Source organism: Ramlibacter sp. PS4R-6, from assembly GCF_037572775.1.
Lineage (GTDB): Bacteria > Pseudomonadota > Gammaproteobacteria > Burkholderiales > Burkholderiaceae_C > Ramlibacter.
The window spans coordinates 2770079-2822964 of the sequence record NZ_JBBHKA010000001.1 but is presented as its reverse complement, the minus strand read 5'-3'; the positions used below and the strand labels follow the sequence as shown (position 1 = coordinate 2822964).

General features: G+C 69.1%; 63 protein-coding genes (2 of these 63 running past the window's edge). 34 read left to right on the top strand and 29 right to left on the bottom strand.

What is annotated here, in order from left to right; translation table 11 throughout:
- The 3 genes in view from WG903_RS14040 to WG903_RS14030 are tightly spaced (at most 25 nt apart) and all read left to right on the top strand, a layout consistent with a single transcriptional unit that may run on beyond the window.
- Positions 1 to 673: the 3' portion of an ATP phosphoribosyltransferase regulatory subunit gene (locus tag WG903_RS14040; RefSeq protein ID WP_340076403.1), read on the top strand. It extends 488 nt beyond the left edge of the window; only the last 673 of its 1161 coding nucleotides appear in the window; its start codon lies beyond the left edge, outside the window; the stop codon is at positions 671 to 673.
- A 25-nt stretch (positions 674 to 698) separates the two neighbouring features.
- Entirely contained in the window at positions 699 to 2027 is a 1329-nt protein-coding gene (locus WG903_RS14035) for an adenylosuccinate synthase (RefSeq protein ID WP_340076401.1), read from the top strand.
- A 13-nt stretch (positions 2028 to 2040) separates the two neighbouring features.
- Positions 2041 to 2565 carry a phosphoribosyltransferase gene (locus WG903_RS14030; protein ID WP_340076399.1) on the top strand — a complete coding sequence of 175 codons (525 nt, stop codon included), beginning with the start codon at positions 2041 to 2043 and terminating at the stop codon, positions 2563 to 2565.
- Between the two features lie 7 nt (positions 2566 to 2572).
- Here WG903_RS14030 and WG903_RS14025 read toward each other — a convergent pair whose 3' ends face one another.
- Positions 2573 to 2872: a hypothetical protein gene (locus WG903_RS14025; protein ID WP_340076396.1), complete on the bottom strand. Its 300-nt coding sequence runs from the start codon at positions 2870 to 2872 to the stop codon at positions 2573 to 2575.
- Between the two features lie 22 nt (positions 2873 to 2894).
- On the opposite strand from WG903_RS14025, the gene WG903_RS14020 reads away from it, so the two are divergent.
- From WG903_RS14020 to WG903_RS14010, 3 genes are read left to right on the top strand one after another with little or no spacing between them, the layout of a single operon-like run.
- On the top strand, positions 2895 to 3920 hold the full coding sequence (locus WG903_RS14020) for an ADP-ribosylglycohydrolase family protein (protein ID WP_340076394.1): 1026 nt from the start codon (positions 2895 to 2897) through the stop codon (positions 3918 to 3920).
- A gap of 21 nt (positions 3921 to 3941) precedes the next feature.
- Positions 3942 to 5114: a PLP-dependent transferase gene (locus tag WG903_RS14015; protein WP_340076392.1), complete on the top strand. Its 1173-nt coding sequence runs from the start codon at positions 3942 to 3944 to the stop codon at positions 5112 to 5114.
- Positions 5111 to 5683: a molybdopterin-dependent oxidoreductase gene (locus WG903_RS14010; protein ID WP_340076391.1), complete on the top strand. Its 573-nt coding sequence runs from the start codon at positions 5111 to 5113 to the stop codon at positions 5681 to 5683. Before WG903_RS14015 ends, WG903_RS14010 begins: the two co-directional genes overlap by 4 nt.
- Here the strand turns inward: WG903_RS14010 and mnmH are convergent.
- Entirely contained in the window at positions 5680 to 6735 is a 1056-nt protein-coding gene (gene mnmH / locus WG903_RS14005) for a tRNA 2-selenouridine(34) synthase MnmH (protein ID WP_340076390.1), read from the bottom strand. The two genes, WG903_RS14010 and mnmH, sit on opposite strands and share 4 nt — an antisense overlap.
- Positions 6732 to 7367: an arylesterase gene (locus WG903_RS14000; protein WP_340076388.1), complete on the bottom strand. Its 636-nt coding sequence runs from the start codon at positions 7365 to 7367 to the stop codon at positions 6732 to 6734. Before WG903_RS14000 ends, mnmH begins: the two co-directional genes overlap by 4 nt.
- Here WG903_RS14000 and WG903_RS13995 point away from each other — a divergent pair.
- Complete coding sequence (locus WG903_RS13995; RefSeq protein ID WP_340076386.1) at positions 7366 to 8070, top strand: ABC transporter ATP-binding protein; 705 nt, start codon at positions 7366 to 7368, stop codon at positions 8068 to 8070. The two genes, WG903_RS14000 and WG903_RS13995, sit on opposite strands and share 2 nt — an antisense overlap.
- Here WG903_RS13995 and WG903_RS13990 read toward each other — a convergent pair.
- Together WG903_RS13990 and WG903_RS13985 are read right to left on the bottom strand one after the other, a co-directional pair.
- Complete coding sequence (locus WG903_RS13990) at positions 8042 to 10234, bottom strand: protein kinase domain-containing protein (RefSeq protein ID WP_340076384.1); 2193 nt, start codon at positions 10232 to 10234, stop codon at positions 8042 to 8044. The two genes, WG903_RS13995 and WG903_RS13990, sit on opposite strands and share 29 nt — an antisense overlap.
- A 16-nt stretch (positions 10235 to 10250) precedes the next feature.
- Positions 10251 to 11126, bottom strand: a complete 876-nt coding sequence (locus WG903_RS13985; protein ID WP_340076382.1) for a c-type heme family protein — start codon at positions 11124 to 11126, stop codon at positions 10251 to 10253.
- A 68-nt stretch (positions 11127 to 11194) separates the two neighbouring features.
- Here WG903_RS13985 and rlmB point away from each other — a divergent pair, with 68 nt between their 5' ends.
- Genes rlmB through WG903_RS13965 form a run of 4 tightly spaced genes read left to right on the top strand, consistent with a single transcriptional unit; the run spans position 11195 to position 13761 of the window.
- On the top strand, positions 11195 to 11929 hold the full coding sequence (gene rlmB / locus WG903_RS13980; RefSeq protein ID WP_340076380.1) for a 23S rRNA (guanosine(2251)-2'-O)-methyltransferase RlmB: 735 nt from the start codon (positions 11195 to 11197) through the stop codon (positions 11927 to 11929).
- Positions 11926 to 12648 (top strand): SIR2 family NAD-dependent protein deacylase, encoded by a 723-nt coding sequence (locus WG903_RS13975; RefSeq protein WP_340076378.1) that lies wholly within the window; start codon positions 11926 to 11928, stop codon positions 12646 to 12648. The genes rlmB and WG903_RS13975 overlap by 4 nt, the downstream gene beginning before the upstream one ends.
- Before the next feature lie 34 nt (positions 12649 to 12682).
- The gene (locus tag WG903_RS13970; protein ID WP_340076376.1) at positions 12683 to 13225 is read left to right on the top strand and encodes an SRPBCC family protein; all 543 of its coding nucleotides are present in this window, start codon (positions 12683 to 12685) and stop codon (positions 13223 to 13225) included.
- A gap of 11 nt (positions 13226 to 13236) precedes the next feature.
- On the top strand, positions 13237 to 13761 hold the full coding sequence (locus WG903_RS13965) for a GNAT family N-acetyltransferase (protein ID WP_340076374.1): 525 nt from the start codon (positions 13237 to 13239) through the stop codon (positions 13759 to 13761).
- Here the strand turns inward: WG903_RS13965 and WG903_RS13960 are convergent.
- Genes WG903_RS13960 through WG903_RS13945 form a run of 4 tightly spaced genes read right to left on the bottom strand, consistent with a single transcriptional unit; the run spans position 13736 to position 16722 of the window.
- Positions 13736 to 14308: a chromate transporter gene (locus tag WG903_RS13960; protein ID WP_340076372.1), complete on the bottom strand. Its 573-nt coding sequence runs from the start codon at positions 14306 to 14308 to the stop codon at positions 13736 to 13738. The genes WG903_RS13965 and WG903_RS13960 overlap by 26 nt on opposite strands.
- Entirely contained in the window at positions 14305 to 14880 is a 576-nt protein-coding gene (locus WG903_RS13955; protein WP_340076370.1) for a chromate transporter, read from the bottom strand. Before WG903_RS13955 ends, WG903_RS13960 begins: the two co-directional genes overlap by 4 nt.
- A gap of 7 nt (positions 14881 to 14887) precedes the next feature.
- On the bottom strand, positions 14888 to 15769 hold the full coding sequence (locus WG903_RS13950) for a DMT family transporter (RefSeq protein WP_340076368.1): 882 nt from the start codon (positions 15767 to 15769) through the stop codon (positions 14888 to 14890).
- A gap of 11 nt (positions 15770 to 15780) precedes the next feature.
- Positions 15781 to 16722, bottom strand: a complete 942-nt coding sequence (locus WG903_RS13945; protein ID WP_340076366.1) for a bifunctional helix-turn-helix transcriptional regulator/GNAT family N-acetyltransferase — start codon at positions 16720 to 16722, stop codon at positions 15781 to 15783.
- 106 nt (positions 16723 to 16828) lie between these two features.
- On the opposite strand from WG903_RS13945, the gene sorT reads away from it, so the two are divergent.
- Together sorT and sorU are read left to right on the top strand one after the other, a co-directional pair.
- Positions 16829 to 18043, top strand: a complete 1215-nt coding sequence (gene sorT / locus WG903_RS13940; protein WP_340076364.1) for a SorT family sulfite dehydrogenase catalytic subunit — start codon at positions 16829 to 16831, stop codon at positions 18041 to 18043.
- Positions 18040 to 18330, top strand: a complete 291-nt coding sequence (sorU, locus tag WG903_RS13935; protein ID WP_340076362.1) for a SorU family sulfite dehydrogenase c-type cytochrome subunit — start codon at positions 18040 to 18042, stop codon at positions 18328 to 18330. The genes sorT and sorU overlap by 4 nt, the downstream gene beginning before the upstream one ends.
- Here the strand turns inward: sorU and WG903_RS13930 are convergent.
- The 3 genes from WG903_RS13930 to WG903_RS13920 are packed head-to-tail and all read right to left on the bottom strand — an operon-like array spanning position 18327 to position 22481.
- The gene (locus WG903_RS13930; RefSeq protein WP_340076359.1) at positions 18327 to 19073 is read right to left on the bottom strand and encodes a beta-ketoacyl-ACP reductase; all 747 of its coding nucleotides are present in this window, start codon (positions 19071 to 19073) and stop codon (positions 18327 to 18329) included. The genes sorU and WG903_RS13930 overlap by 4 nt on opposite strands.
- 48 nt (positions 19074 to 19121) lie before the next feature.
- Positions 19122 to 21272 (bottom strand): 3-hydroxyacyl-CoA dehydrogenase NAD-binding domain-containing protein, encoded by a 2151-nt coding sequence (locus WG903_RS13925; RefSeq protein ID WP_340076357.1) that lies wholly within the window; start codon positions 21270 to 21272, stop codon positions 19122 to 19124.
- 3 nt (positions 21273 to 21275) lie between these two features.
- On the bottom strand, positions 21276 to 22481 hold the full coding sequence (locus WG903_RS13920; protein ID WP_340076355.1) for an acetyl-CoA C-acetyltransferase: 1206 nt from the start codon (positions 22479 to 22481) through the stop codon (positions 21276 to 21278).
- 68 nt (positions 22482 to 22549) lie between these two features.
- On the opposite strand from WG903_RS13920, the gene WG903_RS13915 reads away from it, so the two are divergent.
- From WG903_RS13915 to WG903_RS13890, 6 genes are all read left to right on the top strand, one after another.
- On the top strand, positions 22550 to 23704 hold the full coding sequence (locus WG903_RS13915; RefSeq protein ID WP_340076353.1) for an acyl-CoA dehydrogenase family protein: 1155 nt from the start codon (positions 22550 to 22552) through the stop codon (positions 23702 to 23704).
- A gap of 84 nt (positions 23705 to 23788) precedes the next feature.
- Positions 23789 to 24139: a GFA family protein gene (locus WG903_RS13910; RefSeq protein WP_340076351.1), complete on the top strand. Its 351-nt coding sequence runs from the start codon at positions 23789 to 23791 to the stop codon at positions 24137 to 24139.
- A gap of 16 nt (positions 24140 to 24155) precedes the next feature.
- Positions 24156 to 24560: a VOC family protein gene (locus tag WG903_RS13905; RefSeq protein WP_340076349.1), complete on the top strand. Its 405-nt coding sequence runs from the start codon at positions 24156 to 24158 to the stop codon at positions 24558 to 24560.
- On the top strand, positions 24557 to 24982 hold the full coding sequence (locus WG903_RS13900) for an ArsR/SmtB family transcription factor (RefSeq protein WP_340076347.1): 426 nt from the start codon (positions 24557 to 24559) through the stop codon (positions 24980 to 24982). The genes WG903_RS13905 and WG903_RS13900 overlap by 4 nt, the downstream gene beginning before the upstream one ends.
- On the top strand, positions 24883 to 25329 hold the full coding sequence (locus tag WG903_RS13895; RefSeq protein ID WP_340076345.1) for an SRPBCC family protein: 447 nt from the start codon (positions 24883 to 24885) through the stop codon (positions 25327 to 25329). The genes WG903_RS13900 and WG903_RS13895 overlap by 100 nt, the downstream gene beginning before the upstream one ends.
- 95 nt (positions 25330 to 25424) lie before the next feature.
- Complete coding sequence (locus WG903_RS13890; RefSeq protein ID WP_340076343.1) at positions 25425 to 25787, top strand: hypothetical protein; 363 nt, start codon at positions 25425 to 25427, stop codon at positions 25785 to 25787.
- Here WG903_RS13890 and WG903_RS13885 read toward each other — a convergent pair.
- Complete coding sequence (locus tag WG903_RS13885) at positions 25784 to 26779, bottom strand: hypothetical protein (protein WP_340076341.1); 996 nt, start codon at positions 26777 to 26779, stop codon at positions 25784 to 25786. The two genes, WG903_RS13890 and WG903_RS13885, sit on opposite strands and share 4 nt — an antisense overlap.
- 228 nt (positions 26780 to 27007) lie before the next feature.
- On the opposite strand from WG903_RS13885, the gene WG903_RS13880 reads away from it, so the two are divergent.
- The 3 genes from WG903_RS13880 (at position 27008) to WG903_RS13870 (ending at position 30024) form a co-directional block, all read left to right on the top strand.
- Positions 27008 to 27286: a hypothetical protein gene (locus tag WG903_RS13880; RefSeq protein WP_340076339.1), complete on the top strand. Its 279-nt coding sequence runs from the start codon at positions 27008 to 27010 to the stop codon at positions 27284 to 27286.
- A 279-nt stretch (positions 27287 to 27565) separates the two neighbouring features.
- Positions 27566 to 29692, top strand: coding sequence for an AAA family ATPase (locus WG903_RS13875; protein WP_340076337.1), 2127 nt, complete (start codon positions 27566 to 27568; stop codon positions 29690 to 29692).
- 152 nt (positions 29693 to 29844) lie between these two features.
- Positions 29845 to 30024, top strand: coding sequence for a DUF3606 domain-containing protein (locus WG903_RS13870; RefSeq protein ID WP_340076335.1), 180 nt, complete (start codon positions 29845 to 29847; stop codon positions 30022 to 30024).
- A 5-nt stretch (positions 30025 to 30029) separates the two neighbouring features.
- On the opposite strand, the gene WG903_RS13865 is transcribed toward WG903_RS13870, so the two are convergent.
- The 6 genes from WG903_RS13865 to WG903_RS13840 form a co-directional block, all read right to left on the bottom strand.
- Positions 30030 to 30611 (bottom strand): hypothetical protein, encoded by a 582-nt coding sequence (locus tag WG903_RS13865; protein ID WP_340076333.1) that lies wholly within the window; start codon positions 30609 to 30611, stop codon positions 30030 to 30032.
- Between the two features lie 48 nt (positions 30612 to 30659).
- Positions 30660 to 30899, bottom strand: a complete 240-nt coding sequence (locus WG903_RS13860; RefSeq protein ID WP_340076331.1) for a hypothetical protein — start codon at positions 30897 to 30899, stop codon at positions 30660 to 30662.
- A gap of 161 nt (positions 30900 to 31060) precedes the next feature.
- Positions 31061 to 31228, bottom strand: a complete 168-nt coding sequence (locus WG903_RS13855) for a hypothetical protein (protein ID WP_340076329.1) — start codon at positions 31226 to 31228, stop codon at positions 31061 to 31063.
- Positions 31229 to 31280: 52 nt separating this feature from the next.
- Positions 31281 to 31751 carry a hypothetical protein gene (locus tag WG903_RS13850; RefSeq protein ID WP_340076327.1) on the bottom strand — a complete coding sequence of 157 codons (471 nt, stop codon included), beginning with the start codon at positions 31749 to 31751 and terminating at the stop codon, positions 31281 to 31283.
- The gene (locus WG903_RS13845) at positions 31748 to 31975 is read right to left on the bottom strand and encodes a hypothetical protein (protein WP_340076325.1); all 228 of its coding nucleotides are present in this window, start codon (positions 31973 to 31975) and stop codon (positions 31748 to 31750) included. The genes WG903_RS13850 and WG903_RS13845 overlap by 4 nt, the downstream gene beginning before the upstream one ends.
- A complete protein-coding gene (locus tag WG903_RS13840) occupies positions 31975 to 32181 on the bottom strand; it encodes a hypothetical protein (RefSeq protein ID WP_340076323.1) in 207 nt (68 codons plus the stop codon). The genes WG903_RS13845 and WG903_RS13840 overlap by 1 nt, the downstream gene beginning before the upstream one ends.
- 123 nt (positions 32182 to 32304) lie before the next feature.
- Here WG903_RS13840 and xth point away from each other — a divergent pair, with 123 nt between their 5' ends.
- From xth to WG903_RS13825, 3 genes are all read left to right on the top strand, one after another.
- Positions 32305 to 33084: an exodeoxyribonuclease III gene (gene xth / locus WG903_RS13835; RefSeq protein WP_340076320.1), complete on the top strand. Its 780-nt coding sequence runs from the start codon at positions 32305 to 32307 to the stop codon at positions 33082 to 33084.
- Positions 33085 to 33093: 9 nt separating this feature from the next.
- Positions 33094 to 33813, top strand: a complete 720-nt coding sequence (locus tag WG903_RS13830) for a glutathione S-transferase (RefSeq protein ID WP_340076318.1) — start codon at positions 33094 to 33096, stop codon at positions 33811 to 33813.
- A 108-nt stretch (positions 33814 to 33921) separates the two neighbouring features.
- A complete protein-coding gene (locus tag WG903_RS13825; RefSeq protein WP_340076316.1) occupies positions 33922 to 34953 on the top strand; it encodes a response regulator in 1032 nt (343 codons plus the stop codon).
- Here WG903_RS13825 and WG903_RS13820 read toward each other — a convergent pair.
- Together WG903_RS13820 and WG903_RS13815 are read right to left on the bottom strand one after the other, a co-directional pair.
- Positions 34950 to 35498, bottom strand: a complete 549-nt coding sequence (locus WG903_RS13820; protein ID WP_340076314.1) for a DUF924 family protein — start codon at positions 35496 to 35498, stop codon at positions 34950 to 34952. The genes WG903_RS13825 and WG903_RS13820 overlap by 4 nt on opposite strands.
- Positions 35499 to 35525: 27 nt before the next feature.
- Entirely contained in the window at positions 35526 to 35819 is a 294-nt protein-coding gene (locus tag WG903_RS13815; protein WP_340076312.1) for a hypothetical protein, read from the bottom strand.
- Positions 35820 to 35987: 168 nt separating this feature from the next.
- On the opposite strand from WG903_RS13815, the gene WG903_RS13810 reads away from it, so the two are divergent.
- The 4 genes from WG903_RS13810 to WG903_RS13795 all read left to right on the top strand — a co-directional run bounded on the left by WG903_RS13810 (position 35988) and on the right by WG903_RS13795 (position 40215).
- Positions 35988 to 37049: an Ldh family oxidoreductase gene (locus WG903_RS13810; protein ID WP_340076310.1), complete on the top strand. Its 1062-nt coding sequence runs from the start codon at positions 35988 to 35990 to the stop codon at positions 37047 to 37049.
- 108 nt (positions 37050 to 37157) lie between these two features.
- Positions 37158 to 37355: a hypothetical protein gene (locus WG903_RS13805; RefSeq protein ID WP_340076307.1), complete on the top strand. Its 198-nt coding sequence runs from the start codon at positions 37158 to 37160 to the stop codon at positions 37353 to 37355.
- 100 nt (positions 37356 to 37455) lie between these two features.
- Positions 37456 to 37926 (top strand): CHRD domain-containing protein, encoded by a 471-nt coding sequence (locus WG903_RS13800; protein ID WP_340076305.1) that lies wholly within the window; start codon positions 37456 to 37458, stop codon positions 37924 to 37926.
- A 90-nt stretch (positions 37927 to 38016) separates the two neighbouring features.
- Positions 38017 to 40215, top strand: a complete 2199-nt coding sequence (locus WG903_RS13795; RefSeq protein ID WP_340076303.1) for a YgiQ family radical SAM protein — start codon at positions 38017 to 38019, stop codon at positions 40213 to 40215.
- Position 40216: 1 nt separating this feature from the next.
- Here the strand turns inward: WG903_RS13795 and WG903_RS13790 are convergent, their stop codons facing one another.
- Positions 40217 to 42175, bottom strand: a complete 1959-nt coding sequence (locus tag WG903_RS13790; RefSeq protein ID WP_340078247.1) for a hybrid sensor histidine kinase/response regulator — start codon at positions 42173 to 42175, stop codon at positions 40217 to 40219.
- 81 nt (positions 42176 to 42256) lie between these two features.
- Here WG903_RS13790 and WG903_RS13785 point away from each other — a divergent pair, with 81 nt between their 5' ends.
- Both WG903_RS13785 and WG903_RS13780 read left to right on the top strand, forming a co-directional pair.
- Positions 42257 to 44515 (top strand): DUF3482 domain-containing protein, encoded by a 2259-nt coding sequence (locus WG903_RS13785; RefSeq protein WP_340076301.1) that lies wholly within the window; start codon positions 42257 to 42259, stop codon positions 44513 to 44515.
- A 70-nt stretch (positions 44516 to 44585) separates the two neighbouring features.
- Positions 44586 to 44807, top strand: coding sequence for a KGG domain-containing protein (locus WG903_RS13780; protein ID WP_340076299.1), 222 nt, complete (start codon positions 44586 to 44588; stop codon positions 44805 to 44807).
- Here the strand turns inward: WG903_RS13780 and WG903_RS13775 are convergent.
- The 4 genes from WG903_RS13775 to ku all read right to left on the bottom strand — a co-directional run bounded on the left by WG903_RS13775 (position 44804) and on the right by ku (position 47689).
- Positions 44804 to 45973, bottom strand: coding sequence for an MFS transporter (locus tag WG903_RS13775; RefSeq protein ID WP_340076297.1), 1170 nt, complete (start codon positions 45971 to 45973; stop codon positions 44804 to 44806). The two genes, WG903_RS13780 and WG903_RS13775, sit on opposite strands and share 4 nt — an antisense overlap.
- Positions 45974 to 46033: 60 nt before the next feature.
- Positions 46034 to 46219 (bottom strand): CsbD family protein, encoded by a 186-nt coding sequence (locus WG903_RS13770; RefSeq protein ID WP_340076295.1) that lies wholly within the window; start codon positions 46217 to 46219, stop codon positions 46034 to 46036.
- 151 nt (positions 46220 to 46370) lie between these two features.
- The gene (locus tag WG903_RS13765) at positions 46371 to 46715 is read right to left on the bottom strand and encodes a BON domain-containing protein (protein WP_340076293.1); all 345 of its coding nucleotides are present in this window, start codon (positions 46713 to 46715) and stop codon (positions 46371 to 46373) included.
- Positions 46715 to 47689, bottom strand: a complete 975-nt coding sequence (ku, locus tag WG903_RS13760) for a non-homologous end joining protein Ku (protein ID WP_340076291.1) — start codon at positions 47687 to 47689, stop codon at positions 46715 to 46717. Before ku ends, WG903_RS13765 begins: the two co-directional genes overlap by 1 nt.
- Before the next feature lie 183 nt (positions 47690 to 47872).
- Here ku and WG903_RS13755 point away from each other — a divergent pair, with 183 nt between their 5' ends.
- Positions 47873 to 48157, top strand: coding sequence for a hypothetical protein (locus tag WG903_RS13755; RefSeq protein WP_340076289.1), 285 nt, complete (start codon positions 47873 to 47875; stop codon positions 48155 to 48157).
- Between the two features lie 15 nt (positions 48158 to 48172).
- Here WG903_RS13755 and WG903_RS13750 read toward each other — a convergent pair whose 3' ends face one another.
- Complete coding sequence (locus WG903_RS13750) at positions 48173 to 48805, bottom strand: response regulator transcription factor (RefSeq protein ID WP_340078246.1); 633 nt, start codon at positions 48803 to 48805, stop codon at positions 48173 to 48175.
- 154 nt (positions 48806 to 48959) lie between these two features.
- Positions 48960 to 49850, bottom strand: a complete 891-nt coding sequence (locus WG903_RS13745) for a CoA transferase (protein WP_340076287.1) — start codon at positions 49848 to 49850, stop codon at positions 48960 to 48962.
- 95 nt (positions 49851 to 49945) lie between these two features.
- Here WG903_RS13745 and WG903_RS13740 point away from each other — a divergent pair, with 95 nt between their 5' ends.
- Both WG903_RS13740 and WG903_RS13735 read left to right on the top strand, forming a co-directional pair.
- A complete protein-coding gene (locus tag WG903_RS13740; protein ID WP_340076285.1) occupies positions 49946 to 50920 on the top strand; it encodes a tripartite tricarboxylate transporter substrate-binding protein in 975 nt (324 codons plus the stop codon).
- 53 nt (positions 50921 to 50973) lie between these two features.
- Entirely contained in the window at positions 50974 to 52326 is a 1353-nt protein-coding gene (locus WG903_RS13735) for a DUF3943 domain-containing protein (RefSeq protein ID WP_340076283.1), read from the top strand.
- A 33-nt stretch (positions 52327 to 52359) separates the two neighbouring features.
- On the opposite strand, the gene pobA is transcribed toward WG903_RS13735, so the two are convergent.
- Positions 52360 to 52886, bottom strand: partial view of a 4-hydroxybenzoate 3-monooxygenase gene (pobA, locus tag WG903_RS13730; protein WP_340076281.1) — the 3' portion only. Its footprint extends 649 nt past the window's final position; the window shows 527 of its 1176 coding nt (coding positions 650-1176); its start codon lies off the right edge, out of view; its stop codon occupies positions 52360 to 52362.

The following is a 52886-nucleotide window of genomic DNA, read 5'->3' as shown; positions in this document are numbered from 1 at the left end:
GCGGATCGTGCGCTCGCTGCTGGCCGGCGTGCCCGTCGACGCATCGGTGATCGCCCAGGTGCACGCCGCGCTGGCCGCCAAGGACGCGGGAGGCCTGAAGTCGCTGACGAAGCATTTCCCTGCCGGCGCTCGCGAGGGCCTGGCCACGCTGCTGTCGCTGTACGGCGATGCCAAGGTGCTCGACGAAGCGAAGAAGGTGCTGCCGAAGTCGTCGCAGCTGAACGAGGCGATCGAGCAGCTGAAATGGCTCGCCCGCCACGTGCAGGGCGCGAAGGTCACGTTCGACCTGGCCGACCTGCGCGGCTATGCGTACTACAGCGGCGCGCGCTTCGCGATCTACACGCCGGGTGCGAGCGACGCACTGGTGCGCGGCGGCCGCTACGACGAGGTCGGCGCGGTGTTCGGCCGCAACCGGCCGGCCGTGGGCTTCAGCCTGGACGTGAAGGAACTGGCGGGCGTGGCGGCCAAGCCACCGCTCAAGGCCGCCATCCGCGCGCCGTGGCTGGACGACTCCCCGGCTGCCGCGCAACTGCTCGAGGCGATCACGAAACTGCGCGCGCAGGGCGAGACGGTGGTGTGCGTGCTGCCCGGCCACGAGAGCGAAGTGGACGAATTCCAATGCGACCGCCAGTTGGTGTCCGAAAGCGGCACTTGGCGCGTCAAGCCGATCTGAACGAATTCCGGGAATCGAAGCTGTGATGACGAAGACGAAGGGCCGCAACGTGGTCGTGGTCGGCACCCAATGGGGTGACGAGGGCAAGGGCAAGCTGGTCGACTGGCTGACCGAGATGGCCCAGGGGGTGGTGCGCTTCCACGGCGGCCACAACGCCGGCCACACGCTGGTGATCAACGGCGTGAAGACGGCGCTGCACCTGATCCCCAGCGGCATCATGCGCCCTGGCGTCAAGTGCTACATCGGCAACGGCGTCGTGCTGTCGGCTGCCAAGCTGTTCGAGGAGATCGAAGGCTTGGAGAAGATCGGCGTGGAGGTGCGTTCGCGCCTTCGCATCAGCGAGGCCTGCCCGCTGATCCTGCCGTTCCACGCGGCGCTGGACATCGCGCGCGAAGCGCGGCGCGAGCGGGGCGGCACCGAGAAGATCGGCACCACCGGCCGCGGCATCGGGCCTGCGTACGAGGACAAGATCGCCCGCCGCGCGCTGCGCGTGCAGGACCTGAAGTACCCCCAGCGCTTCGCCGACAAGCTCAAGGAGCTTCTGGACCTGCAGAACTTCATGCTGACCCAGTACCTGGGCGCGACGGCGATCGACTACCAGCAGGTGCTGGACGAATCGATGCGCCATGGCGAACTGCTCAAGCCGATGATGGCCGACGTGTCGCGCGAGCTCAACGAAGCGCACCGCAACGGCGACAACCTGCTGTTCGAAGGCGCGCAAGGCACGCTGCTGGACGTCGACCACGGCACCTACCCGTACGTGACGTCCAGCAACTGCGTGGCGGGCAACGCGGCGGCGGGCGCGGGCGTGGGCCCCGGCATGCTGCACTACATCCTGGGCATCACCAAGGCGTACTGCACGCGCGTGGGCGGCGGGCCGTTCCCCACCGAACTCGACTGGCAGACGCCGGGCACGGTGGGCCACCACCTGTCCACCGTCGGTGCGGAAAAGGGCGTCACCACGGGCCGCTCGCGCCGCTGCGGCTGGTTCGACGCGGCCTTGCTCAAGCGTAGCGCGCAGGTCAATGGCCTGTCGGGCCTGTGCATCACCAAGCTCGACGTGCTGGACGGCCTGAAGGAGCTGCAGCTGTGCACCGGCTACGAGCTGGACGGCGAGCACACCGACATCCTGCCGCTCGGCGCCGACGAGATCGCGCGCTGCAAGCCGGTCTACGAGACCATGGAAGGCTGGACGCAGAGCACGGTGGGCGTGACGCAATACGACAAGCTGCCTGTCAATGCACGTTTGTACCTGCAGCGGATCGAGCAGGTCACGGGCGTGCCCGTCGATATCATCTCGACCAGCCCGGACCGCGACCACACCATCATGATGCGGCACCCGTACCTGGCCTGAGGAGGACAAGGCGATGTTGACCGAGGACGGCAAGCACCTGTACGTCAGCTACGACGAGTACCACAACCTGATCGAGAAGCTGGCGATCAAGGTGCACCAGTCGGGCTGGGAGTTCGACACCATCCTGTGCCTCGCACGGGGCGGCATGCGCCCCGGCGACATCCTCTCGCGCATCTTCGACAAGCCGCTGGCGATCATGTCGACCAGCTCCTACCGCGCCAACGCGGGCACGGTGCAAAGCCACCTCGACATCGCGCGCTACATCACCACGCCCAAGGGCGAGATCGCGGGCAAGGTGCTGCTGGTGGACGACCTCGCGGATTCCGGCGTCACCCTGAACGCCGTCGTGGAAATGCTTCGCAGCAACTACAAGCCGATCACCGAGCTGCGCACCGCGGTGATCTGGACCAAGGGCCTGAGCAAGTTCCAGCCGGACTATTCGGTGGAGTTCCTGCCCACGAACCCGTGGATCCACCAGCCGTTCGAGGCGTACGACGCGATGCGGCCGCAGCAGCTGATGCAGAAGTGGAAGATCTGACGCGCCGCTAGCGGCGCAGGTTGGCCGCGAGGCCCCACAGCAGGACCAGGTACGCGGGCAGGGCGAAGAAAAGTCCCCAGTTCAGCACCCACGTCACGCGGTTGAGGGTCGGGTCCTTCGAGTGGATCGTCTCGTATTCGCGGCGGCTGGCCGCCTCCCAGGTGAACGCGACGGCCAGGACCGCCGCCACGCCGGTCAGCGCCCAGCCCCACCACCGCCCCGCACCGGCGCCGATGGCAAGCGCCAGCACGGGCTGCAGCACGATCGAGAACCCGTAGGGAAACGAGAAGCCATGGCCGTTGGGCATGGCGTGAGCCTACAATTTTTCGATGGATCCGCAAGCCGCCGTCGGCTGCCTGCTCGGCACCGCGGTGGGCGATTCACTCGGCCTGCCCTTCGAAGGCCTGGGCGCGCGCCGCGCGGCTCGCCTGCTCGGTGACCCCCTGCAGCACCACCTCCTGCCCGGGCGCGGGCTGGTCTCGGACGACACCGAGCACGCCTGCTTCACCGCGCGGGCGCTCCTGCTCGGGGGCGGCGACGTCGACGCATTCGGCCGCGAACTCGCGGCATCGCTGCGTTGGTGGCTCGCCGGCCTGCCCGCGGGAATCGGCTTCGCGACCTTGCGCGCCATTGCGAAGTCGTGCGTCGGCTTCCCGCCCACGCGCAGCGGTGTGTTCTCGGCCGGCAACGGCCCGGCGATGCGCAGCCCCATCATCGGCGTGGCATGCGGGCACGACCGCGCACGGCTGAAGGCGTTCGTCCACCGGTCCACGGCGATCACGCACACCGACCCCAAGGCCTTCCACGGCGCGCTGGCGGTGGCGCTGGCGGCGCATCGCGCCGTGCCGCCCGGCGAGTACCTCGCGGACCTGCAGTCGATGCTCGAGGGCGAAGGCGCCGGCGAAATGCTCGCACTCGCGGGGCACGCCCGCGATTCCGCGGCCGGCGGTGAACCGGTCGCACGCTTCGCGGAAGCCATCGGTTCGCGCGGCGGCATCTCGGGCTACATGCTCCACACCGTGCCCTGCGTGCTGCAGGTCGCATTCCGGTTTCCCACCGATTTCGCGGCCGGCTTGCGCGAGATCATCTCGGCGGGCGGGGACACGGACACCGCGGGCGCGATCTATGGCGGTATCTCGGGCGCGCGGCTGGGGAAAGCCGCGCTCCCGCAGCACGCGCTGGACGGCATCGCCGAGTGGCCGCGCAGCATCGACTGGATCGAACGGCTGGCCACGGCGCTTGCCAGCGGCGGGCCGCCGCCGCCGTACTTCGTCCCGGGCATCCCGTTGCGCAACGCCGCCTTTCTCGCGATCGTGCTGGCCCACGGATTCCGCCGGCTGGCGCCACCCTATTGAGGCGGCGTTAGGATGACGCCCATGACCGAGAAGAAGTCGACGGGCCTCATCCACCATCCCTACATCCCGCCCGCGGGCTTTGCCTCCGCGCAGCCGGGCGTGTTCAAGGCCTCCACCGTCATCTACAAGGACGTCGCGGCGATGCGGGCGCGCGACTGGCGCTACAAGAAGGGCTACACCTACGGCCTGCACGGCACCCCCACCACCTTCCTCCTCGAGGAAAAGATCGCCACGCTGGAAGGCGGCAAGCACTGCGTGCTGTTTCCCAGCGGCCTGGCGGCGATCGCGAACGTCAGCATGGCCTTGCTGTCGTCGGGCGACGAGGTGCTCATCCCCTCGAACGTGTACGGGCCGAACAAGGCGCTGTGCGAGAACGAGTTCAAGCGCTGGGGCGTCGCGCACCAGGTCTACGACACGATGGACCCGGCCGACCTGGAGCGGCGCATCGGCCCGAAGACGAAGCTCGTGTGGCTGGAAGCGCCGGGATCGGTGTCGATGGAATTCCCGCCGGTCGACGAGCAGGCTCGCATCTGCCGGCAGAAGGGCGTGACGAGCGCACTGGACAACACCTGGGCGGGCTGCATCGCGCTGGACGGCTTCGCCATCGGTTGCGACATCGTCGTCCATGCGCTGACCAAGTACCCCAGCGGCGGGGCCGACGTCCTCATGGGCGCCGCGGTCACGCGCGACGACGCGCTCAACGAGAAGATCAAGCTGGCGCACATGCGCATCGGCTTCGGCGTGGGCGCGAACGACGCCGAAGCGATCCTGCGGTCGCTGCCCAGCCTGGAGATCCGCTACGCCGCGCAGGACGTGGCGGGCCGCGAGCTGGCGGCCTGGCTGCAGTCGCGCCCGGAGGTCGCGCAGTTGCTGCATCCCGCCTTCGCCGGCTCGCCGGGGCATGAGCACTGGCAGCGCCTGTGCGGCGGCAAGGCGGCCGGGCTGTTTTCCGTCGTGCTGGACGCCAGGTACTCGCAGGCGCAGGTGGACCGGTTCTGCGATGCCCTGAAGCTTTTCAAGCTCGGCTACTCCTGGGGCGGGCCGGTGAGCCTGGTCGTTCCCTACGAGATGCCGCAGATCCGCCTCGCGCAGCACTGGAAGCACAAGGGCGTGCTGGTGCGCTTTTCCATCGGGCTGGAGGATGCCGCCGACCTGCGCGCCGACCTCGAACAGGCATTGGAGCAAATGAAATGAAGAAACGGGGATTCATCGCCGCCATCGCGGCGGGGGCGGCGCTGCCGCTGGCAGCGGGTGCGCAGCAGGCCAAGGGCCTCAAGGGGCCGGCGCTGCTCACGGTGACGGGCGCCATCGGCAAGCCCAATCGCGGCGCGATGGACGGCGTGATGGACCAGATGATGGCCAAGCAGAAGCTGAAGTTCGACAAGGCGCATGCCTTCGACTTCGCCGCGCTCGCGGCCATGCCGGCCGTCACGATCCGGCCGACGCTCGAATACGACAAGAAGCCGCACGAGCTGCGCGGGCCGCTGCTCGCCACGGTGCTGCAGGCCGCGGGCGCGACGGGCACGAAGCTCGCGACCCGCGCCGTCGACGGCTATGCGCCCACGATCAGCGTGGCGGACGCGCAGAAGTACCGCTTCATCGTCGCCACGCACCTCGATGGCCAGCCCATGCCGCTGGGCGGCTTCGGCCCGCTGTGGGCGATCTACGAGGCGGACAAGTTCGCGGACATGGCCGCGAAGCCGGTGGACCAGCGCTTTGCCCAGTGCCCCTGGGGCCTGTACCACATCGACGTGCAGGCCTAGCCTTTCAGGACCTCCAGCGCCGCGCGCCGCATCGACGCCGGCGAGCGGTCCGCCAGCACCACGGGCTTCGCCTGCGCATAGTGCTTGAAGTTGCGCTGGATCGACGACGCATAGCCCGGGTCGTAGTGCTTCACGAGCAGTTCGCGCACCACCGGCATGAAGTCGCCGGCGCGCACGCTGGCCTTCCATCCCTCGACCAGCGCCTTGCCGCGCAACTCCACCAGCGCATCGAGCCGGCCGCAGAAAAGAGGGGCGTCCTTCACGAAGAAGTCGTAGTCCTCCATGAGCAGCGCCACGCGCTCCTCCTCGGCCAGTTCCAGCCGCACGCAGTCGCTGGCGCGCATCCAGGCGATGAGCGCCTCGGGCACGGCGACGTTGCCCACCTTCTTGCTCTCGCTTTCCACGAAGACCGGCCGCGCGGGATCGAAGCCGCGCAGCGCTTCCCACACCAGGGTGTCGAAGCGCTTCTGCGTGGGCTGCGCCACGCCCGGGATGATGCCGAGCACGGAGCTGCGGTGGTTGGCGAGCGCCTCCAGGTCCAGCACCTGGGCGCCCAGGTCCTCGAGCGCATGCAGCAGCCGCGTCTTGCCCGAGCCCGTGGGCCCGCAGACGACGCGAAACCGCAGGCGATGCGCCAGGTCCGGGATCTGCGCCAGCACCTCCGCGCGGAAGGCCTTGTAGCCGCCTTCGACCACGTGCACGCGAAAGCCCACCTGGTCGAGCACCAGCGCCAGCGAGCCGCTGCGCTTGCCGCCGCGCCAGCAGTACGCCAGCGGCTTCCAGCCCTTGGGCTTGTCCAGCACGTGCGCGTCGATGTGCCGCGAGATGTTGGCCGCGACCATCGCGGCGCCGCGCTTCTTCGCCTCGAAGGGGCTGACCTGCTTGTAGACCGTGCCGATTTCCTTGCGCTGCGCGTTGTCCAGCGACGGCCAGTTCACCGCGCCGGGCAGGTGGTCCTCGGCGAATTCGTCCTCGCTGCGCGCGTCGATGACGGTGTCGAAGTCGGCCAGCCGCGCGATGGCGTCGGCGGCGCTGATCGCCTGCACGGTCATAGCAGCTTCTTCAGCCCGGGCCAGACGTTGTCGAGCATGCGCGGGTGGGCCTTGGCCACCGGGTGGATGCGGTCGGCCTGGAACAGTTCCGGTGCATTCGGCGCATCCGCGATGCCGGCGATGATGGACGGCACCGCCGCCGCCTTGTGGTCCTTCGCGACCTTGCCGAAAAGCGCCTCGAAGCGCCGCGAATAGTCCGCGCCATAGTTCGGCGGCACCTGCACGCCGACCAGCAGCACCCGCGCGCCGGCTTTCTGCGCGTCCTGCGTCATGCGCGCCAGGTTGTCCTCGGTCATCTGCAGGGGCAGGCCTCGCAGGGCGTCGTTGCCGCCCAGCTCGATGACGACGACGTCGGGCTTGTGCTGCGCCAGCAGGGCCGGCAGCCGCGAGCGGCCGCCCGAGGTCGTGTCGCCGCTGATGCTGGCGTTGACCACCTTCGCGGGCGATTTCTGCCCGGCCAGGCGCTTCTCCAGCAGCGCCACCCAGCCCGAACCGCGGGCCAGGCCGTATTCGGCGCTGAGGGAGTCGCCCACCACCAGGATCGTCCGTGCGGGGGCGGCGAAAGCGGCCGCATAACCGCCGGCTAACACCGCCGCGATAAAGTGGCGGCGGCGCCACTGAACTTCCGACATGTCCGATCCCATCATTTCCGCGGAACACCTGCACAAATCCGTCACCGACTCGACGGGCACCCTCGATATTCTGCGCGATATGAGCTTCAGCCTCGCCCCGCGCGAGACGGCGGCGATCGTGGGCGCCTCGGGCTCGGGCAAGAGCACGCTGCTGTCCATCGTGGCCGGGCTCGACGTGCCCACCACGGGAACCGTGCGCCTGGCGGGAACGGACCTGTTCTCGCTGGACGAGGACGAGCGCGCGGCCCTGCGAGCGCGCGAGGTGGGCTTCGTCTTCCAGAGCTTCCAGCTGCTGGGCAACCTCACGGCGCTGGAGAACGTCATGCTGCCGCTGGAGCTGGCGGGCCGGCGCGACTCGCGCAAGGCCGCCACCGAAATGATGAAACGGGTGGGGCTGGCCGAACGCCTCGGCCACTATCCCAAGACGCTCTCGGGCGGCGAGCAGCAGCGGGTGGCGCTGGCGCGCGCCTTCGTGGTCGAGCCGGCCGTGCTGCTGGCGGACGAGCCCACGGGCAGCCTCGACTTCGCCACCGGCGAATCGGTCATGCAGCTGATGTTCGACCTGAACCGCGAACGCGGCACGACGCTGGTGCTGGTGACGCACGACCGCGGCATCGCTTCGCGTTGCGAGCGGCGCCTCACGATCGAGGCCGGCCGGATCGTCTCGGACGAGGTCAGTAGCGCCGCACCAGCGAGCGCTTGAGCGCGGCGAGGAACTGGTCCCGCTGCGTCGGCTGGTCGATGTTGCCGGCCACGGCGGTGAGGAACTCGCCGAAGTTCGCGTTGCGCGAGGCTTCCTTGCGGATGATCATCTTCGCCATCGGCCCGATGTACTTCGACAGGGCGCGTTCGATCGCGGCAGCTTCTTCACCGTCCAGTTCCAGCTGCGGATGGGGCGCGAGCTTCGACGGGCTGGTGGGGATCGACAGGTTCTTGCTGGGCGCGGTGCCGAACGGCACGCTCTTCGTCGACCCGCGCGCGACGACGGGGATGCTGGGGCCCAGGCCGCCGAACTGCGACGGGGACGAGGTGCGCTGCGAGGTGGGCGGCTTGGTGGTGGCGCGCTTGCTGCTGACCGGCTGGCTGTCGGGATGGCTCTGGCTGCTGGCGCCGGCGATGAAAGCCTCGCGCGCCTTCTGTTCCTGGATGGTCGGGGCGAGCGCCTCGCGCAGGGCGGGGATGGTGGGGGCCAGCGGCACCGCCTTCCTGACCAGCACCTTCGCCAGCGGGCCGATGTGGCGCACCAGTTCCATCTCGACGTCGTGCACGTCCTCGGCCAGCAGCGGCTGGCCCGACGGCGCGGGCTGCGTGCGGGTGTAGCCGGTGGACGGGCCTTCGCGCCGCGTGGTGGCCTGCGTCGCGCCGCTGCGCTGGTGGCCGACGGAATAGACCTCGTGCAGGCGGCCGTGCTTGTCCTCGTACTGCCCCATGTACTGGAACAGCTCGGCGGTGTCGTCGGTGATGCGCGAGATCACGTCGTAGTACGAGCGCGAGACCAGAACCTGGTTCGGCTGCGCGAAGTCCATGATGCGCTGGGCGACGTTGATGCCGTCGCCGATGACGTTAACCCGCGCGTTGATGTCGTTGATGACGCGCACCGGCCCCATGTGCAGGCCCGTGCGCAGCGTGAGGGCACGGCGCTGGCCGAGCAGGTCGCGCAGCAGCATCGCGGAATTGAGCGCCTCCTCGGGGTCGCCCAGGAAGCAGATGGCCGCGCCGTCGCCGGTGTCGATGGCGATGCGCGCGTCGTCGGGGACGCCTTTCACCGCCTTGGCGAGCACCTCGCTGAACAGCTTCTTCAGCGCCACCTGGTCCTCGACCGAGCGCTTGGAGTAACCCACCAGGTCCAGGAACATGATGGTGCAGACCAGGTTGCGGCGCTGCTGCGAGGGCGGCGAGGAGACGGCGGGCCTGTCGGCCTGGACCTCGATGTCCACCGTCTTGCCGTCGACCTTCTCCGAGCCCTGGATCGAGGCGCGCAGGATCGTGACGTTCTGCGGGCGCTTGCCTTCGTCGGGCTGCAGCGCCCAGTCGATGGCCTGCAGCAGCGACTCTCCGAAGACGCCGGCGTCGGCCAGGCCCGAGGCGGGCAGCATCGTGTCCTGCTTGACGCGCGCGGCGGACTCCACGGGCTTGCGCCCCGTGGTCATCCAGTACATCACCGCGCCGATGGAGTAGATGTCGGTCCACGGGCCCTGGTTGCCCTGCGAGTGGTACTGCTCGAAGGGCGCGAAACCGGGGCTGACGATGTTGGTGAGGTCCTTGTTGGCCGACACGCGGCGGGCCGCGCCGAAATCCAGCAGCACCGGCGTGCCGTCGGCGCGCACGTAGATGTTGTCGGGCTTGATGTCGCGGTGCAGGAAGCCCGTGTTGTGCACCGATTCCAGGCCGTCGAGCAGCGGGTAGATGATCGACAGCAGGGCCTTTTGCGACAGCGGCATGTTCTGCGGCACCCAGCGCTTGAGCGGCAGGCCCGACTCGTACTCCATGACGATGTAGGCCGTGCCGTTGTCGCGGAAGTAGCGCAGCACCCGCACGATGTTGGGGTGGCGGAAGGTGGCCAGCGCCCGCGCCTCGTCCAGGAAGCGCTCCAGGCCCCAGTCGTACTGCTCCTGGTGCTCCGGGTTCGACGAGCGCACGCGTACCACGTTGTCGGGGCCGCGCGTGACCAGCTCGCTCGGGAAGTACTCCTTGATCGCGACGGGCAGCTGCAGGTTGCTGTCGCGCGCCAGGTAGGTGATGCCGAAGCCGCCGCCGCCCAGGGGGCGCTGGATGACGTAGTCGGCCAGCGTTACGCCGGGCGGCAGGGAGGCGGCGTCGCCCTCGTTCGCGGGGGGCGGGCCAGCAGGTGCTGCATCGTTGGCCATGCCGCGCGGGCGGGAGCTACTGCTCGCCGATCATCTGCATCGCCTTTTCGAGGCTGCGACGCATGCGGTTGAAGGAACTGCCCAGCACCGCGATCTCGTCGCGGCCCTTCTCCTTGAACTCGGGCTCGTCGAAGTCGCCCGTGGAGATCTTGTCCGCCGACTCCGACATGAGGCGGATGGGGCGCACGATCAGCCACGAGAGCATGATGTTCAGGACGATGAAGACGACGACGAACACGGCGGCCAGCGACGCGAGGAACGTCGTGAGCGCATGTTCGGCCTTCTTGAACGGGACTTCCATCGGGACCGTCACCACCTGCGCGCCGATGATCTCGTTGTGCTTCCAGCCGAAGCCGTTGGCCTCGCCGTAGATCTTGACCATGGTCGGCGGCGCCATGGCGGCCGTGGTGTGGCACTGCAGGCAGGCGGCGTTGGTGATCTGGATGGGCTTGGCGATGAACAGGCTGCGGCCCAGCGAGGTCTGGCGCTCGGCCACGATCTCCTTGACGCCGGCGTCGTTGCGGAACTTGTTGACCACGTCGGCCTCCCAGTCGGCCGTGCGGTCGCGCGGGTTGGTCGGGTTGAGCGTGGCTTCCTTGTAGCTGTACTCGGTGTACTTCTTGCGCAGGGTGTTGATCGTCTCCGTGGCGGCGTAGGCCGGCACGGTCTGGGGGAGGAACACCTCCTCCATCTGCTTGATCAGGTGCGGGCGGATCTGGTCCACCGTGTACGTGCGCACGGCGCTGGCGGCCTCCATCATGAGGCGCGCGTCGCGGATCACCTCGTCGCGGGCGTTCTCCAGCAGCAGCTGGCGCGAGACGAAGCCCGCGGCCGCGAAGCCCGCGATGAACACGATGACCAGAACCAGGTTGAACTTGAGTCGCAGCCCCATCCGCTCTCCTCTGCGATGTACGACCATTTTATACATGTGGCAGGACCCTGACCCCGGATAATTCCGTGATGTCTTCCGCAAAAGTGCTCTTTGGTTTTCATGCGGTCGGTGTGAGGCTGAAAACCGCCCCGCGCTCCGTTCTCGAGGTCTACGCAGATCCCACGCGGAAGGATGCACGCATGCGGCAGTTCCTCGCGCGGGTGCAGGAAGCTGGCGTGCGCGTGATCGAGGCCGATTCGCTGCGCCTGGCGAAGCTCGCGGGCAGCCACGGCCACCAGGGCGTGGCCGCACGGGTGGAACCGCTTCCCACGACGCATTCGCTGGACGACCTTCTGGACGGCCTGCAGCAGCCGCCCTTGCTGCTGGTGCTGGACGGTGTCACCGATCCGCACAACCTCGGGGCCTGCCTGCGGGTGGCGGACGGCGCCGGCGCGCAGGCGGTCATCGCGCCGAAAGACCATGCGGTCGGCATCAATGCGACGGTCGCCAAGGTGGCCAGCGGCGCGGCCGAAACGGTGCCGTACTTCATGGTGACCAACCTCGCGCGCACGCTGGGCGAGCTGAAGGAGCGCAACATCTGGTGCATAGGCACCGCCGACGACGCGCCGCACACCATCTATCGCGCCGACCTGAAGGCGCCCGTGGCGCTGGTCCTGGGCGCCGAGGGCACGGGCATGCGGCAGCTCACGCGCAAGACCTGCGACGAGCTGGTGAGCATCCCCATGCGCGGCGGCGTCGAGAGCCTGAACGTTTCCGTCGCGGCCGGTGTGTGCCTGTACGAGGCCCTGAGGCAGCGCTCGTGAGCGATGCCGCCACGGTGCGCGGCTGGGTGCGCGCGGCGCGCCGCATCGCCGTGCTGACCGGGGCGGGCATGAGCGCCGAATCCGGCGTGCCGACCTTCCGCGATGCGCAGACGGGCTTGTGGGCGAAGTTCGACCCGCACCAGCTCGCCACCGAGGAGGCCTTCCGCGCCAATCCGCGCACGGTGTGGGACTGGTACGCGATGCGGCGCGAGATGGTCGCCAAGGTGGAACCGAACGCCGGGCACATCGCGATTGCGCAGTTCCAGCACCGCCATCCCGGCCGGCTGACGGTGATCACGCAGAACGTGGACGGCCTGCACCAGCGCGCCGGCAGCGAAGGCGTGCTGGCCCTGCACGGCAACATCGCCGACGACAAGTGGCTGGATGCGCCGCGCAGCTGCTGCAACATCGACGCGGTTTCGGCCGACCATCCGCCGCATTGCGGCCGCTGCGGCAACATGCTGCGCCCCGACGTCGTGTGGTTCGGCGAGATGCTGCCCGTGGCGGCGCTCACCGCGGCGGAAGAAGCCGCCGATTCGTGCGACCTGATGCTCGTGGTCGGCACTTCGGGCGTCGTCTACCCGGCGGCGGGCCTGGCCTACCGGGCCAGGGGCCACGTGGCCGTGATCAACCCGGAGCCCAGCGGCCTGGACGACGCGGCCCATGCCGTCCTGCGCGGCAAGGCGGCCGAACTGCTGCCGGGCCTGCTGGCCGATTGACGGCTAAACTGGCCGCCCACGAGGAGGGATCGCCATGAGACGAGCGCTCGCAGCCCTGTGCATGTTCGCCGCCGGACAGGCGTTCGCGGCCGAAAAGGCCATCGACCGCGAGGTGGTGGTGGCCGCGAAGGTCGATGCGGTGTGGCAGGCCTGGACCACGACCGAAGGCATCAAGACCTTCTTCGCGCCCGACGCCCGCGTGGAACTGCGCGTCGACGGCCCCTTCGAGATCTACTTCAACCCCTTCGCGCAGCCGGGCATGAAGGGCGCCGACGGCATGCGCATCATCGGCTTCCAGCCGCAGCGCATGCTGACCTTCACGTGGAATGCGCCGCCGCACCTGCCGGAGGCGCGCGCGAACCGCAGCGTCGTCGTCCTGCGCTTCGAACCCGTGGGCGACGCGCAGACGCGCGTGACGCTGCACCACATCGGCTGGGGCGAGGGCGGCGAATGGGACAAGGCCTACGACTACTTCAGCAAGGCCTGGCCCAACGTGCTGGGCAACCTGCAGAAGCGTTTCGCGAGCGGCCCGGTCGACTGGACCGAGTGGCTCGCGCGCATGAAGGCGACACAGTAGGAGCCTGCGGCGTGCGCGTGGTGACCGAACGCGGGTTCACGCTGGAGCCCCAGTTCGCGGCGCACGCGCCGGCGATGTTCGAGCTGCTCTCGGACGCCGCGATCTACGAATTCGAGAACGAGCCGCCGGCATCGGTCGCGGCGCTGCGCCAGCGCTTCAAGCGGCTCGAGTCGCGGCGATCGCCGGACGGCTCGCAGCAATGGCTCAACTGGGTCATCCGCCTGCACTCGGGCGACGTCGCCGGCTACGTGCAGGCCACCGTGCACGGCGACGGGCGCGCGGCGCTGGCCTATGTGCTGGGCAGCCGCTACTGGGGCAAGGGCATCGCGACGCGCGCCGTGCGGGCGATGATCGGCGAGCTGCGCGCCAAGCACGGGGTGAACGACTGCATCGCGATCATCAAGTCGCGCAATGCGCGCTCGTCGCGGCTGCTGCAGCGCCTGGGCTTCCTCGGCGCCGGGCCCGAAACGCGCGCCATCGCGCTGGAAGACGACGAGCGCCTCTTCGTCCTCAGAGCCAACCCATCCAGCCGATGAAGGCTCCGGCGCCGAGCAGCCACAGCAGGTGGATGCGCGTGCGCCAGACGATCAGCGTGGAGACGACCGCGATGGCCCACACCGGCCAGTCGCGCGCGTGGTAGCTGCTGCCTGTCGCGAGGATCCAGCCCGTTGCGATCAGCAGCGCCACGACGATGGGCGCCATGCCCTGCTTGAACGCGCGCACGCCGCGCAGCTCGCGGTTGGCGTGGCCCCAGCGCGCGGCGAGGTAGGTGAGGGTGGTGCTGGGGATGAGGCTGCCCAGCATCGCAAGCGCCACGCCCAGGAAGGCCGTGCCCATCCCGCCGGCATTGAGGCCCACGTTCCAGCCCATCACCGCGACGAACAGCACGTTGGGCCCCGGGGCCGCCTGCGCCAGCGCGATGGACGCGCTGAACTGCGCATCGGTGAGCCAATGGCGCTCGTCGACGAGGTAGCGGTGCATGTCGGCCGCCGTCGTGATCGCGCCGCCCACGGCCAGGAGCGACAGCAGCAGGAAGTGGGCGAAGAACTGCAGCCAGTCGGCGCCGGTCAGCGTGATGCTCATTCGCGCGCCCCGAGCTTGAACCACGTGCCCACGCACGACAGCCCACCCACGCCGAGCAGGACCCAGGCGAGCGGCCAGCGCAGCACCACGATGCCGACGAAGGTGGCGACCCCGGCGGCGACGACGGCCGCCATGCCGAGCGGATGGGCGCGCAAGGCGCTCGCGAGCTTGATGCCGGTGGCCGCGATCAGGCCCGCGGCCACCGCCCCCATGCCGCGCAACGCGCCCGCCACGTGGGGGTTGTCCCCCAGGCTGGAATAGCCATACGCCAGCAGCAGCACGATCACCATCGGCGCGGCGAGCAGCCCCGCGACGGCGACGGCCGCGCCGCGCAGGCCGAAGTAACGGTGGCCCAGCATGAGGCCGAGGTTGATGACGTTGGGGCCGGGCATGACCTGCGCCACGGCCCATTCCTCCACGAACTCCTCGCGCGTGAGCCACTGGCGCCGTTCGACGAGCTCCCGCTGCACCACGGCCAGCACGCCGCCGAAGCCCTGCAGGGCCAGGAGCGTGAGCGCGACGAAGAGTTCGGTGAGCGAGGCCGGGCGCGGTCGCCCGGTCGGGTCGGTCATGCGCCGATTATCGCGACGCGGGCGGCGCGGGGCGTGTGGCTAACCACAATCCCGCGGCGACGAGCACGAGCGCACCCGCCACGGCGGCATGCACGGGCTCGCCCAGCAGGAGCCAGCCGCACAGCGCCGCCGCCGGCGGGTTGAGCGCGAGGAAGACGGTCACGCGCGTCGGCGACTCGTGCTTCAGCGCATAGAGCCACGTGAAGTAGCCGACGGCGCTGGAAACGCCCACGAAGCCGATCGCCGCCCACGCCGTCCCGGTGAACGCCCCCATGCGCTGGGGCCAGGCCTCGGGCAGCGCGGCGATCGCGAGCAGGCCGACCGAGGCGAGCATGGCCAGCGCGGACACGGGCACCGTCGGGTAGCGCTGCAGGTAAGGGCGGTACAGCACGCTGCAGGCCGCGCCGATGGCGGCCGAGGCCAGCACGGCAAGCTCGCCCCACCAGTCGCTGCTGCCGTGCGAGCCGAACTTCGGCGCCTGCGACAGTGCAACCCCACCGATCGACACGACGACGCCCGCGAGCAGCATCGGCGTGACCCGCTCGCGCCCCGCGCCGGCCGCGAACAGCATCGTGAGCAGCGGGAACAGGCTGAAGATCAGCGCCGCCTCGGCCGCGCCGATGCGCTGCAGCGCGTAGTTGAGGAGCGCGATCAGCACGCCGAACTGCAGGATGCCGATCGCCGCCATGCCGGCGAGGTCGCGCGCGCGGCTGTGAAGGGGCGGCGCCGCCAGCAGGGCCCGGGCTTCGCGCCATGCGAAGGGCAGGAGGCAGGCGCCGCCGATGGCATAGCGCAGCATCGCCAGCGTCAACGGCCCGACTTCCGCCACCGCGAGCCGCGACACGGCGATGCCCGCACCCACCAGCACGCTCGACACGGCCGCGGCCACCAGGGCGGGCGCTATAGCTTCAGCTCCCAGGTCTCGCTCGTCAGGTGCTGGCCGAAGGCGTCGTTGGCCTCGGCCTTCACGAGCTGGAAGCCACGCGACTCGTAGATGTGGCGCGCCGCGAGCAGGTGGCTTTGCGTCCACAGCACGAGCTTGCGGTAGCCCCTGGCGCGCGCAAAGGCGATGCATTCGTCGGTGAGGCGCCCGCCCAGCCCCAAGCCGCGTGCCTGCGGCGTGAGGATCAACAGGCGCAGCTTGGCGACCGTGGCCGATTGGCGCACCAGGAAGACCGAGCCGGCGCGCTCGCCATCGACTTCCGCGATCCAGGCCCTTTCCCAGCGCGCATCGAAGTCCTCGATGAACTTCGCGACGATGGACGCCACCAGCGCCTCGAATTCGACGGTGTAGTTCCACTCGGTGGCGTACAGCTCGCCGTGCTTCTGCACCACCCAGCCGAAGTCTCCCGGCTGGGGATCGCGCAGCAAGACGGTGCGCGGTTGCGCGGCGGCCGCATCGCGGTCCAGCACGCGCCGCACCTCGCCGATCGCGGCCATCAGGCGCTCGCGCTCGCGCGTGCCCAACGGCGCCAGCAGCTCGGCGGCCTCGTCGCGCGACTTCTGCTGCAGCGGCGCGAAGACGTCATGGCCCGCCTGCGTGAGCTTCAGCAGGCTCTGGCGCGCATCGGCGGGGGAGGGCACGCGCTGCAGCCAGTGGCGCGACTCGAAGCGCCGCAGGATGCGGCTGAGGTAGCCGGCGTCCAGGCGCATGTCGCGCGCCAGTTCGGACGCCGTGGGCTGGTCGCGGTGGGCCAGCTCGTAGAGCACGCGCACCTCGGTCAGCGAGAAGTCGGAGCCCAGGTAGGGGTCCAGCACGCCGATGCGGCTGGTGTAGAAGCGGTTGAAGCCGCGCAGCGCCTTGACGTGCGCGGCCGGGACGGACCGGCGGGCGGCTGGCATGCCTGCCATCGTCAGGCAATTACTTGCCGCTGTCAAGTAATGGCGCAACCGGATGACAGCGCCGGGCCCTTCGCCTATGCTGGCCGCGACAAGACAGGAGACAAGCATGGACAAGAGCCCCGACCGCACCCGGCGCCACCTGCTCGCGAGCGCCGGACTGGCGGCCGCCGCGGGCCTGGGCCGCGAAGCCTTCGCGCAAGCCGCCGCCCCGGCGCCGGCCACGCCCGCCGAGAGGCCGTTGCCGCCCTACGTCGCGTGGAAGAACCCCGCGCACCTGATCCAGCACACGGCGACCACCATCGAGACGAAGCGCAGCGCTTTCGGCACCAGCGTGATCACGCCGACCGACCGCCTCTACATCCGCAACAACCTGCCCGCGCCCGACGTCGCCATCGTCGCCGACCGCGACGGCTGGATGCTGGCGGTGGAAGGCGTGAAGTCGCCGGCCACGCTCTCGGTGCGCGACCTGAAGTCCCTGGGCCTGCACACGGTCGCCACGGTGCTGCAGTGTTCGGGCAACGGGCGCGGCTACTTCCCGACCAACCCGAGCGGCACCAAGTGGCAGGTGGGAGCGGCCGGCTGCGTGATCTGGAGCGGCGTGCCGGTGAAGACGGTCGTTGCGGCGCTGGGCGGGCTGGCCGACGGCGCGCGCTTCATCACCGGCACCGGCGGCGAGAAGCTGCCCGACGGCATCGACCCCCTCAACGTCGTCGTCGAGCGCTCGGTGCCGCTGACCAACCTGGACGACGCGCTGCTTGCGTGGGAAATGAACGGCGAGCCGCTGCCCCACGCGCACGGCGGGCCGCTGCGCCTCATCGTGCCCGGCTACAGCGGCATCAACAACATCAAGTACGTCAAGCGCCTCGCGTTCACGCCGGGCGAGACGCAGGCGGCCATCCAGAAAACGGGCTACCGCATGTCGCCGCCGGGCCAGAAGGGCGATCCCAGCCAGCCCGCGGTGTGGGAGATGGAGGCCAAATCCTGGATCAACGGTCCCGCGCCCGAGGCCGGGCCGGTGAAGGCCGGCTGGGTGCAGGTGCACGGCGTCGCCATGGGCGGCATGAATGCCGTGCGCCGCGTGGAGGTGTCGCTCGACGGCGGGCAGAACTGGAAGGAGGCGCGCCTGGTCGGCCCCGACCTCGGCCGCTTCGCGTGGCGGCAGTTCGTGCTGCCGGTGAAGCTCGAACCGGGCAATTACCAGCTGGCGTCGCGCGCGCAGGATTCGCGCTTCAACTGGCAGGCCGAAGCGACCCCCGACAACGCCGGCGGTTACCTCAACAGCGGCTGGCGCGCGCACGCGATCCGATTGACGGTCGCATGAAGTTGTCCGCCTGGGCGTTCGTGTTTCTTTCGCTGCCGGCGCTGGCGGACGAGGAGGGCAAGCGGCTGTTCACCGTGGGCGCCGTGCCGTCGTGCACGGTGTGCCATGCGCTGAAGGACGCGGGCGCCACAGGTGCCATCGGCCCCTCGCTCGATGAACTCAAGCCCGACGCGGCGCGCGTGGCCAAGGCGGTGAAGAACGGCATCGGCCAGATGCCGGCCTTCACGCAGCTGACCGAGGAGCAGGTGCAGGCGATCGCGCGCTACGTCGAAAAGGCTTCGCGCTAGACGCTCATCCCGCCCGAGACTTCGAGCACCGCGCCGTTGACGTAGCTCGCCTCGTCGCTCGCGAGGAAGCAGTACACGTTCGCGATCTCCTCGGGCGTGCCCAGGCGGTGCAGGGGCACGCGGTGCTTCATCTCCTGGAGCACCTTCTCGGGGATGGTGTCGAGGATGTGGGTCATGACGAAACCCGGCGCGACGGCGTTCACGCGGATGCCCTTGGGGCCGAGCTCGCGGCTCCAGGTCTTCGTGAAGCCGATCACGCCGAACTTCGACGCCGCGTAGTTGGTCTGGCCGAAGTTGCCGTACAGGCCGACCACCGAGCTCGCGTTGAGGATCACGCCGAAGCCCTGCTCGACCATCGGGTTCACCACGGCCTGCGCGCAGTGGAAGACGCCGCGCAGGTTCACGTCGATCACGCGGTCGAACTGCTCCGCCGACATCTTCTGCAGGCGCGCGTCCTGGGTGATGCCGGCGTTGTTCACCAGCACGTCGATGCGGCCGAAGCGTTCCAGCACCCCGCGCGCAGCCGTGTCGACCCCCTCGCGGTTCGTGACGTCGACCACCCAGCCCTCGGCCGGCGCACCGGCTTCACGGCAGCGACGGATGGCCTCGTCGATGCCGGCCTGGGTCAGGTCCCAGACGGCGAGCGACGCGCCTTCGCGCGCGAACTTCAGGGCGGTGGCCAGGCCGATGCCCTGGGCCCCGCCGGTGACGATGCAGACTTTGTCCTTCAGGCGTTGTGTCATCGGAGACGGCTTTTCGAAAAAACAAAAGCCGCGACCATACCACGCACGTCAGTACACCGGCTGGTGCGCGACGATGGCGTCCTTCACGCGCGGCGTGATGGCGAAGCCGGGCCCGTAGCGCTCGGCCAGCTGCGAGGCGCGCGCGCAGAAGCGCTCGATGCCCATGCCGTAGATGAACTGCATCGCGCCGCCGGTCCAGGCCGGGAAGCCGATGCCGAAGATCGAGCCGATGTTCGCGTCGTGCACGGTGGTGAGCACGTTCTCGGCCAGGCAGCGCGCGGTTTCCACGGACTGGCGGTACAGCAGCCGGTCCTGCAGGTCCTGCATGTCCCACGCCATGCCCGGCTTTTCGAACAGCTCCTGCAACTGCGGCCACAGGAACTTCTTCGCGCCCTTGTCCTGCGGGTACTCGTAGAAGCCCGCGCCCGCCGCACGGCCGTTGCGGTCGAACTCTTTCACCATGCGCTCGACCAGCAGTTCGCCCGGCGTCGCGATGTAGGTCCTGCCCTCGGCGCGGTAGTCGGCGCGCGTCTGGTCCAGAACGTGCACGGAAAGGGACAGCGCCGTTTCGTCGAGCACCGCCAGCGGGCCGACGGGCATGCCGGCCTGCAGGCCGGCATGTTCGACAACGGCGGCCGGGATGCCTTCGCCCAGCATCGCCGCGCCTTCCATCACGAAGGTGCCGAACACGCGCGAGGTGAAGAAGCCGCGCGAATCGTTCACGACGATGGGCATCTTGCCGATGTGCTGCACGTAGTCGAAGGCGCGCGCCACCGTCTCGTCGTCCGTCTCCTTGCCGCGGATGATCTCGACGAGTTTCATCTTGTCGACGGGGCTGAAGAAATGGATGCCGACGAACTTGCGGGCATCGCGGCTCGCCTTGGCCAGGCCCGAGATCGGCAGCGTCGACGTGTTGCTGGCGAAGAAGCCGCCGTCGGCGAGCTGGGGCTCGGCCTCCTGCGTGACCCTGGCTTTCAGCTCGCGGTTCTCGAACACCGCTTCGATGATGAGGTCGCAGCCTTGCAGGTCTGAAGCCGAAGCCGTCGGCTGGATGCGGGCCAGCAGTTCCGCCTGCTCGTGCGGTCCCATGCGGCCCTTCTCCACGCGCGGCTGCGTGACTTTCACGCTGTAGTCGCGCCCGTGCTGCGCCTTCTCCAGCGAGACGTCCTTGAGCACCGTCGCCACGCCGCGGGCGGCTTGCACGTAGGCGATGCCGCCGCCCATCATCCCGGCCCCGAGGATGCCGACCTTTTTCGGCACGTACCTGGGCACGTCCTTCGGGCGCGACTTCTTCGCCTTGATCGCGTTCATGTCGAAGAAGAACGTGTTGATCATGTTCTTCGTGACGGGCGAGGTGAACAGCTTCGCGAGGTAGCGCGACTCGATGCGCGTGGCCGTGTCGTAGTCGACCATCGCGCCCTCCACCATGGCGGCCATCGCCGCTTCCGGCGCGGGGTAGAGGCCGCGCGTCTTCTGGCGCAGCATCGCGGGCGCCACGGTCAGCGCGCCGGCGATCCTGGGGTTGGCGGGCGTGCCGCCGGGCATCTTGTAGTCCTTCGCGTCCCACGGGTGCTGCGCGGCGCCCGGGTTCGCGGCGATCCAGGCGAGGGCGGCCGGACGCAGCGCGGCGGCATCGGGCACGAGCTCGTGCACCACGCCCATCTCCAGCGCCTCCCGCGGCGGGAAGAGCTTGCCTTCGACCAGGTACGGCTGCGCCCCCATGAGGCCCAGCATCCGGGTCATCTTCGTCAGGCCCGTCGCCCCGGGAATGAGACCCAGCGACACCTCGGGCGTGCCGAACTGGATCTTCGGGTCGTCCACGGCGATGCGGTGATGGCCGATGAGCGCCACTTCCCAGCCGCCACCCAGCGCAGAGCCGTTGAGCAGGCTCACCACCGGCTTGCCGAGCGTCTCGAGCGTGCGGAAGTTCTTCTTCATCCGCTCGACTTCCTCGAAGATGCGCGGCGCTTCCGACGGCTGGATGCGCATCGTGCCCTTGAGGTCGGCGCCGGCGAAGAAGGTCGGCTTGGCCGATGCCAGCAGGATGGCGCGGATGGCGTCCCTGTCCTTCACGACCTGCGCGGTGGCTTCGCCCAGGTCCTGCTGCCACTGCAGGCACATCGTGTTGACGGCCGAATCCGGCTCGTCGAAGGTGAGTGTGGCGATACCGTCGGCCAGCTCGTAGCGGATGGTCTTCACGCGTCAGACCCTTTCCACGATGGTCGCGATGCCCATGCCGCCGCCGACGCACAGCGTGGCGAGCCCGTAGCGCAGCTTGCGCCTGTGCAGCTCGTCCACCAGCGTGTTGAGGATCATCGCGCCCGTGGCCCCGAGCGGGTGGCCCATGGCGATCGCGCCGCCGTTGACGTTGACCTTCTCGTGCGGCACGCCCATCTCCTTCATGAACTTCATGGGCACCGCGGCGAAGGCCTCGTTCACCTCGAAGAGGTCGATCTGGTCGATGGTCATGCCGGCTTTCGCCAGCGCCTTGCGCGCCGCAGGCATCGGTCCCGTGAGCATGATGGTCGGGTCCGCGCCGGACAGCGCGGCCGCGACGATGCGCGCGCGCGGCTTGAAGCCGTGCGCCTTGCCGGCCGCCTCGCTGCCGATCAGGATGGCCGCGGCGCCGTCGACGATGCCCGACGAGTTGCCCGCGTGGTGTACGTGGTGGATCTTCTCGACCTGCGGGTAGCGCGCGATCGCGACGTCGTCGAAGCCCATCGCGCCCAGCTGCTCGAAGGCGGGCTTGAGGCCCGCCAGGCCTTCCATCGTCGTGCGCGGCTTGATGAATTCATCCTCGGCCAGGATCACCTGGTCGAGGAAATCCTTCACCGGCACGACGGATCCCGCGAAGAAACCGCCTTCGCGCGCCTTCGCCGCGCGCTTCTGCGATTCCATCGCGAAGGCATCGACGTCGTCGCGCGAGAAACCTTCCAGCGTCGCGATGAGGTCCGCGCCGATTCCCTGCGGCACGAACGACGTCGCGGTGTTCGTCTGGGGGTCCTGTGCCCACGCACCGCCGTCCGAGCCGATGGGCACGCGGCTCATGCTCTCGACGCCGCCGGCCACCACCAGGTCTTCCCAGCCCGAGCGCACCTTCTGCGCGCCGATGTTCACGGCCTCCAGCCCCGAGGCGCAGAAGCGATTGAGCTGCACGCCGGCGCAGCGCCAGTCCCAGCCCGCTTTCAGCGCCGCGACCTTCGCGATCACGGAACCCTGCTCGCCGATCGGCGAGACAACGCCCATCACGACGTCGTCGACCTGGCCGGTGTCGAAATCGTTGCGGCGCTGCAGCTCGCCAAGCACGCCGGCCAGCAGGTCGACGGGCTTGACCTCGTGCAGGCTGCCGTCCTTCTTGCCCTTGCCGCGGGGCGTGCGGATGGCGTCGTAGACGAAGGCTTCGGGCATGGCGTTCTCCGGGTGGGCAAGCCTGCAGTATATTGACCAAGCACCTGCTTCGTAAAAATCCCTCCGCCATGATCGAACGCACGCTCTTCTCGCCCGACCACGAGGCCTTCCGCGACTCTTTCCGCCGCTTCTGCGACAAGGAAATCGCCCCCCACCACGAAGCCTGGGAGGAGCAGGGCTACGTGGACCGCGAGGTGTGGCGCAAGGCGGGCGCCAACGGCTTCCTGTGCATGACCATGCCCGAGTCATACGGCGGCGCCGGCGGCGACAAGCTGTACTCGGTGGCGCAGATGGAAGAGCTCGCGCGCGGCAACTACACGGGCATCGGTTTCGGGCTGCACAGCGAGATCGTCGCGCCGTATGTCCTGCACTACGGGACCGAGGCGCAGAAGACGCACTACCTGCCGAAACTCGCGAGCGGCGAGATGGTCGGCGCCATCGCGATGAGCGAGCCGGCCGCCGGCAGCGACCTGCAGGGCGTCAAGACCACGGCGATCAAGCAGGCGGACGGCAGCTACCTGCTGAACGGCAGCAAGACCTTCATCACCAACGGCTGGCATGCCGACCTGGTGATCGTCGTCGCCAAGACCGACCCGCAGGCGGGCGCGAAAGGCACCAGCCTCTTCCTCGTCGAGCGCGGCATGCAGGGCTTCGACAAGGGCAAGCGCCTGAAGAAGGTCGGCCTGAAGGCGCAGGACACTTCGGAGCTGTTCTTCGACAACGTGCGGCTGCCGGCGGACGCCTTGCTGGGCGGCGAGAACCGCGGCTTCGTGTGCCTGATGGAGCAATTGCCCTGGGAGCGCATGCAGATCGCCGTGACGGCCATCGCCAGCGCGCAGGCGGCCATCGACTGGACGGTGGCCTACACCAAGGACCGCAAGGTGTTCGGCCAGCCCGTCGCCAACTACCAGAACACGCGCTACAAGCTCGCCGAGCTGCAGACCGAGGTGCAGGTGGGCCGAGTGTTCGTCGACAAGTGCCTCGAACTCGTGTGCGCGGACAAGCTCGACACCGCCACCGCCAGCATGGCGAAGTACTGGACGACCGACCTGCAGTGCAAGGTGATGGACGAATGCGTCCAGCTGCACGGCGGCTACGGCTTCATGTGGGAGTACCCCATCGCCCGCGCCTATGCGGACGCGCGCGTGCAGCGCATCTATGGCGGCACGAACGAGATCATGAAAGAGGTGATCACCCGGGCAATGGGCATCGGCGGGCGCTGAAGAGCTGCCGCCGGCCGTGCTTGACAAGCCGCAGCGCGCCGCTAAACTAAACCACATGGTTAACCATTGAACCGGAGGCGATCGATGAAGTACAGCGGCAGCTGCCACTGCGGCAAGGTGGCTTACGAAGTGGAAGGAGAGATCGACAGCGCGATGGCGTGCAACTGCTCCATGTGCCGGCGCAAGGGCTCGCTGCTGTGGTTCGTGACCAAGGACAAGTTCACGCTGAAGACGCCGGACGGGAACGCATCGACCTACCTGTTCAACAAGCACAAGATCCGCCACCGCTTCTGCCCGGTGTGCGGCATCCACCCGTACGCGGAGGCGGTGAACCCGAAGACGGGCGCGCCCACGGCCGCGATCAACATCCGCTGCCTCGAAGGCGTCGACCCCGACAAGGTCAAGGTCACGCATTTCGACGGCGCATCGATCTGACCCGCAAGGAGAGAGCATGGATCCCGTCGTCCATTTCGAGATGCCCTACGACGACCGCGAACGCGTCGCGAAGTTCTACCGCACCGTCTTCAGCTGGGACCTGAAAATGCTCGGTGAAGACATGGGCAATTACGTCCTGGCCACCACGGCGACGCCCGGCGAGCGCGTGGGCCACGAAGCCGCCTACGGCGCCATCGGCGGCGGCTTCTTCAAGCGCAACAACGACTGGCCGGCGCAGTACCCGTCGGTCGTGATCGCGGTGCAGGACATCCGCGCGGCGATGAAGAAGGTCAAGGACGCCGGCGGTGAAGTGCTGGGCGAGCCGATGCCCATCCCCGGCGTGGGCGACTACGTCTCCTTCCTCGACACCGAGAAGAACCGCGTCTCGATCCTGCAGCCGCTGCCCATGGGCAAGGGGTGACCGAGGCGCTCGACCTCGTCTTCTGGGCGCTGTCCGACGCCACGCGGCGCGACATCGTCCAGCGCCTGCAGCAGGGGCCGGCGAGCGTGTCCGAGCTGGCGCAGCCCCACGGCATGTCGCTGCCCGGTTTCATGAAGCACTTGCGCGTGCTCGAGGATGCCGGGCTGGTGCAGCGCGAGAAGGAAGGGCGGGTGGTTCGCGTCGAACTGCTCGCCGAACCCATGCGGGAGGCCGCGATGTGGCTCGCGCATTACGAGAAATTCTGGAACCGGCGCTTCGACGCGCTCGGGCGTTTCCTCTACCACCAGGAGCAGGTCGACCCATGGCCGAAACCCAGGACAAGCCGGTCCTCGAAATCACCCGCCGCTACGACGCGCCCCCCGAAAGGGTCTGGCAAGCCTGGACCGACGCGCAAGCGCTGACGCGCTGGTTCGGGCCGGGCGGCACCGACTCGGTTACACAGGCCGACCTGGACGTGCGCCCGGGCGGCCGTTACACCATCGCCTTCCGCACGCCCGATGGCGAGGAGCACCGCGTCTCGGGCGTGTACGAGCAGGTGGCTGCGCCGCGCCTGCTCTCGTTCACCTGGGCCTGGCAGTCCACGCCGGATCGCGTGTCGTTCGTGCAGGTCGAGCTGGTGCCCGACGGCGGCGGCACGCGCATGCACTTCCGCCACGACCGCTTCTTCGACCGGTCGGCGCGCGACAACCACGAGCGCGGCTGGACCGCGACGCTGGCCAAGCTGGATGCGCTCATGGCCTCCGGGTAGCTCGGCGGTTGCGCTTGGCAATAACTGATGCGCTTGCAATCACAGGCGTATCAAGGGCCTGTGGCACTCTCGCGCTGTCCTATTAGAGCAGTGCCATGAACCTCGTCGTCGCCTCCCGGCATGAAACTCCCCTGATGCGTTTCGTCGTCGAGGGACCGTGGGAGGACGGGGACGCGCTCAAGCTCGCCTACTTCATCAAGGCCGCCATCGCCCGCGTGCGCGAAGAGCGCGTGCTGCTGGACCTGCGCCGCGTGAAGACGCCGCCCGGCAGCCAGGGCAAGTTCCTGATCTGCGACCGCCTGCGCCGCGCGCTCTACCCGCACGTGCGCATCGGTCTGGTGACGCCGCCGGAACTGGTGGAACCCGTGCCGCCCGCGGCCAACGACGGCGCCGACGTGGCCGTCTTCAGCGCCGAGCACGAGGCGCTGCGCTGGCTGCGCGTGCCGGTGCGCGCCTAGAGCGCGCGGTTCAGGTCGACCTCGAGGCCGGCCTTCTTCATCTCGCGCGCCAGCAACAGGCGCCAAAGCCCGTCTTCGTCGGGCTTCACGTGCACGCAGCCGGCCAGCGCCTGGGGCACTTCGTCCGCCAGCAGCGCGATGCGCTGCTTGCCCACCAGGGCCAGCAGGAAGCCGATGGCCAGCATCGTCGCGTCGCCGCCCGCCGTGCCGATGACGATGGCGTAGCCGGCATCGCGCGCGCCGTCGAGGCGGTCGACCGTGGGCGAATCGATGACGGCCATCTCCATCCCGAGCTGCGCGAGCAGTTCCGCCGCGCCGGCGCCGGCGTCGCCGTCACCCAGGACCAGGACGCGCCCGGAGGCGGTTGCGGAAGGGGCGGCGGCAGGAGTTTTCATGGGCATCGGTGCGGGTGGGGGCTTGGGGGCCGGCGCCTGCGTCGGTGCGGGCGTAGGCGCGGGTGTGGGGGCAGGGGCGGGCGCGGCGGTGGGTGCGGATGTCGGCGCAGGGGTGGGCGCCGGGGTCGGCGCCGGCGTTGGGACAGCGGTGGGAGCGGGTGTCGCGGGCGGCGGCGGCGCGGGCGTGGCCTTGGGCGCGGGCGCAGCCTTTGCCGGCGGGGGCGCCTCGCCCGACAGCGCGGCCTTCATCGCCTCGATCGCCGCTTCGATGCCGCTCGCCGCCTTGCCCAGGCCGTTCTTCACGCCTTCGCGGTACTCGTCCATCGAGTAGTGGTCGCCGAAGGTGGTGTCGAGCTCGCCGTCGATCGGCTTGAGCTTGTGCCGGGCGTATTCCGGGCTGCCCATGCCGAGCATGTCCGAGAGCAGGTTGTTCACGCGCTTCTGGAAGGTCTCCAGGCGGTCGTCGCGCCGCTCCTTCATCGTCTTCACGTCGAAGGCCTTGACGTCCCTCAGGATGCGCTGCAGCTTGGCGACGCCGTCGTCGAGCGTCTGGCGATCGAGGTCGGCAAAGGTGGTGCGGGCGCTGGAGCGGGACATGAGCCCCGCGAGTATGCCCAAGCCCAGCCGCGGCGCCAAAAAGAAACCCCCGGAGCTTGCACGCCGGGGGCTAAGAGCCGGGGGAAGAAACTTGAAGAAAACCCGGCCACTTGGTTGGACCGCATTGTGCTCCCCGGGTTCCACGATGGGGCCTTGTCCTACACGCGCGCAGGACAAGGGTCCGGATACTGTGTCGGACAAGGCCGGCAGTGCTGGCGAGGAGACGGCATGGAGCGCATCACCGGGCCCTTCAACGGGTTCTACATCGCCAGCTACGCGGGCGAGTCGGGCGGCCTGACACCGAGTTTCTACGCGTACGCGAAGATCTGCCGCGGCAAGCCCGACAACTACTGGGACGCGCACTGCTGCGCGAAGATACCCGGTGAACAGCTGCATCCCACGGCCCAGCGCGCCATCGCCGAGGCAGAGAAGCGCGCCCGGGAGCACACCGGCGCCCTGGCGCCGTTCGCTTTCGCCAAGCCGGGCGGCGCCGCGCATTACGGCTGAGTTCGCTGCGCTGCAGCGCGTGAATATCTCACGACGGTGCGCACCTGTTGTGCACCGCATAACCATGCCCATAGCCGGAACTCCCGGCTCTCTGTAGGATTGCACTGACAGAGGCTGAAAAGCCCGGCGAGTGGTTTTCGCGGCGACTGCAGAGCAACAACAACGACTTCCCGTCGCACCCCTCCGCCGGACCTACCGGCTTCCCCGGATTTCTTGGATGTAACCGCGCACCGGCGCCGCCGGCGCGCCGCGATGTGCCTGCGCACGAAAGAAACGACCATGTCGGATTTGTCGGCGAACCCCCAACCTGGACCTGAAGCCCCCAACGCGCCCGCGACGCGCAGCTTCTGGCTGCGCGCCAAGAAGGCGGCGGCGCGGGTGCAGGACTGGTTCGCCATCCAGCCTTTCGCGATCAAGGCGTTCGTCATCGCCGCGATGGTTCTGATCCCGGTCACGACGACCTATTCGTTCGCGCTGCTGCAAAAGCAGGCCGAGATCGCCGAGCAGGTGAAGATCATGGGCGCGGGCGAGATGCCCGATGCCGCCGCGGCCATCAACGCCAGGCTGCCGATCGTGTTCGGCACCGGCTCGCTGGTCGGCTTCCTGGAGCAGAACCCGGCCGACCGCATCACGGTGATCTACAAGCCGCTGATGTGGAACATCTCCGAGCGCATCGTGGTGGTCGAGTCGCAGGGCAAGCAGTACGCCTGGTACCCGAGCGACATGGAGACGAAGATCTTCTCCGAGCGCGCCGTCAATTCGCCGTGGGGCGGCAAGCTCACGTTCGTGCCGCGCGCGGACCTCGACAAGCAGTCCATCGACGTGCTCGAGCGCCTCGACCAGCGCTTCGGCAACGCGCGCCCGCAGTCCGAGAAGGACGGCTGGAAGGCCGGCGTCTCCGGTGTCCTGTCGGCCACGCTCACGCTGGGCCTGATCGGCTTCCTGTTCTTCCAGCTCAAGGGCCAGTTCAAGTCGCTCAAGTTCCTGGAGCCCACGCAGGTGCACGGCTCCATCGACGACCTGGTCGGCATGGACGACATCAAGGAAGAAGTCTTCCAGATCAAGGACCAGTACCAGCGCCGCCAGGAATATGCCGACTACGGGATCAGCAAGCCGTTCAACGTGATGTTCAGCGGCCCCGCGGGCACGGGCAAGACCAAGCTCGCCAGCTACCTCGCCAAGGAGCTGGGCCTGCCGATCCTGTTCCACTCGGCCGCGAACCTGGAGACGGGTTTCGTCGCCGGCGGCTCCAACACGCTCTCGCGCATCGTGGGCATGGCCAAGCGCCGCAAGCGCTGCATCGTGTTCCTCGACGAGGCGCAGGACCTGTTCATGAAGCGCGGCGGCCACCGCAAGTTCGACGACGACACGCAGAACATGCTGCTGGCCATCCTCGACGGCGTGCGCACGAAGAGCGAAGCCGAGATCATCTGGATCGTCGCCTCCAACTTCAACAGCGAGCAGATGCAGATGGACGAAGCCATGCTGCGCCGCTTCCAGATGAAGGTGGATTTCCGCCTGCCGAACAAGGAAGAGCGCCTGGCGATCGTCGAGTACTACCTCGCGCAGCGCGCCGACAAGGTGATGCCGGACCTCGACCTGGCGCACCTGGTGGAAGTGACGGAGGGCCGCAGCCCCGCCGACCTCGAGACCATCGTCAACCAGGCCGGCATCAGCGCCGTGCAGGTGGGCGCGATGATCGACGGCGACACGCTGATGAAGGCCGCCGAGCGCGTGCTGGTGGGCAACGTCAACTCCAACACCACGAAGGAACGCGAGCGCGACCGCCGGATCATCGCGATCCACGAGTGGGGCCACTTCCTGGTGGACTTCGACGCCGAGCGCAAGGTCGCGAACAACGACTGGGACAAGATCGCCCAGGACCTGAAGACGCTCAAGATCTCGCTGAAGGCCAACCCGCGCAACAACGCGCTGGGCTTCGTGTTCCACAAGCAGGGCGCCAACCTGCTCAAGACCAAGTCCGACATCGAGCACGACGTGCGCGTGCTGCTGGGCGGCATGGCCAACGAGGAACTGTTCTTCGGCGAAGAGGGCACGACCAACGGCGCGCACAACGACATCACGCGCGTGACGAAGCTCTTGCACCACGCGGTGGCCGAGATGGGCATGTACCGCAAGACGCGCCTGAACTTCGGCGCGCTGTCCGAGAGCGGCAAGAACCTCGACGAGGAAACGCGCGGCATCATGGAGCAGCAAAGCGAGCGGCTCTACGGCGAGACCAAGGCGGTGCTGGCACGCATGAAGCCGCTTACCGAGCACCTGGCCGGCAAGCTGATGGAAAAGGGCGAGATGAGCCTGAAGGAAGCGCTCTTCGAGATCCGCAGCTTCGAAGCCGCCTGCTACGAGTTCTCCAACCGCGCGGGCCTGGCGCAAGCCAATCACTGACACGTGGACGTGTCACCCCGGCGCAGGCCGGGGTCCGCCGTCCGACAGGCCGCAATTCCGGCCACCCACACCGGGTCCTTCGCTTTTCCTGCGGAGCTCAGCCGCTTGCGTCGCTACCCTGAAGTCATCGAGGCATCTTTGGGGATCGCACCATGTCCGAAGACTTTGTGGCCGACGGCACGCAGGAGATCGTGATCGCGCTGGACCACGACTGGGAGCGGCGCAACTGGGCCCGTTGGCTCGGTTGCAGCGAGGATGAATTGAAGCTGGCGGTCGAGACCATGGGCCCCGACCCCGACAACGTGCGCCGCTTCCTGCGGCAGGCGCGCTAGGCGGCTTACTGCTTCTTCGCGGGCGGCTTGGCGGCCGGCGCGGGCGCGGCGCCTTGCGCCGGGAGGCCCAGGCGCTTGCCGACGCTGGCTTCGAGGGCCTGCACCTTCGGCTCGATCGCCGAACGCGTGTCGGCCACGAGCTTTTCGCCGAGTGCGTTCTGCATCTCGGGCAGGTTGTTCTGGAACTTGATCAGCGCGGGGTTCTCGAGGGCCGACGCGATCTGGCGCAGTTCGTCTTCGGTGAAGCGCTCCTCGAGCAATGCGCCGATGGTGGTCGGGGCGATGGCCACGGCGCGCTGCTGCGCCATCGGCACCGTTTCCTGCGCGTACTTCTGCGCATCACCCTGCACCTCGCGCGCGACGGCTTCCTGCCGCTCCTTGGGGACGCGCTGGCCGATCACCTGCATGGCACCGCCCATGATCTCGAGGGCGGGCCGCTCCACCAGGCCGCGCGCCATCGCCTCGATGGCGGGCTGCTGCGACTTCAGGATGCGCGCAGCCAGTTCCTTCTTGGCGGGCGAGGTCTGGGCCTGCGCGGCGAAGGCCACCGCGAGGAGCGAAAGGGAAAGAAGGGATTTCTTGAGCATGGGGCAGTTTAACTGCCCCGTGCGCAGGCCCCTGCGGTCAGCCGTGGGTCAGCGGCGGTACGGATCGTCGGGGCGGCGGTCGTACAGGTTCGGCACGCCGTCGCCGTCACGGTCGCGGTAGCTGCGGCCGTACGGGCCGTACACCGGCGCGTTGTAGCTGTAGTAGCCGTACGCCGGGGCGGTCGAATAGGTCGTCGTGCCGTAAACGGTGGCCGTGGTGTAGCCGTCGTCGTAGGTGGCGCAACCGGCCAGGCCGGCGGCCGCGAGAAGTCCGATCAGAAGTCTCATGGTGACTCTCCTGTGGTCATGTCCCATTGGACTTCCGGGACCCACCGGAGTTTGTCAGCCCCGCATGGCAGGGCAGGCAGGAGAGGGCGTCGAGCGTCGCGCCAGAAGCGTCCCACAGCACCGCTCACGGTGCGCCCGACTCGGCTTTACCGCGCCGTGGCTCAGCCCTGGTGGGCGCGCTTGCCGGGATTCTTCTTGTTGTTGGTGTGCGAGCCGCGCGCACGGCTGGCCTTCTGGCCGCCGCCGTCGCGCTTCACGGCCGTGCCCGTGGCCGTCTTCGGGGCGGGGGTGCGCTTGCGGTCGGCTTCGGTGACGATCTTGTTGCCCATGGTGTTGTTTCCTTCGAGGAATGTGGTGTTGCGAAAACCGCCTATTGTCGCATCAGGGGCAATGCACGACGCCTGACTGGGCCGTGCACGCGCCCCGAGGCCCCACGAGCACCGGGCCGACGATGGTCAGGCGGCGTCCTTCGCTGTCCCAGCAGCCGCCCGGGTCGCAGGTGGTGATCGCGGCGGCCCGCCCCACATCCAGAGGTGGCGCGGGCGGCGGCACCGTCGCGAGGCGCGGCCCTTCGAGGGCCGGCGGCCTCACCGCGATCGACGGATAGGGCGCGCCCGAACGCTCGCGCGGCGCATCGTCACGCCCGAGGCACGCTTCGATCGCCGCTCGCCGCGCCCGGGTGAGCGTTTCGCCCGCGCCCGCCTTGCGGGCCGAGGCATCGTCCAGCGCACGTTCCGGCACCACGCGCGCCGCGTCGCATTCCGGCGAGTGCAGGGGGTCGGGCGATTGCGCGTGCGCGGCCCAGGCGGCCGCGGCGCACAGGAAAGCGATGGCGCGCACGCCCCGATTCAACGCTTGCGCGTCTTGGTGCGCAAGCGGCTGAAGCGCTCGCCGCCACCGCTGCCGCCGCCGTCGGCGAAGTCGTGCGCGTCGAGCGGGTTGCCCTTCCTGCGCTGGGGGGCCTCGATCAGTTCGCTGGCGCTGTTCTCGCCGATGTCGCTGCGCGCGGGCACGGAGGACGTCGGCAGTTCGCCGCGCTTGGCCCGCGTCGGGCTCGTGCCGCTGCGCCGCGCCATCAGTCCTTCCCGGGATCCTCGCCGTCGCGTTCGCGCACGAAGCCGGCCTGGTTGATGCCCTTGCCGGGCTGGGCCTCGTCGCTGCGCGAATCGGCGCCGGTGCGGCTGTGGTGGGCGGGCGAGTTCAGGGCACGGCCCTTGCCGTCGGCGCTCCCGTCGTGCATGCCGGGGTCGTTGGCTGCGTCGGTGGGAAAGCGGATGGGCATGGCGGTTCCTGCGGTGATCCGGGCCACTATGCGCTGCAACGGCCTTCCTCTGCTGTAGGACGCGGCCTCGAAGCGGCGCGCCTGCGCTGCGCGCGGCGGCACGCTGCGCGAAGATCGCGTCCCATGAAGATCGCGACCTTCAACATCAACGGCATCAAGACGCGCCTGCCGAACCTGCTGGCGTGGCTGGAGCGCGAGAAGCCCGACGTGGCCTGCCTGCAGGAGCTGAAGGCGCTCGACGACTCGTTCCCGAAGGCGGAACTGCGCGACGCCGGCTACCAGGCGCTGTGGCGCGGGCAGCGCTCCTGGAACGGCGTGGCGATCCTCTCGCGCGGCGAGCCGCCCGTCGAAGTGCGCCGCGAGTTGCCCGGCGATCCCGGTGACGACCACAGCCGCTACATCGAGGCTGCGGTGGATGGCGTCGTCGTCGCGTGCCTGTACCTGCCCAACGGCAACCCGCAGCCCGGGCCCAAGTTCGACTACAAGCTCGCGTGGTTCGAGCGGCTGATCGAACACGCGAGGAAGCTGTATGCATCGGGCCATCCGGTGGTGATGTGCGGCGACTTCAACGTCGTGCCCACCGACGAACTGGACATCTACAACCCGCGCTCGTGGCGCAAGGACGCGCTGCTGCAGCCCGAGTCGCGCGAGTGCTGGCGCCGGCTGCTTGCGCAGGGCTGGACGGACGCGATCCGCAAGCTCCATCCCGACGAGAAGATCTTCACCTTCTGGGACTACTTCCGCCAGCACTGGGAGCACAACTCGGGCCTGCGCATCGACCATCTGCTGCTGTCGCAGGAAATCGCGCCGTTCCTCACCGCCGCGGGCGTCGACCGGTGGGTGCGGGGCGAGCCGAAGGCCAGCGACCACGCGCCGACGTGGGTCGAACTGGACCTGGGCTAGATTTCGCGCATGGCTTACGAACTCTTCTACTGGCCCGGCATCCAGGGCCGCGGCGAATTCGTGCGGCTGGCGCTGGAAGCCGCGGGCGCGAAGTACGTGGACGTGGCGCTCGAAGCGAAGGGCCTGCAGCGGATGCAGAAGCTGATGGCCGACCCGAAGCTCGCGCGGCCGCCGTTCGCGTGCCCGTTCCTCGTCGACGGCAAGAAGATCATCGGGCAGACGCCGCTGATCCTGCATTACCTCGGCCCGAAGCTGGGTCTCGCGGGCACGAGCGAGGCCGACCGACTGTGGGCCCACCAGGTCCAACTGACCCTGGCCGATTTCGCCGTCGAGGCGCACGACGTGCACCACCCGGTGGGCTCCAGCCTGTACTACGAGGACCAGAAGCCGGAATCCAAACGCCGCGCGCAGCAGTTCCGCGAAATCCGCCTGCCGAAATTCATGCAGTGGTTCGAGACGATCCTGGAGCGCAACGCGAAGCCCCGGATCCCGCGCCTCGTGGGTTCACGACTGAGTTACCCCGACCTGTCGCTGTACCAGGTGGTCGAAGGGCTGCGCTATGCCTTCCCGAAGGCCAGCGCGAAGGTGCTGCGCAAGACGCCGCGTGTGCTGGCGCTGCACGAACACGTCGCCGGCAACCCGCGCATCGCCGCGTACGTCACGAGCGACAGGCGCGTGCGGCCCAACGAAGACGACCTGTTCCGCAACTACCCGGAGCTGGACGGCTGAAGCCTTCCCCGCGTAGGCGATTTGCTTAAGGGGGTCTCCGCTTTTGCCTAAGCGCCGCGAGGCGCCGGATGGTCTCATAACGCCATCCCATAACGGAGGGCCCACGCCATGATTCCGAGCACCACCGACAACCGCCTGCCGCGCATCCTCGTCGTCGACGACATGCCCGACAACCTGTTCCTGATGAACGGGTTGTTCGAGGATCGCTACGAGGTGGTGCAGGCCAACTCCGGCAAGGAAGCCCTGCAGGTCGTGATGTCCGCGAACCCGCCGGACATGGTCCTGCTCGACATCATGATGCCCGACATGGACGGCTACGAGGTGATGCGGCGCATCCGCCAGCACGCGCCCACGGCCACCATCCCGATCATCTTCCTCACGGCGCTGGCCAGCCGCAAGGACGAGCGCCTGGGCCTGGACCTCGGCGCCATCGACTACCTGACCAAGCCGGTGGACCCGGAGCAGGTCCTGAAGCGCGTCGAGGCGCACGTTCACGCGACATCGCGTGCGCGCTGCATCGAGGCGCTGTCCGAGAAGCTCGCCCGGCACCTGTCGCCGGCCGCCTGGCAGCGCCTGTTCGAAGGCGCCGACTCGCGCAGCATCGACTTTGAACAAAGGCAGCAGACGCTGCTGTTCGCCGAGACCGCGGGCCACGGCGTCCTCGACGACCGCGAGCGCGACGCGCTCGCCGCCGAGGTCGAATGGCTGGCCACGCGCCATGGCGGCCGCGTGGACCGCTTCCACGACGGCGCGGGCGTGGCCTTCTTCGACGATCCCGCCGCGTGCGTGCGCATGGCCATGGAGCTGCAGCGCACCGCGAGCGACCTGAGGCTGCGCATCGGCGTGCACACGGGCATCTGCGACATCGGCACCTTCCGCAGCGATTACGAATCGCGCTGCACCCTGATCGGGCACGAGACGAGGCTGGCGGCGAAGGTGGCCGCGACGGCCGCCATCGGCAGCATCGCGGTCTCGCCGGAGACCTATGCGCTGGTGAAGGACGAGATCCACACCGACGCCAACGGCTGCCTGGTGATGGAGGAATTCCACGACAGCGACCTCGCGCAGGTGTCGCTGACGCCCGCGCCGGCGCCGTCGTCCGGCGCGATGTCCACGTTCGCGGGCCTGGGCCGCAACTAGCCGGCGAAGCCGCCTTCGGCGAGGAACTTCACTTCCTCGGGCGTGCTCTCGCGCCCGAGGACGGCGTTGCGGTGGGGGAACCGCCCGAAGCGGTGGATGATGTCCCGGTGCATCACGGCGTAGCGGTGCGTGTCGCTCTCCAGGCCGCGCGCCAGTTCCACGCATTGCTCCTGGTCTTCGAGTTCCTCCGAGTGCATCAGCGGCAGCACGAAGAACTGCCGCAGCGGCTCGTCGACCGCGTCGCCGAAACCTGAATCGATCGCCCCGCGCGCGACGGCGCGCGCCTTCGCATCGGTCGCGAACATGCGCGGTGTGCCGCGGAAGGCGTTGCGGGGGAACTGGTCGAGCAGGATGCACAGCGCGAGCGCGCCGTCGGGCATCGCGGCCCATGCATCGAACTCGCCGCGTGCCGCGGCTTCGTGCGCGGCCAGGAAGCGGTCGTGGAATTCGCGGTCGAACGACGCGTCCTTGCGGAACCAGCGAGAAGGGCCGGCCTCGCGCCAAAACGCGAGAACGGCCCCCGGTTTCGTCGAAGCAGCGGTCACATCACGATTGTGCCCGCTACGCCCACGTCAGGACTGGTCTTCGGATTCCGAGCTGTCCGAGCTTTCGTTGCCGGCGCTCTGGCTCTTGTCCTTTTCCTGCGCAGCCTGGCCACGGTCGCCCTGGCCGGATTGCTGGCCGCTGCGGCTGCCTTGCTGCTGCTGCTGGTCCTTTTCCATGTCGTTCGAGCCCGACTGGCTGCCCGAGCCCGAGCCGCCCTGGCCCTGGCTGCCCGTGCCTTGCTGCTGCTGGCCGCTGCGCTGCTGGTCCTTGCCCTGCTGGTTGCCCTGTTGCTGTTGGTCGCGGCTTTGGTCGTTTGCCATGGGGAAATCTCCTTGGGTGATAGCCCACGACAACCGCGGGCCTTCGCCTACTGTCGACCCTCGCGTGGGACCGTCGCGTCGGACAACCCCGTCAGCCTCGTAGGCCGGGTCTGGCGATGAGCTTCTGCTAGAGTCGGAAGTTGTCGTACAACCAGTTTGGAGACTCCCATGGCCGCCAGCGCGCGCTATGACGCCGCCGCGCTGCGCACGTTCGCAGCCACCTTGCTGCAGGCCGATGGATTGCCCGCCGACAAGGCGCATGACGTGGCCGACGTCCTCGTCGAAGGCGACCTCATGGGGCACACGACGCACGGCCTGCAGCTGCTCGCGCCGTATCTCGCCGAACTTGAAGCCGGCACGATGGCGCGCGAGGGCGGTCCCGAGGTGGTGGGCGAGGCGCCTGCGACGGTGACGTGGGATGGCCGGCGCCTCCCGGGCCCGTGGCTCGTGCTGTGCGCGATGGACGAAGCGAAATCGCGTGCGCGCACCTTCGGCACCGGCACCGTGGTGATCCGACGCAGCCACCACATCGCATGCCTCGCTGCGTACCTGAAGCGCGCCACCGACGACGGCTTCGTCATGCTGCTCGCGTGCTCGGATCCCAACTCCGCGAGCGTCGCACCGTTCGGCGGCCTCGATGCGGTGTTCACGCCGAACCCGGTGGCGGCGGGCTTTCCCACCGGCGGCGATCCCGTGCTGGTCGACATCTCGACGTCGGCCACGACCAACGGCCTGACCAACCGCCTGCACCGCGAAGGCGGCAAGCTGCCTGCGCCATGGGTGATCGACGGCCATGGCCAGCCCACGAACGATCCGGCCGCGCTGTTCCAGGAACCGAAGGGCACGATCCTGCCGCTGGGCGGCATCGACTCGGGCCACAAGGGCTACGGCCTGTCGCTGCTCGTCGAAGCGCTGACGGGCGGCCTCGCCGGGCATGGGCGCGCGGACCCGAAGGAGGGTTGGGGCGCGACGGTGTTTGTGCAGCTGATCGACCCCCGCGTGTTCGGCGGCGCCGAAGCGTTCACGCGGCAGATGGGTGCGGTGGCGCAGCGCTGCCACGCGTCGCGCCCGGCGCGCGCCGGCGAGACGGTGCGCCTGCCCGGCGAGCGCGGCCTGGCCCTTGCGCGCGAGCAAGCGGCCAAAGGCATCGTGCTGCATGCCTCGATCGTCCCGGCGCTCGAGCCGTGGGCGAAGAAGCTCGGCGTCGCTTTCCCTTCAGCCCTGGCCTGAGCCTTCGGCCTGCGCCATGCGCAGCGTGGTGAAGTCAGGCGTGGTCGTCTCCTCGTTGTAGGAGCAAGACTACATCGTCGCACCGGCGCGAAGCGCACGATGCGGGGCATGAGCAATTCGCAAACCAGCATCGGCCGCGGACCCGCATCCGGCGGCAACGAAAACCACGACGGCGACGCGACGCGCACGACGCTCGGCGAAACGGTGGCGCACGAGCCGCCGGCGGGCGCGGACCCCATCGTCGAGCGCCCCGTGCCCGAGCCTGGCGCCGAGCAGCGCCCCGACGGCAACAGCGGCGAGCGCTGAGCTATTCCATCGCGCACGCTGGGGTATCTCCGGTGCCCGCGCGGGTGCGGCTCTGCGCCACAATGGCGGCTCCCATGGGAACCCAAGAAGGAGAAATGCCATGAAACGCCAGACCCTCATCCGTTCGTCGCTCGCCGTCGCGGTGCTCGCACTCGCCGGTTGCGGCCACATGCACGGTTCGTCCAGCTCGTCTTCGTCCGACTACGGCTCCGCCGCCGCCATGCTGACCGAGACGTACACCGCCACGCTGACGCCCGCCGAAGAGGTTCCGCCGGCAGCAGAGAGCAAGGGCAGCGGCTCGTTCGAGATGAAGCTGGACATCAAGACCAACGAATTCAGCTGGAAGATGTCGCACGGCGGCCTGACCGGCCCCGCGACGATGGCCCACATCCACGGCCCGGGCGCCAAGGGCGCCAATGCCGGCGTGGTGGTCCCGCTGGTGGGCATGGAAGGCAAGGCCAAGCTGACGCAAGCCCAATACGGTGACCTCGCGGCCGGCCTGTACTACGTCAACGTGCACTCGGCCAAGTACCCTGGCGGCGAGATTCGCGGCCAGCTGATGAAGAAATAATCCCGGTGCGGGTGCAATGCCCGTGCCAATACCCATGACAGGGGCTGGCGGGGGAACCGAAAAGTACAATTTCGGGTTCCCCGCAGCACCATGAACGCCCCCGTCGACGTTTCCTTCTTCGCGCGCGCCGCGAAACCGATCACCAGCTACCGCAAGTACTGGGCGCATCGCTTCGGCCCCGCGAAGTTCCTGCCGACCACGCGCGCCGAGATGGAAGCGCTCGGCTGGGACAGCTGCGACGTCGTCCTGGTCACGGGCGACGCGTACGTCGACCACCCGAGCTTCGGCATGGCCGTGATCGGGCGCGTGCTCGAGACGCAGGGCTTTCGCGTGGGCATCGTCGCGCAGCCCGACTGGCAAAGCGCCGAGCCGTTCAAGGCCCTGGGCCGGCCCAACCTGTTCTTCGGCGTGACCGCCGGGAACATGGACTCGATGATCAACCGCTACACGGCGGACCGGAAGATCCGCAGCGACGACGCCTACACGCCCGGCGACGTCGGCGGCAAGCGGCCCGACCGCGCGTCGCTCGTGTACGCGCAGCGCTGCCGCGAGGCGTACCCCGAGGCGCCCATCGTCATGGGCGGCATCGAGGCCAGCTTGCGCCGCATCGCGCACTACGACTACTGGTCGGACAAGGTCCGCCGCTCCATCCTCGTCGATGCCAAGGCCGACATCGTGCTGTACGGCAACGCCGAACGCGCCATCATCGAGATCGCGCACCGGCTCGCCGCGAAGCAGCCGATCGAATCGATCACCGACGTGCGCGGCACGGCCTTCATCCGGCGCGAGACGCCGGAAGGGTGGATGGAGATCGACTCGAGCGAGGTCGACCAGCCCGGGCGCGTGGAAGACCACGTCAACCCGTACATGACGACCAGCGAGCAGGCCAAGGCGCAGGGCTCGTCGTGCGCGAAGGAGGAGGGCGAGGGCGCAACGCCGCAGCTCGCGCAGCCGCTCACCTTCGTCCCCAACCCGCGCATTAGGCTCAACCGCGAGCGCACGGTGATCCGCCTGCCGTCCTACGAGCAGGTCAAGTCCGATCCGGTGCTCTATGCGCACGCCAACCGCGTGCTGCACCTGGAGACCAATCCCGGCAATGCGCGTGCGCTGGTGCAGGCGCACGGCGACCGGGACGTGTGGCTGACGCCGCCGCCCATCCCGCTGACGACGGCGGAGATGGACCACGTGTTCGACCTGCCGTACGCGCGCGCGCCGCACCCGTCCTACGGCGACGCGAAGATCCCCGCGTGGGAGATGATCCGCTTCTCGGTGAACATCATGCGCGGCTGCTTCGGCGGCTGCACCTTCTGCTCGATCACCGAGCACGAGGGCCGCATCATCCAGTCGCGCAGCGAAGACTCGGTGATCCGCGAGATCGAGGAGATCCGCGACAAGGTGCCCGGCTTCACCGGCGTGATCTCGGATCTCGGCGGTCCCACGGCCAACATGTACCGCATCGGCTGCAAGACGCCCGAGATCGAGGCGGCGTGCCGCAAACCCTCGTGCGTCTACCCCGGCATCTGCAGCAACCTCAACACCGACCACTCCGCGCTGGTGAAGATGTACCGCCGCGCGCGTTCGCTCAAGGGCATCAAGAAGATCCTGATCGGCTCGGGCCTGCGCTACGACCTCGCGGTGCAATCGCCGGAGTACGTGAAGGAGCTCGTCCAGCACCACGTCGGCGGGTATCTCAAGATCGCGCCCGAGCACACCGAGGACGGCCCGCTCACCAAGATGATGAAGCCGGGCATCGGCAGCTACGACAAGTTCAAGGCGATGTTCGACAAGTACAGCGCCGAGGCGGGCAAGAAGCAGTACCTGATCCCGTACTTCATCGCCGCGCACCCGGGGACCAGCGACGAGGACATGATGAACCTCGCGCTGTGGCTCAAGCGAAACGGCTTCCGCGCCGACCAGGTGCAGACCTTCTACCCGAGCCCCATGGCCACGGCGACGGCGATGTACCACACGGGCCGCAACACGCTGCGCAAGGTGCACCGCAACGTGACGCCCGAGGATGCGGTCGACGTCGTGCGCGGCGAGCGCCGGCGCCGCCTGCACAAGGCCTTCCTGCGCTACCACGACGCCAACAACTGGCCCGTGCTGCGCGAGGCGCTCAAGTCCATGGGCCGCGCCGACCTGATCGGTAACGGCAAGCACCACCTGGTGCCGACCTTCCAGCCCAAGACCGACGGCGGCTACGTGAGCGCGCGCAAGAAGAACTCGACGCCGCGCAAGGGCACGGTGCTCACGCAGCACACCGGCCTGCCGCCGCGCAAGACGCGCTGAGCTAGGCCACCCGCGCGTGCGCCTGCGGGCGCTCCGCCGCGATCTCCGCCAGCAACGCATCCACCGAAGCCAGCCCCGCCGGCTTGGTCAGGTGGTGGTCGAAGCCCGCGCTGCGCGAGCGCGCCCGGTCCTCCTGCGCGCCCCATCCCGTGAGCGCGACGAGCGTCGCGTCGCGCATCGCTTCCAGCGCGCGCATCTCGCGCGCGACCTGGTAGCCGTCCTTGCCCGGCATGCCGATGTCGAGGAACACCACGCGCGGGCGGAACTCCGCGGCCAGGCTGAGCGCGCTGTCGCCGTCGTGCGCGATGCGCACGTCGTGGCCCTCGATCTGCAGGAGCGTGCCGAGGCTTTCGGCGGCGTCGACGTTGTCGTCCACCACCAGCACGCGGAAGGCGGGCGCGGCCGCCAGGGCCGCGTGGCTGGCGGGCGCGTCGGCGGCGCGGCTTTCGACGATGGCCAGCGGCAGGCGCAAGGTGAAGGTGCTGCCCCGGCCCGTGCCTTCGCTCCGGGCCTCGATGGTGCCGCCGTGCAGTTCCACCAGGCGCTTGACCAGCGCGAGCCCGATGCCCAGGCCGCCCTGCGATCGGTCCAGGTTGCGCCCGACCTGGGTGAACATCTCGAAGACCTTCGGCAGTTCGGCCGGGGGGATGCCGACGCCCGTGTCGTGCACGCGGACCACGGCATGGCTGCCTTCCTCGCGCGCCACCAGCTCGATGCGCCCGCCGGGCGGCGTGTACTTGGCCGCGTTGTTCAGCAGGTTGCTCACGATCTGCGCCAGCCGCGTCGCGTCGCCTTGCACGCACAGCGGCTTCGAAGGGATGTCGACGTCCAGGGTGTGGCCGGCGGCGGCGACCAGGGGCGCGCTGGTCTCCACGGCACCCGCCAGGACGGTGGCCATGTCCAGCCGCTCGACGCGCAACTCCACCTTGTTGCTCGAGATGCGCGCGATGTCCAGCAGGTCGTCCACCAGGTGCACCATGTGGCGCAGCTGGCGCTCCATCATCTCGCGCGCCTTCTCCTGCGTGAGCGGGTCGCCGGCGCGCTTGAGCAGGTGCAGGCCGTTGCTGATGGGGGCGAGCGGGTTGCGCAGCTCGTGGGCGAGGGTGGCGAGGAACTCGGTCTTGCGCCGGTCGGTCTCGGCCAGCTCCTCGGCCAGGCGGCGCAGGCTCTCTTCCGCGTTGCGCCGCTGCGTGATGTCGCTGAAGAGGACGGCGACGCGGTTGCTTTCGGCCCCGCCCAGGCGCACGGCGTGCACGTCGTACCAGCGCCCGAGCGCCTTGGCTTCCTGCTCGAAGCGCACGGACTGCCCGGTGCGGGCGACCCGGCCGTAGATCTCGTACCAGTGCTCCTCGTTGTCCGGCACGAGCTCGCGCATGGACTTGCCGGTGACGTTGACGAGCCCCGTTTCGCGCACGAACGCAGGGTTCGTTTCCAGGAAGCGGTAGTCGACCGCCTTGCCGGCGGCGTCGAAGACCATTTCGATGAGGCAGAAGCCCTGGTCGATCGACTCGAAGAGCGTGCGGTAGCGGCTCTCGCTTTCCAGCAGCAGCCGCTGCTGCGCCTCGTACAGCTCGGCGCGGCTGCGGTGCAGCTCGATGAAGAACGCCAGCTTGGCCAGCAGCGGCGCGGTGCGGAAGGGCTTGACGATGAAGTCCACCGCGCCGAGCGAATAGGCTTCGCGCTGGGAAAGTTCCGACGCGTCGGCCGTGATGAAGAGGATGGGCGTTTCGCGCGAGCGCTTCTGCGCGCGGATGAGCCGCGCGGTCTCGATGCCGTCCATGCCGGGCATGTGCAGGTCGAGCAGCACCGCGGCGAAGTCCTGGTCGCGCAGCAGGCGCATCGCCTCGGCGCCGGATGAGGCGCGCACGAGCGGCTCGCCGAGGCCTTCCAGCACGGCTTCCATGGCAAGGAGGTTGGCGGGCTCGTCGTCGACCAGGAGGATCGGGGCCGCGGGGCGCATTTCCACGAGCGCAGCCTAGACGCAAAAGCGCTACCGTGCGCGTCGGATGACGCCGCGACCTGACACAACATAATCGGCCGCATGACGGAAACGCAACACCGCCCGATGGAAGAGCAGGATGCGCGTCGCGTCGTGCTGGTGCACGCGGCCGAGACCACGGACGCCCAGGGCGCGCTGCTGGCCATGGACGAGCGCGACCAGGCCGACCTGCGGGCCCGGCAGGAAGCCCTGCACCGCGCCGACGGCGCGGCCCTCGATGCGGCGGCGTTCATGGCCATGCGCGCGCGGCACGTGCTGGCCACCCTGGCCGTGCGCCATCCCCGGCTGGCAGCGCTGCAGGAAGCGCCGGCCTGGCGCGCCTGGGTCGAGTGGGCCGTGCCGCTGGCCGCGCTGGTCACCGGCGTCGCGACGGACGCGATCGGCAACCCGCACCGCGTCGACCTGATCTCGCTGCCGCTGCTGGGCATCGTGGCGTGGAACCTCGCCATGTACCTGCTCTTCCTCGGCGCCGCGCTGGTGCCGCGGCGGGAGGGCCGCACGTCCTGGCTCGCGGGCATCGGCCGCTGGACCATGGGGCAGGCAGGCACCGACCCCGCGGCGCAGGCCGCCGCGCGTTTCCACATCGACTGGTTCCGCGCGACGCGGCCGCTGCATGCCGCGCGCATCCAGCGCGTGCTGCACCTGTCGGCCGCGGCCTGGGCGCTGGGCGTGATCCTGTCGCTGCTCGTCCGCGGGCTGGTCGTCGAGTACCGCGTGGGCTGGGAGAGCACTTTCCTGGGCCCGCAACAGGTGCACGCCGTGCTGAGCCTGTTGCGCCTGCCGGCGCTGCTGGTCTTCCCGTTCGACACCTTCTCGGTGACCGACGTCGCGCAGATGCGCTTCAGCCTGCGGGGTGGGGCGGCGTTCGGCGCGCCCTGGGTGTGGATGTATGTCGCGCTGCTGGTCACCGTGGTGGTTGTGCCGCGGCTGCTGCTGGCGACGTTCGCGGCCTGGCGCGAAGAGCGCCTGTCGCGGGCGGTCGCGGTGGACGTGCAGCCCGCCTATGCCGAGCGCGTCGAGTCGCTGATGAACGCGGCATCGGTGCGGGTCGGCCTGCTGGCCCACCGGCCCGAAGACCGCGAGCGCTTCCTGCTGCTGGTGCCGGACCGCGAGTCGCTGCCGGTGCTGGCGAGTTCGCCGGCGGGCGACGTGATGCGGCTGGTGGACATCGCACCCGAAGCGCCGCCGGCGGTGCCTGAACCCGCGCAACCCTGGTGGGCGCGCTGGTGGCCTTTCGCCCGCACCGCGCCGCGCGATGCCCGCGCGACATGCGACGTGGTGATCCACCTGGCAGCCAGCGGCGCGGACGTCGATGCGGCAGCCCCCGTCCTGGCCGCGCTTGCGCGGCCGGCGGTGACGCTCGCGATGGCGCCGGAGGCCGGCGAGGGCCTCAGGCTCGCGGATGTGCAGCATCCGGCCAGCGGCGACCGCCTCCTGCTCGACGCGATGGCGCAGGCGCTGCCCGAGGACAGGCGGCGCGCCTTCGGGCACGTGGCGCGCGCCTGGGAAGCGCGCACCGACGAGCGGCTGCGCAAGTCCATGGCCGCCATCGCGCAGCACGCGATCTTCGCGGCACGGCAGGTGGAGGAGCTGGTCGCGGCGCCGCTGTCGGTGCGCAGCCTGTTGCCGGCGGAGCGCGACGCGCAGGCGGGCGCGCGCGAAGCCGCGATGGCGCGCATCGTCGCGCGGCTCGACGAGTCCGCGCGTTCGCTGGCCGCGCAACTGCGGCGCCTGCATGGCGTGGCGGACGATGCGGCCGAAGCGATCGAGCACCGGCTGGAGGAGCGCTTCACCGTGCAGCAGCAGGTCGATGCGCCGCAAGCCGGCATCGCGGGCGCCGCCAGTGGCGCCGCGATGGGCGCGTCGATCGACCTGCTGGCCGGCGGGATGACGCTGGGCGCGGCAGCGGCGCTCGGTGCGCTGGTCGGCGGCGGCGCGGCGTACATCGCCGCGGCCTGGAAGAACCGCTCGTCGCCCAGCGGCGCCACGCTGCTGCAATTGAGCGACGAGATGCTGGACGCGCTCACCGAAGCGGCGCTGCTGCGGTACGTCGCCGTGGCGCACTGGGCACGCGGCTGGCGCAGCGTGGACGATGCGTGGCGCGCCGAAGTGGTGGCGCGCGTGCAGGCCCAGCGCCCGCTGCTGGCCGGGTTCTGGAACGCCGCGCGCACGCAGCCCGAGGCGCAGGATAAGCTGGTGCAACCGCTGGCGCAGGAGCTGGAGGCGATCGGCCGGGCTGTGATCAAAAACATAAGCCCTAAGTCATCTCTGCAACAGGGAACGCCGACTACGCGACCGTAGGGCGCCGTCCTACAAGGACACGGCAGAGCAATAGGTGAGCATTGCGGCTCGTTTCACAGGAGCCTCAACCATGCAGGACACCAGCCTCACCGCCGCGACGCCCGAATCCACTCCCCAATCCGAACGCCGCCTGCGCGGCTTCGCCGCGATGTCGCCCGAGAAGAAGAAAGAGATCGCCAGCATGGGCGGCCGCGCCGCGCATGCCTGCGGCCGCGCCCACCAGTTCAGCAGCGAGGAAGCCCGCGCCGCCGGCAAGAAGCGCCACCAGCGCAAGGACGGCCCGTCGGCCTAAGCAGCAAGCGCGCGGGCGGCCAACGCCCGCGCCAGCCACGCTCCCGCCACCGGCAGCACGATGCCGGGCACGGCGAGCAGGAGCGCGAAACCCAGGCCGTCGAGCACCGCGCCCGCGAGGCTCACGCCCAGCGCCTGGCCCGCGAACAGGCAGAAAGCGAACGCCGCCACGGAAGTGCCCCGCACCTCGGGCGCCATTTGCGTTGCGTGCGTCTGCAAGGTGTTGTGGTACAGGTAGGTGCCGAAGCCCAGCACGAGCGCGGCCGGCCCGGCCGTGAGCCACCACGGCGACAGCCACAGCGCCAGGAATGAAGCGCCCATGAGCAGGCCGCCTGCCAGCACCATGCGGCGCTCGCCCCAGTCGCGCACCAGCCGCCGCGCGGCCATCGCATAGAACAAGCCCCCGACCGCATACAGCGCCACGAGCCCCGAAGCCGCCGCCAGCGACAGCGCGAAGCGTTCGTGCAGGTACGCCGGCAGGTACGCGATCGGCCCCAGCAGGAAGACGCCTTCCAGCGCAACGGACACGAGGATCACGCGCGCCCACGGCACGGCCAGCACCGACGACATCTGGCGCACGAAAGCGAGCTGCGTGGAGCGCTGCGCATGCGCATCGTGCGCGCGCATGTTCAGCGCGAGCAGCACGGCGACCACCGAATAGCCCACGCCCAGCACGGCGAACGCGCCGCGCCAGCCCGGCGCCGAATCGGCGAAGAGGCCACCGGCGAGCTGGCCGGCCATCATCCCCGACAGGATGCCCGTGAGCAGGCGCGCGAGCGTGGCCTGCCGCTCCTCGTAGGGCACCATGTCGCCGATCAGGGCCATCGACAGCGGGATGACGCCGGCCGCGCCCATGCCCCACACGATGCGCAGGGCGACGAGCGAGTCGAATCCGGGCGCCAGCGCGCAGGCGAAGGACGCGGCGGCGCACGCGAAGAGGGCGAGCCCGATCATGCGGGCCTTGCCGTAGCGGTCGCCCAGCGGCCCGAACAGCAGCTGCATCAGGCCGTAGGCGACGGAGAAGCTGATGATCACGCGCCCAGCCGTGCCGGCGGTGATCGAGAAGTCGCGCGCGAGGCGGGGGATGAGCGAGTCGCAGACCCGCAGCGCGGCGCCGCTGAAAAACGCGGCGAAGGCGAGCAGGAGGATGGCGCGGTTTTTCTGCAAGCTGCGATTGTGCAAAAGAAAAGGGCCGCGCGAGCGGCCCTTCACTTGTCGTGCAATGCCTTACGGCTTCTTCACGACGTCTTCGGCGGCTTCCTTCAGGTCGCCACCCTTCTTCTGCAGCTTGCCTTCCAGCTCGCGGGCGTGGCCCTTGGCTTCCTGGCTTTCATTGCCGGTCACGCGGCCCACGTGCTCCTGCACTTCGCCGGCGGCTTCCTTCAGCTTGCCCTTGACTTGTTGCTCGTTCATTCGAACTCCTTTCGGTGGTGTGATGGATCCAGCGTATGGCCGCGCAGGCGGGGGCGGTGCAAGAGCACCTCGGCGCCCGCCGTGCGGCACGGCCTACGCGCCGCTTGCCGAGCCGCGCCGCCGTGACTGAGCCGGGCGCGACGTCGAGTCGCTACCGCGGCCGCAATTCCTGGTCGGTGCCCAGCGCGTTGCGCAGGCGAATGACGCCCGGCAGCCACAGCAGCTGCGAGAGCAGCTGGTCGCGTTCTTCGGGAGGCACCTGGCCCGCCAGCCGCACGACGCCGTTCTCGACGCTCACTTCCACGGCCTCGGGACGGGACACGATCGTCGCGACGCGTTCGCGCACACGCTCGAGCACGATGTCGTCGCTGATGGGGCCGGTGCGTGCACGCGCGCGCCGCACGGCGGCGTCGACCGACCACACGAGCGCCGCGCCGAGCGCGAACGACAACGCCGTCGCGGCGAAAGGCAGGGGGGACGAAGATCTCGCGAACATCAGGCTGCCTTCTTGCGCGTGCTGCGGGACTTGACCGCGGTGCTGGTCGCCGCGCGCGCGCCGCCCTTGCGGGCCGCGGCCTTGCGCGGCTGCGCTTCCTCGTCGTTGGCGGCCTTGCGCCGCGATGCCGTCTTGCGCGCGGGCGCCTCCTCGGGCTCGTCGTTCGCCGCGCCGCCGCCCTTGCGCAGGCTGCGCCGCAGCAACTCGGTCAGGTCGACGATGTCGGCGCTGCCTTGGATTTCCTCGCCCTCCAGCGGCTTGACGATGTGTTCGCCCTGGCCGGCCTTCACCTTCGCGTCCACCAGTTGCTGCAGTTTCTCGCGGAAGTCGTCGTGGAAGGCCTGCGGCTCGAAGTCGCCCTCCAGCTCGCCAACGAGCTGCTGCGCCATGCGGATTTCCTTGTCGGTGATCTTGGTGTCCTTGTCGGGCATCGACAGGCCCGCGGTGTCGCGCACCTCGTCATGCCAGCGCAGCAGCTCCAGCACGAGGCCGTCGCCTGCGGGGATGAGCGCCGCCAAATGCTGGCGCGTGGAAATCACGACGCGCGCGATGCCCACCTTTCCGGTGCGCTTCATCGTCTCGAGCAGCAGCTTGTACGGCTTCTGGCCCTTGGCGGCCGGCGCGACGTAGTAGGGCTTGTTGTAGTAGACGGTGGAGATCTGCGAGCCGTCGACGAAGGCCTCGATGTCGATCGTCTGCGTGGACTTCGGCAAAGCCGCCTTGATCTCGTCGGGCGAGACGGTGACGTACTGGTCCTTCTCGTACTCGAAGCCCTTGACGATGTCGTCCTTGGCCATCGCTTCGCCGCTGGACTTGTTCACCTGCCGGTTGCCCACCGGGTTCATGGTGTCCTTGTCCAGGAGCTTGAACTTCATTCGGTGCTCGGCCGTGGCCGAATGCAGGGAGACGGGAATGTGGACCAGCCCGAAGCTGATCGCGCCTTTCCACAGGGTGCGTGTGCTCGAAGGTGCCATGGCGCCCATCGTTGCCCGCCGCACGGCCGCCACCTGTAGGACTGCGCTGCTAGCGGCTGTGCGGACGCGATGCACGGCGCGCCGCGCCACCTCATCGGCTGGGGCGCTTGGCCGGACGGGGCTGAGGAGGATCGTCGCCTTTGGCCGACAGCATCGACACCGGGCCGGGCGAAGACTGAGCGCATGGATCGTCGTCCCATGACACCCGAGGCCGAGAGCTACGTGATGCTCCCGGTGCAGGCGCGCGACTTCATCCTGCAGGCGCTGAAGGACGCCTCCCGCCAGCTGTCGAAGACGCACCGCCTGCGCGCGACGACGCACATCCTGCTGGAAGGGGGTGTCAAGCTGACGAAGGCGAACTCGTTCACGATCGATCACCGCGACCAGCTGCTCCTGATGAGCCTGGCCGAGCGGCTGCTGAAAAAGACGGACAACGAAGATGCTGGATCCCGGCCTGCGCCGGGATGATCGACAGCGCTACGCTCAGTCGATCAGCTTGTTCTTGAGCGCGTAGTAGGTGAGGTCGCTGTTGGACTGCAGCCCCATCTTTTCCATCAGGCGCGTGCGGTACGTGCTCACGGTCTTGACCGACAGCGACAGCGCCTGCGCGATCTCGCCGGCCGTCTCGCCCTTGGCGAGCTTCAGGAACACCTGGAACTCGCGCTCGGACAGCAGCTCGTGCGCCGCGGCGCCTTCCTTGCGGTTGAGCTGCTGCGCGATCAGTTCCGCGACGGATGGGCTGATGTAGCGGCGGCCCAGCGCGATGGTCCGGATCGCGTTGACGATCTCCATCGGCTCGCATTCCTTGTTGAGGTAGCCGCTCGCGCCCTGGCGGATCAGGTTCACGGCGTACTGCTCTTCCGGGTAGCCGGAGAGGATCAGGATGCCGATGTCGGGCGCTTTCGCGCGGATCATCGCGAGCGCGTCGATCCCGCTTTGCCCCGGCATGGACAGGTCCATGATCAGGACGTCGATCTCGGTGTTGCGCACCAGGTCGATCGCTTCGCGTCCGCTCGCGGCTTCGCCGACGACGCGAAGATCGACCATTTCCGAGAGGAACTGTTTGAGGCCGGCGCGCACGATGGCGTGGTCGTCGACGATGGCTACCTTGACAATGGAATCGTTCATGGTGTGGGCAAGTGAGTGAACCTCAGCAGCCCGAAGTGTGCTCGTTACAAACGCGGCGCAGGGCCGATTGGGGCCGTTTGGGCCGAAATTCCGGTTTTGTCCTACAAGGAATGGCCCGTTGGGGCCAACCATGGCCCCTGCCTCAGGCGGCGGGCATGGTGTGCAGCGGGATGTCGTGCTTCGTCGCGATGCGATCCAGCTGGGCGCAACTGCGTGCCGCGAAGAATGCGGCGATCGCGTCGTGGGTCGCGCGCTGGAACATGAGGTCGCGCGATGCGCCTTCCACACCGGCTTGCGCGCACAGCGCGGCCGCGAAATGCGGCTCCAGCGCGGCGACGGCGACGCGCCCGTCGCTGCACGGGTAGACGCGATAGCCCGCGTGCGCGCCGCCGACGGCGCCGGTGGGCTGCGTCAGGCCCCAGTGGCGCGGCAAGCCAAGGTAGGCCGCCGCGTCGGCAAGGGCCACCTCCAGGTAGATGCCGCGCGGTGTTTCGCCGGCGCCCTGGTAGCGCGCGTTCAGGTGCAAGGCCGCTTTCAGCACCGCCTCGCTCGCCATGAGCGAGCCGCCCATGTCGGCGAACAGCGTGGCGGGCAATTCGAGGCCGGGCACGAGGCCATGCTCCGACAGGTACGTGAGGTCGTGGCCCGGCACCTCGGCCTGCGCGCCGGGCCCGCCGACGATCGCCACCTGGCACAGCATCGGGTGGCGCGCATGCAGCTCCTTCCACGCCAGCCCGAACTTCGCGAGCGCCGACGGCCGGAAGGACGTGAGCAGCACGTCGGTCTTCTCCAGTTCCTTGTGCAGTGCCGCCAGGCCCTCGGTGGTTTTCAGGTCCGCTTGCCGCACCTGCACGCCTTCGTGCAGTTGGCGGTACGTGCCGGGGTTGTACAGGTTCATCGGGTCGCCCGAAGGCGGCTCGAACTTCACGCACGTGGCGCCCATCGCGCGGCAGCGCATCAGGGCCGCGGGGCCCGGAAGGTTCAATGCGAGGCTGAGGATGCGGATGCCGTGCAGGGCCGGGGTGGGACTCATGCCCAAAGACTAGCACTCCCGTTGCACCGGGAACTCCCCGATGGGCGCGGCGCGCGCGGGGGCTACCCTGCGCCCATTAAAAGCAGGAGACGACCATGTTGGGCATCCGTCGCATCGCCACCGCCGCCGCGGGCGTTTTCTTCGCGGCTTCCGCCTTCGCGCAAGCCTGGCCCACCAAGCCCGTCACGCTCGTCGTGCCGTTCGCCGCGGGCGGGCCGACCGACGTCGTCGCGCGTACGCTGGGCGTGTCGATGACGAAGACGCTGGGGCAGACGGTGGTCATCGAGAACAAGCTGGGCGCGGGTGGCACCGTGGCTGCGGCGTACGTCGCGCGGTCCGCACCCGACGGCTATACCTTCTTCATCCACCACAACGGCATGGCGACGTCCACCGCGCTGTACCGCAAGCTCGCCTACAACCCGCTCACCGACTTCGAGTTCGTGAGCCAGGCGGTGGAAGTGCCGATGACGATGCTGGCGCGCAAGGACTTCCCGGCGAACAACTACGCGGAGTTCGCGGCCTACCTCAAGGCGAACCAGTCGAAGATCAACCTGGCCAATGCAGGCCTGGGCGCGGTGTCGCAGCTGTGCGGCCTGATGTTCGAGACGGCGCTGGGCGTGAAATTCACCGCCGTGCCGTTCCAGGGAACGGCGCCGGCGATGAACGCGCTGCTGGGTGGCCAGGTCGACATCCTCTGTGACCAGACCACGCAGACCATCCCGCAGATCAAGGCGGGCAACGTGAAGTTCTACGGCGTGACGACGAAGCAACGGATCAAGGCGCTGCCCGATGCGCCCACGCTCGACGAGCAGGGCCTCAAGGGTTTCGAGGTCGTCGTGTGGCACGGGATCTATGCGCCGAAGGGCACGCCCAAGGCCGCCATCGACCGGATGAACCAGGCCGTGCGCGCGGCGCTGAAGGACCCGGACGTCGTGCGCAAGATGACCGAGCTCGGCGCCGAGATCGTCGGCGACGACAGGCTCTCGCCCGAATCGCTGCAGGCGTGGCTGAAGTCCGAGATCGACAAGTGGGGGCCGATCATCAGGTCCACCGGCACGTTCGCGGACTGAAAAAGCGCTCGTCCTACAGCTGAGCCACGCGCGGCTCAGCAGAATCGCGCGGGATGAAGAGAGCCTTCGTTCCTGCCGCGCTGGCGCTGTGCGCATCGCTGGCCTTTGCGGAAGAAGCAGTGGTGGACCCCGTGGTCCCCGCATTGGAAATCCTTGGCTTCGACATCCTCGTCAACCGAGTGAACCGCTGCTGCGGCAGCGGGCGCGAAGACTACGCGGTGACGATGGATTCGATCCGCCGCAACCTGCGCGGCCCCTGGGTGATCGACGGCGACCCTTTCAACGTCAACCAGCTCGGGCATCCCTACCAGGGCTCGATGTACCACGGCTTCGCGCGCTCCGCGGGCTTCGACTACTGGCGCTCGGCGGCCTTCACCTTCGCCGGCAGCGCCGCGTGGGAGATCGCCGGCGAACGCACGCCGCCGTCGCGCAACGACCAGGTCTCCACCGGCATCGGCGGCACCTTCCTGGGCGAGGCGCTCTTTCGCATGGCCAACCTGCTGCTGGAGAAGGGCGGGGGCTTGTCGCCGTTCTGGCGCGAGACGGTGGCCGCCGGCATTTCGCCTTCGCTGGCCTTCAACCGCCGCGTGCTGGGCATCCAGAAGAACGGCTTCTTGGCGAGCAACGACGCGGCGTACTACAGCCAATTGCAGGTGGGCTTCATGGGCACCGCGCAGGACGCACAAGGCGCGTCGTCCGGCTCGACGAAGAACGAGCTGCAAGTGGACTACTCGCTGGACTTCGGCATGCCCGGCAAGGACGGCTACGTGTACCGGCGGCCCTTCGACCACTTCGTCTTCCGCGCCACGATGTCCAGCGCGAACGGGTTCGAGAACGTGCTCACGCGCGGCCTGCTGTGGGGCCGCGACTACAAGGGCGGCGCGAACTACCGCGGCGTGTGGGGCCTGTACGGCAGCTACGACTACATCTCGCCACAGACCTTCCGCATCTCGAGTACGGCCCTGTCGCTGGGCACGACCGGCCAGTGGCGCGCCAGCGAGAACGTCGCCGTGCAGGGCACCCTGATGGGCGGGCTGGGCTATGCGGCGGTGAGCACCTTGCGCGGCGTGGCGGCCGACCGCGACTACCACTACGGCGTGGCGCCGCAGGTGCTGGTGTCCACGCACGTCATCGTCGGGGACCGGCACGCCTTCGACGTGACGCTGCGCGACTACTTCGTGAGCAAGGTGGGCGGCCTGGCCCGCGGCGGGCGCGACAACATCGTGCGCGCCGACGTCGCGTACACCTGGCGCCTGCGCGGCCAGCACGGCGTGACGCTCAAGTACCTCTGGAACCACCGCAACGCCGAATACCCCGACCTGGGCGACCGCTCGCAGACGCGCGGCACGGTGGGCATCTTCTACACGCTGCTCGGGCACGACGGCTTCGGCCGCGTCGACTGGTGAAAGGCACTGGGTCCCGGCCTGCGCCGGGATGACCTAGAGCGGCAGGCCCACGTAGTTCTCGGCCAGCGCGGTGGACGCCGCGCGCGAGTGCACGACGTAGTCCAGCTCGGCCTCCTGGATGCGCTGGTCGAACACCGACTGCTCCGGGAAACGGTGCAGCAGCGAGGTGAGCCACCACGAGAAGCGCTCGGCCTTCCAGATGCGGCGCAGCGCGCGGTCGGAGTAGTGGTCGATGCCCGTGTCGCTGCGCTCGCGGTAGTGCTCGATGAGGGCGGTGGACAGGTACTTCACGTCGGAGGCCGCGAGGTTCAGTCCCTTGGCGCCGGTCGGCGGCACGATGTGGCCCGCGTCACCCGCGAGGAACAGGCGCCCGAAGCGCAGCGGCTCGGCGACGAAGCTGCGCAGCGGCGCGATGCTCTTCTCGATCGAGGGCCCGGTCACGACACGTTCGGCGAGCTCGGGGTCGATGCGCCGGCGCAGCTCATCCCAGAAGCGGTCGTCGCCCCAGTCCTCCACCTTGTCCGCGAGCGGCACCTGCACGTAGTAGCGGCTGCGCACCA

Bases quoted from the DNA above. Each gene is read 5' to 3' on its own strand.
- WG903_RS13810 (WP_340076310.1), top strand. From the start codon at position 35,988: ATGGCCGCCAGCGCGCGCTATGACGCCGCCGCGCTGCGCACGTTCGCA.
- WG903_RS13745 (WP_340076287.1), bottom strand. From the start codon at position 49,850: ATGAGTCCCACCCCGGCCCTGCACGGCATCCGCATCCTCAGCCTCGCA.
- rlmB (WP_340076380.1), top strand. From the start codon at position 11,195: ATGTCTTCCGCAAAAGTGCTCTTTGGTTTTCATGCGGTCGGTGTGAGG.
- WG903_RS13865 (WP_340076333.1), bottom strand. From the start codon at position 30,611: ATGCTCAAGAAATCCCTTCTTTCCCTTTCGCTCCTCGCGGTGGCCTTC.
- WG903_RS13915 (WP_340076353.1), top strand. From the start codon at position 22,550: ATGATCGAACGCACGCTCTTCTCGCCCGACCACGAGGCCTTCCGCGAC.
- WG903_RS13735 (WP_340076283.1), top strand. From the start codon at position 50,974: ATGAAGAGAGCCTTCGTTCCTGCCGCGCTGGCGCTGTGCGCATCGCTG.
- WG903_RS13740 (WP_340076285.1), top strand. From the start codon at position 49,946: ATGTTGGGCATCCGTCGCATCGCCACCGCCGCCGCGGGCGTTTTCTTC.
- ku (WP_340076291.1), bottom strand. From the start codon at position 47,689: ATGGCACCTTCGAGCACACGCACCCTGTGGAAAGGCGCGATCAGCTTC.
- WG903_RS14025 (WP_340076396.1), bottom strand. From the start codon at position 2,872: ATGCCCAACGGCCATGGCTTCTCGTTTCCCTACGGGTTCTCGATCGTG.
- WG903_RS14035 (WP_340076401.1), top strand. From the start codon at position 699: ATGACGAAGACGAAGGGCCGCAACGTGGTCGTGGTCGGCACCCAATGG.
- WG903_RS13885 (WP_340076341.1), bottom strand. From the start codon at position 26,779: ATGTCCCGCTCCAGCGCCCGCACCACCTTTGCCGACCTCGATCGCCAG.
- WG903_RS13840 (WP_340076323.1), bottom strand. From the start codon at position 32,181: ATGCCCATCCGCTTTCCCACCGACGCAGCCAACGACCCCGGCATGCAC.
- WG903_RS13815 (WP_340076312.1), bottom strand. From the start codon at position 35,819: ATGGCAAACGACCAAAGCCGCGACCAACAGCAACAGGGCAACCAGCAG.
- WG903_RS13825 (WP_340076316.1), top strand. From the start codon at position 33,922: ATGATTCCGAGCACCACCGACAACCGCCTGCCGCGCATCCTCGTCGTC.
- WG903_RS13860 (WP_340076331.1), bottom strand. From the start codon at position 30,899: ATGAGACTTCTGATCGGACTTCTCGCGGCCGCCGGCCTGGCCGGTTGC.
- WG903_RS13890 (WP_340076343.1), top strand. From the start codon at position 25,425: ATGAACCTCGTCGTCGCCTCCCGGCATGAAACTCCCCTGATGCGTTTC.
- WG903_RS13800 (WP_340076305.1), top strand. From the start codon at position 37,456: ATGAAACGCCAGACCCTCATCCGTTCGTCGCTCGCCGTCGCGGTGCTC.
- WG903_RS13910 (WP_340076351.1), top strand. From the start codon at position 23,789: ATGAAGTACAGCGGCAGCTGCCACTGCGGCAAGGTGGCTTACGAAGTG.
- WG903_RS13880 (WP_340076339.1), top strand. From the start codon at position 27,008: ATGGAGCGCATCACCGGGCCCTTCAACGGGTTCTACATCGCCAGCTAC.
- WG903_RS13790 (WP_340078247.1), bottom strand. From the start codon at position 42,175: ATGCGCCCCGCGGCCCCGATCCTCCTGGTCGACGACGAGCCCGCCAAC.
- WG903_RS14030 (WP_340076399.1), top strand. From the start codon at position 2,041: ATGTTGACCGAGGACGGCAAGCACCTGTACGTCAGCTACGACGAGTAC.
- WG903_RS13845 (WP_340076325.1), bottom strand. From the start codon at position 31,975: ATGGCGCGGCGCAGCGGCACGAGCCCGACGCGGGCCAAGCGCGGCGAA.
- WG903_RS13830 (WP_340076318.1), top strand. From the start codon at position 33,094: ATGGCTTACGAACTCTTCTACTGGCCCGGCATCCAGGGCCGCGGCGAA.
- WG903_RS13785 (WP_340076301.1), top strand. From the start codon at position 42,257: ATGACGGAAACGCAACACCGCCCGATGGAAGAGCAGGATGCGCGTCGC.
- WG903_RS13895 (WP_340076345.1), top strand. From the start codon at position 24,883: ATGGCCGAAACCCAGGACAAGCCGGTCCTCGAAATCACCCGCCGCTAC.
- WG903_RS13870 (WP_340076335.1), top strand. From the start codon at position 29,845: ATGTCCGAAGACTTTGTGGCCGACGGCACGCAGGAGATCGTGATCGCG.
- WG903_RS13985 (WP_340076382.1), bottom strand. From the start codon at position 11,126: ATGGGGCTGCGACTCAAGTTCAACCTGGTTCTGGTCATCGTGTTCATC.
- mnmH (WP_340076390.1), bottom strand. From the start codon at position 6,735: ATGACCGTGCAGGCGATCAGCGCCGCCGACGCCATCGCGCGGCTGGCC.
- WG903_RS13970 (WP_340076376.1), top strand. From the start codon at position 12,683: ATGAGACGAGCGCTCGCAGCCCTGTGCATGTTCGCCGCCGGACAGGCG.
- WG903_RS13905 (WP_340076349.1), top strand. From the start codon at position 24,156: ATGGATCCCGTCGTCCATTTCGAGATGCCCTACGACGACCGCGAACGC.
- WG903_RS13960 (WP_340076372.1), bottom strand. From the start codon at position 14,308: ATGAGCATCACGCTGACCGGCGCCGACTGGCTGCAGTTCTTCGCCCAC.
- xth (WP_340076320.1), top strand. From the start codon at position 32,305: ATGAAGATCGCGACCTTCAACATCAACGGCATCAAGACGCGCCTGCCG.
- WG903_RS13765 (WP_340076293.1), bottom strand. From the start codon at position 46,715: ATGTTCGCGAGATCTTCGTCCCCCCTGCCTTTCGCCGCGACGGCGTTG.
- WG903_RS13990 (WP_340076384.1), bottom strand. From the start codon at position 10,234: ATGGCCAACGATGCAGCACCTGCTGGCCCGCCCCCCGCGAACGAGGGC.
- sorU (WP_340076362.1), top strand. From the start codon at position 18,040: ATGAAGTTGTCCGCCTGGGCGTTCGTGTTTCTTTCGCTGCCGGCGCTG.
- sorT (WP_340076364.1), top strand. From the start codon at position 16,829: ATGGACAAGAGCCCCGACCGCACCCGGCGCCACCTGCTCGCGAGCGCC.
- WG903_RS14020 (WP_340076394.1), top strand. From the start codon at position 2,895: ATGGATCCGCAAGCCGCCGTCGGCTGCCTGCTCGGCACCGCGGTGGGC.
- WG903_RS14015 (WP_340076392.1), top strand. From the start codon at position 3,942: ATGACCGAGAAGAAGTCGACGGGCCTCATCCACCATCCCTACATCCCG.
- WG903_RS14000 (WP_340076388.1), bottom strand. From the start codon at position 7,367: ATGTCGGAAGTTCAGTGGCGCCGCCGCCACTTTATCGCGGCGGTGTTA.
- WG903_RS13955 (WP_340076370.1), bottom strand. From the start codon at position 14,880: ATGACCGACCCGACCGGGCGACCGCGCCCGGCCTCGCTCACCGAACTC.
- WG903_RS13855 (WP_340076329.1), bottom strand. From the start codon at position 31,228: ATGGGCAACAAGATCGTCACCGAAGCCGACCGCAAGCGCACCCCCGCC.
- WG903_RS14010 (WP_340076391.1), top strand. From the start codon at position 5,111: ATGAAGAAACGGGGATTCATCGCCGCCATCGCGGCGGGGGCGGCGCTG.
- WG903_RS13920 (WP_340076355.1), bottom strand. From the start codon at position 22,481: ATGCCCGAAGCCTTCGTCTACGACGCCATCCGCACGCCCCGCGGCAAG.
- WG903_RS13995 (WP_340076386.1), top strand. From the start codon at position 7,366: ATGTCCGATCCCATCATTTCCGCGGAACACCTGCACAAATCCGTCACC.
- WG903_RS13805 (WP_340076307.1), top strand. From the start codon at position 37,158: ATGAGCAATTCGCAAACCAGCATCGGCCGCGGACCCGCATCCGGCGGC.
- WG903_RS13945 (WP_340076366.1), bottom strand. From the start codon at position 16,722: ATGCCAGCCGCCCGCCGGTCCGTCCCGGCCGCGCACGTCAAGGCGCTG.
- WG903_RS13780 (WP_340076299.1), top strand. From the start codon at position 44,586: ATGCAGGACACCAGCCTCACCGCCGCGACGCCCGAATCCACTCCCCAA.
- WG903_RS13875 (WP_340076337.1), top strand. From the start codon at position 27,566: ATGTCGGATTTGTCGGCGAACCCCCAACCTGGACCTGAAGCCCCCAAC.
- WG903_RS13795 (WP_340076303.1), top strand. From the start codon at position 38,017: ATGAACGCCCCCGTCGACGTTTCCTTCTTCGCGCGCGCCGCGAAACCG.
- WG903_RS13755 (WP_340076289.1), top strand. From the start codon at position 47,873: ATGGATCGTCGTCCCATGACACCCGAGGCCGAGAGCTACGTGATGCTC.
- WG903_RS13770 (WP_340076295.1), bottom strand. From the start codon at position 46,219: ATGAACGAGCAACAAGTCAAGGGCAAGCTGAAGGAAGCCGCCGGCGAA.
- WG903_RS13930 (WP_340076359.1), bottom strand. From the start codon at position 19,073: ATGACACAACGCCTGAAGGACAAAGTCTGCATCGTCACCGGCGGGGCC.